Raw genomic sequence first — 57,671 nt, 5'->3', positions numbered from 1 at the left:
TGCGCGCCGAGCGTGAAGAGCATGTAGATGAAGGCGGCGAAGAGGTGGCCGGCCACGACATAGACGAACAGCCGGATCGCGAGACCCCTGGGGATCTTGTCCTCGACGAAGCGGCGTGCCGACGTCTTCTTCTCCTGGGTCTCCGAGTCGCTCATGACAGTTCTCCTGGCGTTCGTATGGATGCGCCGTTTCCGAGGCACAGCTCGGCAGCGGCGCTCTGCAGCAGTGTGTGTACGAAGAGCAGCTCGGCCCCACCGCGGGCGGCGGCCGCGATCCGGTGCGGGGTCAGCGAGTCGAAGTGCGCGCTGTCCCCCGGGGCAAGGACGTGCTCGGAATCACCGAGCCCGAGCCGCACGGAGCCCTGCAGAACGTAGAGCCACTCCTCGCCGGGGTGAACGCGGACCAGGTCGGTCCGCGTGGCGTACGGGACCCGCAGGCGCAGGGCCTGCATGCCGCGCCCCGGGGTGCCCGCCTGCCAGTACGTCCAGCCGTCGGCATCGACCGGTTCTGTCAGCGCGGCTCGGACGACCGGCTCCCTGCTGGGCAGGGTCTCGCCGAGCAGCTCCGAGACCGTCGACCCGTAGGTACGGGCGAGCGCGAGCAGCATCGGCAGGGACGGTTGCCGGCGTCCGGTTTCGAGCCGGGACAGATGAGCCGGTGACAGACCTGCGCGAGCGGCGGCCGCCTCGAGGGTGAGCGCCGCGCGCCGCCGCAGATCACGCAGCTGCGGTGCGACGGCGGACAGCTCCTGGGCCGCCTCGGTGGTGCCTGAGTCCATGCCGCCATTGAGCCACACGTCCTACCTCTGAGGCAAATCTATTGCCCGACAGGCAAGTGGCGGCCTCCCGCCGTCCGTCCGCCGGAGTGAACGACACCGCCGACGCCTCATCTGTTCCCGAGGGCCTGCTTGGCCAGCGTCCGGCCGAAGTCCCACATGAGGCCTCCACCGCTGTGGGCCTCGTCCATGACGTCCGTGAAGGCGGCGACGAACCTGTTCACGTCCGCCTCGTCGATGACCAGCGGCGGAATCAACTTGATCACTTCAAGACGGTCGCCGGACACCTGGGTGAGGATGCGGTGCCGCTGAAGCAGCGGGACGACGACCATCTGCGCGAAGAGTCCCTTGCGGGCCGCCTGAAGCATGGTCCACCGGCCGCGGAGGCCGAGCGACCTGGGCCGTCCGAACTCGATGCCGATCATCAGGCCCCGTCCGCGTACCTCGTGCAGCAGCTCGTAGCGGTCGACGAGGGCGCCGAGCCGGGTGCGCAGCAGGTCACCGGTCGTCCGGGCGTTCGCGACGATCTCCTCGTTCTCCATGACCGACAGCACGGCCAGCCCGGCCGCCATCGCCTGCGCGTTGGAGCCGTAGCTGGCGGAGTGCACGAGCACCCGGTCCATGGACGAGTACACCTTCTTGAAGATCCAGTCCTTCCCGAGGGTCGCTCCGACCGGTACATAGCCGCCCGACAGGGCCTTGGCCAGGCAGACCAGGTCGGGCTCGACGCCGTCCTCGTGCTGGTACGCGAGGAAGTCGCCGGTCCGGCCCAGGCCGGTCTGCACCTCGTCGACGACGAGGAGCGCCCCGTGCCGGTGCAGCAGCTCCTGTGCGGCGCGCAGGAACCCGGGCGGAGCCTCGTGCACGCCCTTGCCCTGGATCGGCTCGACGACGAAGGCCGCCACGTCACCGCGCTTCAACTCCCGCTCCAGCGCGTCCAGATCACCGAGGGCGACGGCTGTGTCGGGCAGCAGCGGCGCGAAGCCGTCCCGGAAGCCGTCCTCCCCGTTGACCGAGAGCGAGCCGGCGGTCAGTCCGTGGAAGGCGTGCGAGCAGTACAGGATCCTGGGCCTGCCCGTCGCGTACCGGGCGAACTTGAGCGCGGTCTCGACGGCCTCCGTACCGCTGTTGCCGAAGAACACCCGGTCCAGGTGCGGACTGCAGGAGAGCAGCTTCTCGGCCAGCAGCCCCGGAAGCGGCTGGCAGTCGAAGCGTGTCAGATCGGCGAGCGAGGCGTCCAGGACGTCGTGCAGGGCCTTGCGGACGACGGGATGGTGCCGGCCGAGCCCCATGACTCCGAAGCCGGCGAGCATGTCGAGGTAGTCATTGCCTTCGGAGTCCCAGAAGTGGGCGCCCTCCGCCCGCTCGTAGACCTTGTCGAAGCCGATGGTGTGCAGCATCCGCGGCAACTGGTGGTTCAGATACCGGCTGTGCAGCTCGTACCGTTCCGCCCCGCGCTCGGCGAGGAGTCTGCCGAGGTCGAAGTCCTTGCTCGCGCCCGGCTCGGCGGTCGTCATGTTCGCTTCTCCCTACGGGCCAATGCCGCACTGATCCGCCCCGCGATCTCCACCGGCGTGAGTCCGATGTCGGCGAGGACTTCCCCTCGCTTGGCGTGCGCCAGGAACTGGCCGGGAATCCCGAAGGTACGCAGCGGCTGGTCCACGCCCGCGTCCCGCAGGGCCTGGCCGACGGCAGAACCGACTCCGCCGTCGCGGCTGTTGTCCTCGACGACCGCGACCAGCCGGTGCCGCTCCGCGAGCGGCGCGAGCGCCTCGTCGACGGGCTTGACCCAGCGCGGGTCGACGACCGTGCAGCCGACCCCGCGCGCTTCGAGCAGTTCCGCGGCTTTCAGGCAGACGGGCGCGAGCACCCCGACCGACACCAGCAGCACATCGTCCGCCCCCTCGGCCCGCCGCAGTACGTCCATGCCACCCACCCGGCCGACGGCGGGCACCGGCTCGCCCACCGCCTCCTTGGGGAAGCGCAGGACGGTGGGCGCGTCGTCGACGTCCACGGCCTCCCGCAGCTGGGCGCGGAGCTGACCGGCGTCGCGCGGGGCGGCGATCCGCAGGCCCGGGACGACCTGCAGGATCGACATGTCCCACATGCCGTTGTGCGAGGGTCCGTCGACCCCGGTCACACCGGCGCGGTCGAGTACGAACGTCACCCCGCACCGGTGCAGGGCGACGTCCATCAGCAGCTGGTCGAAAGCGCGGTTGAGGAAGGTCGCGTACACGGCGACGACCGGATGAAGTCCCGCGGTCGCGAGGCCCGCCGCCGACACCACGGCGTGCTGCTCCGCGATTCCCACGTCCCAGACGCGATCCGGGAAGGCCTCCGCGAAACCGGTGAGACCCACGGGATGCAGCATGGCGGCGGTAACGGCCACCACGTCGGGCCGCTCGGCGCCGATCTTCGCGATCTCGTCGCCGAAGACAGAGGTCCAGGACGGCCCCTGGGCGGGCGCGAGTGGTTCACAGGTCAGCGGGTCCATGACGCCGACCGTGTGGAAGCGGTCCGCCTCGTCCTCCACCGCGGGTGTGAAGCCACGGCCCTTCTGAGTCAGGCAGTGCACCAGCACGGGCCCGTGGAATCGCTTGGCGCGCCGCAGAGCCGACTCGACGGCGGCGGTGTCGTGCCCGTCGATGGGACCGACGTACTTCAGTCCCAGGTCCTCGAACATGCCCTGGGGCGCGAAGGCGTCCTTGAAGCCCTTCTTGGCGCCGTGCAGGGACCCGTACAGCGGCCGGCCGACGACCGGTGTGTGCTCGAGGACGTCCTTGCCCCAGGCGAGGAAGCGCTCGTAGCCGTCGGTGGTACGCAGCGTGGCCAGGTGGTTCGCGAGTCCCCCGATGGTCGGCCCGTACGACCGCTCGTTGTCGTTGACGACGATGATCAGTGGGCGTTCCCTGGCGGCGGCGATGTTGTTCAGCGCCTCCCAGGCCATGCCGCCGGTGAGCGCGCCGTCCCCGATGACCGCGATCACATGGTCCTCACGGTCCAGCACCTGATTGGCCTTGGCGAGCCCGTCCGCCCAGCCCAGCACGGTGGAGGCGTGCGAGTTCTCGATGACGTCGTGCTCGGACTCCGCCCGCGAGGGATAGCCGGAGAGCCCTCCCTTGCCGCGCAGCTTGGAGAAGTCCTGCCGGCCGGTCAGCAGTTTGTGTACGTAGCTCTGGTGGCCGGTGTCCCACAGAATGCGGTCCCTGGGCGAGTCGAAGACCCGGTGCAGAGCTATCGAAAGCTCCACCACCCCCAGATTGGGACCCAGATGACCCCCGGTTCTGGCCACCGCCTGAATCAGGAAGTCCCTGATCTCCCCCGCCAATTGGTCCAGCAGCGCCTTGTCGAGCTCCTTCAGGTCGCGTGGCCCCCGGATATTCTCCAAGATCGACACGACGGCCCCCTCTCGGAATCTGGTCAGTTCGCCAAGACGGCGACGGCCACCGCAACGGCCCGCGACGGGCGTTCCGGTGGCCATCAGGTCACCCGCGGTTTCCGGACACGGTGTCGCGGGCCGCGCGCAGGGACTCCTTGAGCGAGCCCATGGTGGCGAGGACGGCGGTCGGCTCGTAGCCGCAGTGCGCCATGCAGTTGGCGCAGCGCGGATCCTTGCCACGGCCGTACTTGCTCCAGTCGGTCTCCTCGATGAGCTCCCTGTACGTGGGCACGTACCCGTCCGCCATCAGGTAGCAGGGCCGCTGCCAGCCGAAGAGCGAGTAGTTGGGAATGGCCCACGCGGTGCACGGGAAGTCCGCCTTGCCCTCCAGGAAGTCCAGGAACAACGGTGAGTGGTTGAGCCGCCAGCGCCGCCGGTTGCCGCCCGCGAAGGACTTCTTGAAGAGCTCACGGGTCTGCTCGACACCGAGGAAATGCTCCTGGTCGGGGGCCTTCTCGTAGGCGTACGCGGGCGAGATCATCATCTCGTCCACCTGGAGGTCGTCGTTGAGGTAGTTGAGAACCTCGATGACGGTCTGCGGAGTGTCGGTGTTGAAGAAGGTCGAGTTGGTGGTGACCCGGAAGCCGCGCTTCTTGGCTTCCTTGATGGCGGCCACCGCCTCGTCGAACACGCCCTCCTTGGCGACGGACTCGTCGTGCCGCTCTCGCAGCCCGTCGATGTGCACGGCGAACGCGAAGTAGCGCGAGGGCGTGAACTCCTCGATCTTCTTGCGCAGCAGCATCGCATTCGTGCAGAGGAAGACGTACTTCCTCCGTGCAACCAACTGACGGACGATCTCGTCGATCTGAGGATGCATCAACGGCTCGCCACCCGCGATGGACACCATCGGAGCGCCGGACTCCAGCACCGCGCCGACCGCCTGGGCCACCGGCATGCGCTGCTTGAGGACTCCGGCAGGATGCTGGATCTTCCCGCACCCCTCGCACTTGAGATTGCAGGCGAAGAGCGGTTCGAGCTCGACGATGAGCGGGAACTTCTCACGCTTGCGGAGCTTCTGTTCGAAGAGGTACGTCCCGACCCTGATGGTCTGACGGAGCGGCATGGCCATCTAGCTCACCTCCTGGGGAGCAGCAAAGAACGGTGCCATTCAAAGAAAGCCGGCAGGACGGAGCGAAGGACGCGGAAGGCCGATATTCCACCGCGCACCGTCCCAATGCGGACGAGCTCATGCTCTGGAGCGTCCACGACCACCCGGACGGCCGCAACCGGACGCGGCGCGCAGCGTGTGGCACACCAGAGCGTCGCCGCGGACTCCATGTCCACCGCGATTGCCCCGGTGGCCCGTAGCTCGGCCCGCTCGGGACCCCGTACGACGTGGTGGGAGCCGGTGAGCGCACCGGTGTGGACCGCGCGCCCGGGGACCGCCCGGGCCAGCGCCGCGGCCAGCAGGTCGGTGCCGGTGCAGGCCGTGACGCCGCGGGGATCCCGGGCCTCGCCGGCGACCACCAGGTCACCGGGGTGCATGCCGGGGGCGAGCCCGGCGCAGAATCCGGTGGCGACGACGGCCGCGTCGCGCAGTGCCTCCTCGTCGAGCGCACGGGTGACTGCCCGCTCGGCGGCCCCGGGCCCCATACCCGTACGGAGCAGCCGCACGGGCCCCGGCGCACCGCCGCGGTCCCCGCGGCTCAGGGCGAGGTGCTCGATGCCGAGCGCGCAGGCGATCAGCAGCGGTGTGCCGTCCGGGGAGTCCGGCGCTCGGGCCATCAGTCCCCCTTGCGGATGCCGGCGGGGGCCGGTGTGACGAAGGGTTCCCCGCGGACGTACCGTCCGAGCGCCGTGAGCGGGAAGACCTGCCGGTAGAGGTGGTAGTTGATCGAGAAGTCCCACGGGAAGCCGGTGCCTGTGAAGTGGGGCTCGTCCCAGGATCCGTCTTCGCGCTGGGTCTCGGCGAGCCACCCCACCCCGCGCTCCACTGCCTTGCCCTCACGCTCGCCGGCCGCGAGCAGGGCCAGCAGTGCCCACGCGGTCTGCGAGGCGGTCGACTCGCCCCGCCCGACCCATTCGGCATCCCGGTACGAGCGAAGGTCTTCGCCCCAGCCGCCGTCGTCGTTCTGTACGGACTCCAGCCAGTCGACCGCGCGCCGGATCGCGGGGTGCGAGGCGGGTAATCCGGCGGCGGTGAGCGCGGGCACGACAGACCCTGTGCCGTACAGGTAGTTGACGCCCCACCGTCCGAACCAGGCGCCGTTCTTCTCCTGTTCGGCAAGCAGCCAGGCGATGGCGCGCCGCGTGCGCGGATGGTGCGCCTTGCCCTCGACGGCCAGCATTTCCACCGCATGCGCGGTGACGTCGGCGGACGGCGGGTCGATGACCTCGCCGAAGTCGCAGAACGGCAGCCGGTTGGGGAAGGCACTGGTGTTGTCCACGTCGAAAGCGCCCCAGGCGCCGTTCCTCGACTGCATGCCGAAGCTCCAGCACACCCCGCGCTCGATGGCGGCTTCGATGCGCCCCGGGTCGGGGTGCATGATCCGGCGCAGTGCCAGAATGACCTGGGCGGTGTCGTCTATGTCGGGGTAGTTGTCGTTGTGGAACTGGAACGCCCAGCCGCCGGGCGTGAGTCCGGGCCTGCGTACGGACCAGTCGCCCGGCCGTACGACCTGCTCCGCCAGCAGCCAGTCGGCGGCCTTGACGAGCGACGGGTGGTCGGCGGGCACTCCGGCGTCGGTGAGTGCGATCGCGGCGAGGCAGGTGTCCCACACCGGCGACTGGCAGGCCTCGATCATCCGGGCACCGTCCTCGCGGTGGACGGCGAACCGGTCGAGACATTCCAGCCCGGCCCGCATCACCGGGTGTGCCAGGTCGTAGCCGAGGAGGTGCAGGGCGATCACGGAGTAGACGGCGGGCGGCTGGATGCCTCCCCAGCAGCCGTCGTTCTCCTGGCGCTCGATGATCCAGCGCGCCGCGACGTTCATCGCGGTCCCACGCAGACGGCGGGACGCGACCTTGCGGTAGACGTGCAACGCCTTGTCGAGCCGCTGGAAGACGCCGTCCCAGCTGGCCGGCGACGCAAGGCGCTTGGCGGGGCTCGGGTTACGGGCGTCCGTGTGCAGTTCCTCGAGCGCGAAGGGCGCCGGACGCACCGGCCGCTTGGCGGAGACGATGGTGAGCGGCACGATCGTCTGGCGGGCCCAGCAGCCGAAGTCGTAGATGTTGAGCGGGAACCACTCGGGAAGGAAGATCAGCTCGGGCGGCAGCTCGGGCAGGTCTTCCCACTTCCACCAGCCGAAGAGGGCGAGCCAGATCCGGGTGAAGACACGGCTCGCGGCGATGCCGCCGTGGGCCCGGACCCAGGCCGAGGCGAGGGCCATGTGCGGGTCGTCGGGCCGGTCCCCGGCGAGCCGCAGCGCGACGTACGCCTCGATGGTGGTGGACAGTTCACCCGGGCCGCCGTAGAACGTGGCCCAGGTGCCGTCCTCGCGCTGCTCGCCGCGGATGAACAGGGCGGCGGCCCGCGTGGTCGCTTCGTCCCGGATACCGAGGAACTGACGGAGCAGCAGGTCCTCGGCGTCCATGGTGACGTTGGTTTCCAGGTCGCCCTTCCACCACCCCTGGGCGTCCTGCCGGCCGAGCAGAGGCCCGACTCCTCGTGCGATGGCCCGCTCGGCGGCGACGAGGACGTCGGCTGCGGCGGGACTGTCGGTGGTTCGGCTGGCCGAGGCTGCGCGGGGCCGTGATGCCCCGGGGCTTCCGTCGGTCGTCGCTGTCATGGCTTCCCCTTCTGCAGTCTGTCCTCTGCTGTGCTGGGGTCCGCCGTCGGCCGGTGTCCGAAAGGGACACCGGCCGGCGACTGCCGGGGGTATGGCGGCTAACCCCCAGCGAGGCCGCGTATCAGAATCATGATCATTTCTTCCGCACCACGACGAAGTCCGCCAGCGCCGTGAGCTGCGCGCGAACCCGCGCCGGCATGTCGACACCGTCGAGCGCCTCGATGGCGACCGCGTGCTGACGGCGGGCTTCCTGGGCGGTCCACTCCCGGCCGCCCGCCTCCTCGATCAGAGCCGCCCGGGTGGCGAACTCCTCCTCGGAGAAGCTGTCGAATTCATTACTCTTCGCGTCGGCGGCGAGCAGTTCCCCCAGCCGTTCCGACGCGGGACCGCCGGCGGCGAGCGCCGCGACGACCGGCAGGGACTTCTTTCGCTGGCGCAGATCGCTCCAGGTCTGCTTGCCCGTGGCGTCCGGGTCGCCCCAGATCCCGAGCAGGTCGTCCACGGCCTGGAAAGCGAGGCCGAGGTGGTAGCCGTACGCCTCGAGGGTGTCGGCCGTCCGGTCATCGGCGCCGCCGAGCACCGCGCCGATGGAGACGGCGCAGGCGAGCAGGGCGCCTGTCTTGTTGCCCTCCATCTCCAGGCACTCCTCGACGGTGACCCGCTCCCGGTGCTCGTAGGAGATGTCCTGGGCCTGGCCGTCGATGAGCTTGCGGGTAGCGGTGGTGAGCCGGCGGGTGGCTCGGGCCGCCTCGGCGGTGCCGATTTCCAGCAGGATCTCGTTGGCGAGGGCGAAGAGCGCGTCACCGACCAGGATCGCCTGGGCGGGGCCGTGCACCTTCCACACCGTGTCGCGGTGGCGGCGCTGCTCGTCGCCGTCCATCAGGTCGTCGTGCAGCAGCGAGAAGTTGTGCACCAGCTCGACGGCGACCGCGCCGGGGATACCGACCTCGGGCGCGGCGCCGGCCGCCTCGGCGGACAGCAGGGCGAGAGCCGGGCGTACCGCCTTGCCGCCGTCGCCGTCGGCCGGCCGGCCGTCGGCGTCGATCCAGCCGAAGTGGTAGGCGGCGACGGTGTCCATGGGCGGCGCGAGCCGGTCCACGGCCGCGCGAAGCACCGGTGCGGACAGGGTGCGGCCGCGCTCCAGAAGCGCGACGGTGTCCGCACTGTCCGCGGTGTCGACAGCCGGATTCGCCGTGTTCACGGTCTCTCCTCTTGTTCCTGTGCTTGCAGTCATGCCGCCTCCTGCAGCGGATGTTCGTAGCGGCGGCCGAGTGCACAGAGGGCGGCGTCGGCGGCGCTGATGCCGCTGCGCACAGCGCTCTCCATGGTCGCGGGCCAGCCGGTGGCGGTCCACGAACCGGCCAGGTACAGGCCGCGTGCGTTCGTACGGGCCGCGGGACGCAGCCGTCCGACGCCGGGGGTGGGGGCGAACGTCGCTGTCCGTTCCCGGGTGACGAAGAAGTCCCGGACGTGGGCGCCTCGGGTGGCGGGCAGCAGCCGCTCCAATTCGGGGAGGTAGCGCTCACGCAGGACGGACACGCTGTCGTCGATCTCGTTCTGCGCGACGGACTGGGAGAGGGCGAGGTACTGTCCGCCGCCCTGGAGCCCCGAGGCGTCCGTACGGTCGAAGACCCACTGGACCGGGGTGCCGAGCGCGGCGAAGAACGGGCGGCGCAGAACCTTGCGGTCGTACACCACATGGACGTTGAGGATTGGAGCGGTGCCGATGTCCAGCAGTTTGTCGGGGTCGTCGAGGGCGCCGTGCGGCAGCAGGGCGTGCGTCTCGCGCTGCGGTACGGCGAGGACGACGGTGTCCGCGGTGATCCGCTCGCCGCCCGCGACGGCGACCTGCCAAGTGCCGTCCTCGGTACGGGAGACGGCCTCGGCCCGGGTGCGCAGTTCGGTGCGTACGCCGGCCGAGTCGAGCGCCTTGCGGGCAAGCGTGTCGTGGAGGTCGCCGAGCGGGACACGCGCCCAGCCGATGTCCGCCGCGCCCGGCTCGGAGAGCAGTCCGGTCTTGAAGACCATGGCGGCGAGCCCCAGCGAGGCGTCGCCGGCGGTGGCGTTGAGCGTAGCGATGCCGACCAGGTCCCACAGCGCCTCGACGGTGCGGTCGGACTGGCCGTGCCGGCCGAGCCAGGTGGCGAAGTCGACGCCGTCCAGGGCGGGATCCGTGGGGTCGAGGCCCTTGAGTGCCAGCGCTGCCCGTCCGACGCCCGCCCGCTCGGCGAGGGAGAGGTGCGGGTAAGCCGCGAGGCTTGCGGCCAGGTGCAGGGGCACGGGCAGGGCGCTGCGGCGCAGCCGTCCGAGCCTCGGCCCCTTCGGGTGGGCCACGTCAAGGACGGGTACGTCGAGCCGGTCCTGCAGGGGCGCGAGCGCGGCCCCGTCGATACGGTCGAGGAACCACTGGTACGCGGTGCAGCAGCGCAGGTAGACGTGCTGGCCGTTGTCGACGGTGAGTTCGCCCCGGCGGAAGGAGAAGGCGAGGCCGCCCAGACGGGGGCGGCCTTCGAGCAGAGTGACGGAGAGCCCGGCATCGGCGAGTGCGAGGGCCGCGGTCACTCCGGCCAGGCCGCCGCCGACCACCACCGCGTTGTTCCCTCTCATGTGCCCTCCCCCGGGATGGCCATCGACCTCAGGGACGCAGTGGCCCGACGCGAGGTTGCGCCCCGTAGGACCCTGTTCGTCCGGGAGGTGGCGTACCGGCGCATCAGACCCGCCTCCTGACCGTCTGACGGGAGATGTGCCGGGCGTCCAGCCCGGAGAGTCCGCGGACGGCGACGTAGGCCTTCTCCCGGCCGGGCAGCGAGACACGGCCTCGCAGCACCGCCTCGGGCTCGCGCTCGATGCGGTCCAGGAGCCGTCGGTAGATGCCCGCCATGGCGGCGACGCACGCGCCGCTGCGCCGGTCCAGCATGGGCAGCAGCCGGTAGCCCTCGGCGAACAGGGCACGGGCGCGCCGGACTTCGAAGTGCACCAGGCCCGCGAAGTCGGAGTCGGCGGGCGGGATGGAGCCACGGAAGCCCGCCGCGCAGCCGAACTTGGCGAGGTCGTCGGAGGGCAGGTAGGTACGGCCGTTGGCCGCGTCCTCGCGAATGTCCCGGAGAATGTTGGTGAGTTGGAGGGCGAGCCCGAGCGTATCGGCGTACTCGGGGGCGCGTTCCGCGTTCCGCGCGCCCGGTTGTGTGCCGAACACGCCGAGGGAGAGCCGTCCGATGGCGCCCGCGACACACCGGCAGTAGGCCTTGAGTTCGTCCCACGTCTCGTAGGTCTCGCCGCGTACGTCCATCAGTACGCCGTCGATGAGTTCATGGAGTCCGCCGAGCGGAATACCGAAGCACCCGGCGGCATGCGCGAGGGCGACCGCGACCGGGTCCGTGTCGTCCTCGTCGATGACGCCCTCACCGATGCGGCCGAGCAGTACGCGCGTGTCCTCCAGCCGGGCCTGCTTGGCCTCCGGCGTGAGCGGGCCGTCACCGATGTCGTCGACACGCCGCGAGAAGGCGTACAGGGCGGACATGGCCTGCCGCTTCTCGGTCGGCAGCAGCCTGATGCCGTAAGCGAAGTTGCGCGCCTGCTGTCCCGTCACGGTCTCGCAGTAGCTGTACGCAGCGAGTACCGGCGCGGACGCATACGAGTGTCCTTCCACCGTCCGGCTCACCCCTCTCTCGGCGCTCTTCGCAAGACTGCTCCCATTTCGCGCAGCAGACTGAGCTTGGTGGGCTTGGGCGGTCCGGGGAGTACGTCGTGTCCCGCGGCTGCGACCGCGTGGAGTGCGGCCCGCCCCCCGGCCACGAAGCCGGCGAGCAGCAGCCTGAGCCTGCCGTGGACGCTACCCACCAGCGGGGTGCCTTCATTCAGCAGAAGACGGGCGCGTTCGGCTTCGAACGCCACCAGCGCGCGCACCGATGCGCCCGCGGACGCGGCGGTGAGATCGGCCTCCTGGACATGGAACCGTTTCATGTCCTGGGCCGGCAGATAGATACGGTCGCGGCCGAGGTCCTCGCGGACGTCCTGGACATGCTCGACGATCTGCAGCGCCGTGCAGATGGCGTCGGAGCGCCGGACCCGCTCCGGGCTGCCGGCCCCGGTGACGGAGAGGACCAGGCGGCCGACGGGGTTGGCGGAGAGCTCGCAGTAGGCGCGCAGGTGCTCGTAGGTCTCGTACCGGCTGACCAGCTGGTCCTGGCGGTTGGCTTCGATCAGCGCGAGGAACGGCTCCGGGGTGAGGCCGTGGCGGCGTACGGCGGGCCGCAGGGACCGGAGAATGGGGTGGCGCGGTCCGGTGCCGGCGGAGTCGAAGACGCGCTTGAGGTCGGCCTCGAAGGCGTCGAGAACGGCGAGCCGGTCCTCGGCCTGTGCGGGGTCGAGGCCGAGGAGCGCCGCGTCCCGGCCGCCGGGCACGAGGTCGCCGTCGCCGATGTCGTCGACCAGGCGGGCGTATCCGTACACGGCCATGAGATCCCCGCGCCAGGCGCGAGGCAGAAAGAACGGCGCCACGGGGAAATTCTCGTCCGCGGCCTTGTCCAGGGTGGCGAGCGAGTGGGCGTCGGGGCGGGCGCCGTACGTTCCCATTGCCGTCACATCTCCCGTTCTACACTGCCGACCCAATACATCCTATTTCGGACACGCCGCCGGTCCGCCCCGGGCGGGGCCGCACTTCGGAGACATCCACAAGCGGGGAAACCGAGGTGTATCGCCCCACTTGCCGCGAATCAGCACCGGTACAGCTTACGTTGTACAACGACCGTCAGCCCGCTTGGGTGTTCGGCGGATTACGAGTCGACGTATTCGACAACGCGCGAAAGGCCTCCGCCGGGTGCCGGCGGAGGCCTTGGCGGACGACCGGACTACTTGCCGGATTCCTTCGAGTACGCCGCGAGAACCTCGTCGGTGGGGCCGTCCATCAGCAGCTCGCCCTTCTCCAGCCACAGCACTCGGTCGCAGGTGCCCCGGATCGAACCGAGGCTGTGGCTGACCAGGAAGACCGTGCCGGCGTCCTTGCGCAGCTCGCGGATGCGGGCCTCGGAGCGCTTCTGGAACTTGGCGTCACCGGTGGCCAGTGCCTCGTCGATCATCAGTACGTCGTGGCTCTTCGCCGCCGCGATGGAGAAGCGCAGCCGGGCGCCCATGCCCGAGGAGTACGTCCGCATCGGGAGCGAAATGAAGTCGCCCTTGTCGTTGATGCCGGAGAAATCGACGATCTGCCGGTAGTGCCCGCGGATCTCCTCGCGCGTCATGCCCATCGCCAGGCCGCCGAGTATGACGTTCCGTTCGCCCGTCAGATCGCTCATCAGGGCGGCGTTCACGCCGAGCAGCGACGGCTGCCCATGGGTGAAGACGCGGCCGCGCTCGGCCGGCAGCAGCCCGGCGATCGTCCGCAGCAGGGTCGACTTGCCCGAGCCGTTGGTACCGATGAGGCCGATGGCCTCGCCCTTGTACGCCGTGAAAGTGACGCCCTTGACGGCGTGCACCTCGCGTACGTTGGATCTGCCGCCCTTACGGCCGATGATCCGGCTCAGTGCCGCGGTGGCGCTGCCCTTGCCGCCGCCCGCGCCCTGCACCCGGTAGACCACGTGCACGTTGTCCGCGACGACGGTCGGGATGCGTGCCCCGGTGGCATTGGTGTGCTCAGCCACGGCCGTACCGCTCCTCAGCCTTCCAGAAGTACACGAAGCCGCCGATTCCTACGACCACGGCCCAGGCGACAGCCATGGCCCAGATGTGCGGAGGCAGCTGGTCCGCGGTGAACGAGTCGATCAGGGCGAAACGCACCAGGTCGATGTAGATCGCCGCGGGATTCGCCTCGAGCAGCCACCCGACGAACTGCGGGATTTCCTTGCCCCTGAGCATCTCTTCGATGCTGTACATCACACCGGACGCGTACATCCACGTCCTGAGGATGAACGGCATCAGCTGGGCCAGGTCCGGGGTCTTGCTGCCCAGCCGGGCCATGATCAGTGCGAGGCCGGCGTTGAAGACGAACTGCAGCGCGAGAGCCGGGACGACCAGGAGCCAGGAGAAGGCGATCGGCACGCCGAAGGCGAGCACGATCACGGCCAGCACGCCCATGGAGAGCACGAGCTGCTGGAGCTGCATCAGACAGAAGGCGATGGGCAGTGAGGCCCGCGGGAAGTGCAGTGCCCGCACCAGACCGAGGTTGCTGGAGATGGACCGGGTACCGGCCAGCACCGAGCTCTGCGTGAACGTGAAGATGAAGACACCGGTGACCAGGAACGGGACGAAGTCAGGCACGCCCTTCCTGGTGTCGAGCAGCAGGCCGAAGATGAGGAAGTACACCGTCGCGTTCAGCAACGGCGTCATGACCTGCCAGATCTGGCCGAGCTTGGCCTGGCTGTACTGGGCGGTCGTCTTCGCGCTGGCGAAGGCGGCGATGAAGTGGCGCCGCCCCCACAGCTGGCGGACGTACTCGCGCAGGCCCGGCCGGGCCCCACTGACCGTGAGGCCGTACTTCGTGGCCAGTTCCGCCGGCGACAGGCCGTCGTCCGGAGATGGCGGGGCGCTCATCGCGACCGCACCGTCATGCTTTGTCTCACTCACAAGTTGAAACTTTCGTCTTCAAGATGCGCAGCCAGTGGGGCAGGGGCACAGCTGCCGGTCCCGGGAACATTCCCGATGCTCTCAGAACCGAGCTTCTCAGATGACAGGAGGTCGGCCCAGTCGCGTCAGGCGCCACACCGTACGCCACTTCATCGGACGCCGGTCCCCACATGGAGAGGACCAGCCTTCCCTGAAACCGCCCAGCCAGGCCTTCAGCGCGGGCAGCGAAGGACGCCGGAGCAGGGTCAGCAGCAGCCACACCCCGAGATAGACCGGCACCAGGGGCGCGGGCAGGTTGCGGCGGGCCAGCCAGACGCGGTTCCGGGCGATCATGCGGTGGTAGACGGCGTGCCGGGACGGCGGCGTCGTGGGGTGGAACAGCACCATGTCGGCCCGGTAGTCGATCAGCCAGCCGGCGTCGAGCGCCCGCCAGGCCAGGTCGGTCTCCTCATGGGCGTAGAAGAAGTCGTCCGGAAGGCCGCCGACCTGGGCGAACACCTGCGTACGCACCGCGTTGGCGCCGCCGAGGAAGGTGGTCACCCGGGAGGACCGCATCGGGTCGGCCGCACGCAGGCGCGGCACGTGCCGGCGCTGGGTCTGCCCGGTGTCGGGGTCCGCGATCCGGAAACTGATGATCCCCAGCTTCGGATCGGCCTCGAACGCCCGACGGCACAACTCGGCGGTGTCGGAGTTGGCCAGCAGCCCGTCGTCGTCCAGGAACAGCAGAGCGTCCACCTGGGAGCCGCCGGGCCCGAATGCCTCGATGCCCGCGTTGCGGCCGCCCGGGATGCCCAGGTTCTCGGGCAGCTCGACGGTGCGTACGCCCGCGGGGACATCGGTCACCGGGGCGCCGTTGCCGACCACGACGACCTCGATCGGGTCGCCCTCCTGCCGCGCTACCGAGTCCAGCAGGGCCTTCAGCTCGTCAGGGCGGTTGCCCATGGTGATGATCACCACGCCGAGCTTCATGCCCCCGCCCGTCGCCGTACTCACTTCAGCCTGCTCGACGCCAGGATCGAGACCAGATGCAGCAGCGTCTGCACGATCGCAATGCCGGCGAGTACGGCGATACCGAGGCGGGTGAAGAACAGGTCGCCACTGATCATGTCCAGAATCGCCACGAAGAGGATCAGCAGCGACGCCTCGATGCCGCCCACCAGCCGGTGGAACTTCAGGGCGGCCGCGGCACGGCGGGCCAGCGCCAGACCGGAGGAGCGGGGCACCGAGGCCTCGTCCTTCACGGCCGGCAGCCCACTGCGGGCACGGGCCACGTCGACCAGATCCGTCTCGGCCTTGATCAGGATCGCGCCGAGCGCGGCAAGCGTGCCGAGGAAGGCCCACAGCCAGTTCGGGGAGTCCCCGAAGACGTCCGCGCCACGTACGCCGAAGCCCACCAGCAGGGCCGCCTCGCAGAGGTAGTGGCCGATGCGGTCCAGGTAGACACCGGTGATCGAGGTCTGCTTGCGCCAGCGCGCGACCTCGCCGTCGACACAGTCGAGCAGCAGGTACACCTGGAACAGGACCGCCGCGAGGATCGCGCCGGTCAGCCCGGGGATGAGCAGGGCGGCGCCGCCCAGCACACCCACGACCACCATGAGGTAGGTCAGCTGGTTGGGCGTGATCCGGGTGTTCACCAGATACGGGTCGATGTGCAGCGAGATCTCTCGCATGTACAGGCGCCCGGCCCAGTGCTCACCGCTGCGCCGGTCCTTCACTCCCTCGGGGTGAACGACCGGACGGAGTTCAGCTACTGATGGTCTTGGCATAGTCGGCGTAAGCGTCCCTGATCTCGGCTGCTGACAGGTTGAGGTGTTCCAGGATGGTGAAGCGGCCCGGACGGGTCTGCGGGGCGTACTCAACGGCCGCGACGAACTCGTCCACGCTGAAGCCGATCTCCTCGGGGCGCACCGGCAGGCCGTGCCTGCGCAGGACGTCGACGAACAGCCCGGACTTCTCGTGGGAGCCGCGCAGGTGCATCGCGAAGGCGGCGCCGAGGCCGACCTGCTCGCCGTGCAGCGCGGAGCGCTTGGGGTAGAGCAGGTCGAAGGCGTGGCTGATCTCGTGGCAGGCACCGGACGAGGGCCGGCTGTCCCCACTGATCGACATGGCGATACCGGACAGGACCAGGGCCTCGGCGAGGACCGTGAGGAACTCGTCGTCGCCGACTCCGCCCGGGTGCCGCAGCACCGACTCGCCGGCAGTCCGCGCCATGGCCGCGGCGAGGCCGTCCACGGCCTCGCCGCTGATCCGGTGCGAGAGCTCCCAGTCGGCGATGGCCGAGATGTTGGAGATCGCGTCGCCGACACCGGAGCGGATGAACCGGACCGGGGCCTCGCGGATCACGTCGAGGTCGATAACCATGGCGATGGGCGTGGGGACGCCGTACGAGCCCCGGCCGTTGTCGTTGTCCAGGATGGACACCGGCGAGCAGATGCCGTCGTGGGAGAGGTTCGTCGCGACGGCCACCATCGGCAGTCCGACGCGCGCCGCCGCGTACTTCGCCACATCGATGATCTTGCCGCCGCCGAGACCGACCACCGCGTCGTACCGCTTGCCCTTTATGTCGTCGGCAAGCTTGACGGCGGAGTCGATCGTCCCGTCCACGACGGGGAACCAGTCGGCGTCGGGCAGCACCGGTGCGAGCTTCTCGCGCAGGGCTTGGCCGGAACCGCCGCTGATGGCGATCGACAGCTTCCCGGAGGCGGAGATCCGCTGGTCGGCCAGGAGGCCGGCCAGGTCGTCCATGGCGCCGCGGCTGATGTCGACGACGACCGGGGACGGGATGAGGCGGGTCAGTACTGGCACGCGATCTCCCGGCCCTTGGCGAGGTCGTCGTGGTTGTCGATCTCGACCCACTTGACGTCGCCGATCGGGGCCACGTCGATGGTGACACCGCGGTTGACCAGCTCCTGGTAGCCGTCCTCGTAATAGAGGTCGGGGTCCCGCTCGAAGGTGGTCCTCAGGGCGTCGGCGAGCTCCTCGGCGGCCTCGGGCTCGATCAGGGTCACGCCGATGTACTCGCCGGTGGCGCCGGCCGGGTCCATCAGCTTGGTGATCTTCCGGACGCCCTGGCCGTCGGCCGTGATGACCTTCATCTCCTCGTCGGCGAGGTGCTTCACCGTGTCGAGGGCGAGGATGATTCGCTGCCCCTGGCCGCGGGCGGCCAGCAGCGTCTTCTCGACGGAGACAGGGTGCACGGTGTCGCCGTTGGCGAGGATGACGCCCTGCTTCAGGACCTCACGGGCGCACCACAGGGAGTAGGCGTTGTTCCACTCCTCGGCCTTGTCGTTGTCGATGAGGGTGAGGGTGACGCCGTACTTCGCCTCGAGAGCTTCCTTGCGCGCGTACACGGCCTCCTTGCGGTAGCCGACGACGATCGCGACCTCGGTGATACCGACCTCCGCGAAGTTGCCCAGGGTCAGGTCGAGGACGGTGAGGCTGTCCTCCTGGCCGTCGGGGCCGACCGGAACCAGGGCCTTGGGAAGCGTGTCGGTGTAGGGGCGCAGACGCCTTCCGGCGCCGGCCGCCAGTACGAGGCCGATCATGCTGGTTCTCCTTCGTCATGTACGGCGGGTGCTCCGGAGGACACCCAGAAGCGGATGCTCTCCACGAGCACCACCAGCGCCACGGCCACGGCGAGAATCGTGAGCGCGACGGTGAAGTCGGTGTTGCGGCCCAGCACGGCGGCGAGTACCGCCACCGCCAGCACCCGGCCCTCGTGCCCGCCGGCCGACCGGACCAGCCAGTGCGGGGGCGCGCCGGTGCCACCGCGGATGCGGTACACCGTGTCGTAGTGATGGTAGGCGACCGAGGCAACCAGGCCGAAAGCCGCGGGCAGGGCCCCGTTCACCTCGGAGCGGGCAGCCAGCAGGAGGACGGTGCCGTACTCGGCGGCCCGGAAGACCGGGGGGACGAGCCAGTCGAGGGAGCCCTTGAGGGGCAGCGCGACCGCGGCGCCGGAGCTCACTGCGTACAGGAGGGCAGCACCGATCATCCAGGGGCTGCCGAACGGCACGAGCCAGGCGGTCGCCACCAGGACGACCGCGCCCCCGGCTGCGACTGCGGCAAGCGAGCCGCGGGGCGGAAAGGCCTTGAGGCGGCCCAGCGCCCCGGCCACGAGCTCGGCGACCGGCCCGCTGTCGGCGAGGTCGGCCAGGGCCTGCGCCGCGCGGTCGGTGCGCTGCGCCTTGCGCGTCAGCGAGCGCAGGACCCGGCCGGCGGTGGTGTAGCAGGCGGCGAAGGCGCAGCCGATCAGCAGGGCGTAGAAGACGATCCGGGGGGTAGTCACGGCCGTCAGTACGGCGATCATCGCCCAGCGCTCGCCGATCGGCAGAACGATCATCCGGCGCAGCCAGACCGTCCAGCCGACACTGTCGAGCTTGTCGGAGAGCGCGGCGGTCGGGCTCGTGTTGGCGGTCGCGTCGTGATTCGCCTCGTTGAAGGAGAAGTCCACGACGTGGCGGCTGGTCTGCAGCACCATCGCACCGAGCGCCAGGGCCCATACGTCGTCCCCGTTCGCCGATGCGCCGATCGCGAGGCCGGCGTAGAAGGCGTACTCCTTGGCGCGGTCGAACGTGGCGTCCAGCCACGCGCCCATCGTCGAGTACTGGAGCGAGTAGCGGGCGAGCTGCCCGTCGGTGCAGTCCAGGACGAAGGAGAAGAGGAGCAGCAGGCCGGCGGCGATGTAACCGCCCCGTGTGCCGGTCGCCGCACAGCCGGCCGCGATCAGCGCGGTGAGCAACGAGGCGGTGGTGACCTGGTTGGGGGTGTAGCCCCGGCGGGCACACCAGCGGGCCAGGTGGCGGGAGTACGGGCTGACGAAGAAGGTGGTGAAGAACCCGTCCCGGGACTTCACGGCGGTGCGCAGGCGTACGGCCTCGTCGTCGACGGCGGCGACCGCGGCCCTGGCCTCGTGCCGGGACTGCGGGTCGGCAGGGACCGTGGCGACGAGCGAGCCGAGCTCGGGGCGCTGCACGCCGGTGCCGTCGGCCTCGAGCGCGTCGGCCAGCCGGTCGGGCAGGCACTCGCCGGGCTGCGTGGCGGCGTTCGCCGCGACGGCCCGGGACAGGCCCGTGCGGGCCTCGGGCTGAACGGTCAGCGCACCGCGTACGGCGGCGGCGGGGAAACGGGGATCCGTCAGCGCCAGGCGCAGAGCGTGTACGTGGCCGACGAATCCGGCGTCGACGACCGCGACCCGCTCGTCGGCCGGTATCGCGGCCAGCAGGGAGCCCGCGTCCTGGGTGCCCGAGGCGATCCGTACATCAAAGCCCAGCGACCGCAGATCGCCCTCGAGCGGCGATCCGGGTACCGGCTGACCGGTGAGGATGGCGGTCGACAGACGAACTCACTCCTTGGAACGGGCGCCGGCGGTACGCATGCCTGCCCGGCGGTGTGCATGGGCCGGCCAGCCCCTCAGCGGGGCGGGCAGCACGTCGGCAGAGGCTATCGGATGAACGGAGGCGGTCGTTCACCGCCCGTTTACGCCCCCGATGGGCCGGGGGCCGGACAGCCGCCCACCGTCGCGATCATCATGGTCGATCAAGGCCACGGCCCACAAACCGCAGGGCGGTGGCCGGCCGAGCGGGCCCGGCGAACCGTGGTCCACCCGGAGAGCGGGCGTTGCGGAGGACGTCCTGCCAGTCGTCGCGAGACAGCCGGGACCGCGTTGCTCCTCGTCTAGGGTGGCTGCATGACGTGGCTGATCACAGGTGGCGCGGGTTACATCGGAGCGCATGTGGCGCGGGCGATGGCGGACGCGGGCGAGCGGGTCGTCGTCCTCGACGACATCTCGAGCGGCGTCGCGGGACGGCTGCCGCAGGAGATTCCCCTGGTACAGGGCTCCTACCTGGACCGGTCCCTGCTCGACCGGACCCTCGCCGAGCACGAGGTCACCGGTGTGGTGCATCTCGCGGCGAAGAAGCAGGTCGGGGAGTCCGTCGAGCAGCCGCTCCACTACTACCGCCACAACGTGTACGGCCTGACGGTGCTGCTCGAAGCGGTGGCCGCGGCCGGGGTCGGACGTTTCCTCTTCTCCTCCTCCGCCGCGGTGTACGGCGTCCCCGCTGTGGAACTGATCACCGAGGACACCCCCTGCGCACCGATCAACCCCTACGGGGAGACGAAGCTCACCGGTGAGTGGCTGGTCCGGGCCTCCGGACTGGCGCACGGTATCGACACGATGTGCCTGCGTTACTTCAACGTGGCGGGCGCCGGGCTTCCCGAACTCGCGGACACCGGGGTGTTCAACGTCATTCCGATGGTCTTCGACCGGCTCACGCGCGGCGAGGCCCCCCGGATCTTCGGTGACGACTATCCGACCCCCGACGGCACCTGTATCCGGGACTACATCCACGTCGGCGACCTGGCTGAGGCCCATCTCGCCGCTGCCCGCCGGCTGTCCTCGCGGGACGGCTCGGGCGACAGCCCGGGCGACCTGACCCTCAACATCGGACGCGGCGAGGGCGTCTCCGTCCGGGAGCTGGTCGACCTCGCGGTGGAGGTGTCCGGCATCACGCGTCCCCCGATCGTCGAAGCCCGCCGCCCCGGCGACGCCGCGCAGGCTGTCGCCTCGGCCGAGCTGATCGCCAAGGAACTGGGCTGGACGGCCCGCCGCGGAGTACGCGAGATGGTCGAGTCGGCCTGGGAGGGCTGGCGCCTGCGCCACCCGGAGGCGCGCCGCCGCTGACCTTCGCGGCGCCAGGGCCTGCGATCGTTTCCGCAGGTCACAGCACATGACAACGGTGTTCAGCACCGTGTTGCCCCGTACCCATGGCCCGTAGTTCACTGTGATTTCGGACAGCGCACACACCGATCCGGGAGGCAGGCGTCATGGGGGCTGGGCACGACCACGGGCATACGCACGGGGGGCCGCCGGCCACCGGGACGGCGACCGCCGCGTACAAGGGGCGGCTGCGCATCGCGCTCTGCATCACGCTGACCGTGATGGTCGTGGAGATCGTGGGCGGCCTGGCCGCCGATTCGCTGGCCCTCATCGCGGACGCCGCCCACATGGCCACCGACGCGCTGGGGCTCGGGATGGCCCTCCTGGCCATCCACTTCGCGAGCCGCCCGGCCAGCGAGAGCCGTACGTACGGCTTCGCGAGGGCCGAGATCCTCGCGGCGCTCGCCAACTGCCTGCTGCTTTTCGTTGTCGGCGGCTACATCCTGTACGAGGCCGTGCAGCGGTTCATCACACCGGCCGAGACCCACGGCGGGCTGACCATCGTCTTCGGCCTCGTCGGTCTGCTGGCGAACATGGTCTCGCTCGGCCTGCTGATGCGTGGGCAGCAGGAGAGCCTCAACGTGCGCGGCGCCTTCCTGGAGGTGATGGCGGACGCTCTGGGCTCGGCGGCGGTGCTGGTCTCGGCGCTGATCATTCTGACCACCGGGTGGCAGGCCGCGGACCCGGTCGCGTCGTTGGTGATCGGCCTCATGATCGTCCCACGCACCTGGAAGCTGCTGCGGGAGACGTTGAACGTACTGCTGGAAGCGGCACCCTCGAACGTCGACATGGCGGATGTGCGGGCGCACATGCTGGCCCTGCCCGGCGTCGAGGACGTGCACGATCTGCATGCCTGGACGATCACCTCGGGTATGCCGGTGCTTTCCGCGCATGTGGTGGTCGACCAGGAGGCGCTGGACTCGGTCGGGCACGAGAAGATACTGCACGACCTCCAGGGCTGCCTCGGCACCCATTTCGACGTCGGTCACTGCACGTTCCAGCTGGAGCCGGTGGGCCACGCGGAGCACGAGGCGAAACTGTGCCACTGATCGAAACCGTGCCCTGATAGGGTGAGGACGAAGAGACGTCCGGTCCTTCGGGCTCCCCCGAAGTCTTCCCCGGGTCTCCCCAAGACGTGAGAGCAGGAGGTGGGTTGATGACCGTCGCAGCGGTTGCTGCAGTGCGCAGCGACGACAGGTTCATCCCCGCCTTCCGGGTACTCGGCTGACGCCACAGGCATGCAGGCCGGGGGCCCTCACACCCAAGGGTTTCTCACGTTGACCGACAACGACTTTTTCGACGCATTCTTCGCGCTGCACCGCGGGCTTCCCCGTCAGGGACCCGGTTCGGACGCGACCACCCGCCGCCTCCTCTCCCTCGCCGGACCGCTGCCCGCCCGTCCGCGGGTGATCGACCTGGGCTGCGGCCCCGGCCGGTCCGCGCTGCTGCTGGCCGCGGAGGCCGGCGCCGAGGTGACCGCCGTCGATCTGAACCAGGACATGCTCGACGAACTCCGGCAGGGCGCCGAGGCCCGCGGGCTCAGTGAGCGAGTGCGCATCCTGAAGGCCGACATGGCCGAACTCCCCTTCCCCGACGGGTCCTTCGACCTGGTCTGGGCGGAGAGCTCCGTCTACTCCATCGGCTTCGACACCGCACTGCGCGACTGGAAGCGGCTGCTCGCGCCGGGCGGCACCCTCGTCCTCACCGAGTGCGAGTGGACCGCCGCGACGCCGTCGACCGAGGCACGCTCCTTCTGGGAGCAGCACTACAGCCTGCGGACCACCGCCGGGAACCGTGCGGCCGCGGAGGCGGCCGGCTACACGGTTCTCGGTGTCGTCCCGCAGCCGGAGTCCGACTGGGACGAGTACTACGTCCCGCTCGCCACACGCGCCGACGCGGCCGATCCCGGCGCGCCCGGTATGGACCGGGCGCTCGCCGCCACCCGCGAGGAGATCGCGATGCGGCGCGAGCACGGCTCGGAGTACGGCTACACGGGATATGTGCTGCGCCCGGCGGCGCCGGCGCCGTGGCGGACCCGGCCGGAGACGGAGCGGGACATCGCGGCCGTCCGGGCCGTCAACTCCGCCGCCTTCCCCACTCCCGAGGAAGCGGGGCTCGTGGACGCCCTCCGCGCCGACGAGAAGTGCTGGCTGCCGGGGCTGTCTTATGTCGCCGAGGCACCGGACGGCGAGATCGCCGCGTACGCGCTGCTCACCCGCTGCCACATCGGGCAGTCGGCGGTGCAGGCCCTGGCACTGGCTCCGGTCGCCGTACTGCCCCGGTACCAGAAGCAGGGCGCCGGAACAGCCGTCGTACAGGCGGTGCTGGCGGCGGCCCGTGACCGCGGGGAGCACCTCGTACTGGTGCTCGGGCATCCGGAGTACTACCCGAGGTTCGGCTTCACCCCTGCCTCACGGGCCGGCATCCGGCCCGGCTTCGAGGTCCCGGACGAGGCCATGATGGCGCTGGTGCTCGACGGTTCCCGGCCGGTTCCGACGGGCACGATCCACTACCCGGAGGCCTTCGGCGTCTGACGCTTCATCCTGCGCCCTGCTCTGCCCCCGCCGCGCGTGCCGTGGCGGGGGCAGACATGCGCGGGCTGCCGAAGTGCGGACAAGCCGCTTTTGTACGGCAGACTGAAGGCCGAAGACCAAAGCGAAGGATGGTTATGCCGACCACACCAGCCACCGCGACGAACAGCTCGTCGAACGGCGCCGCACAAGCGATCATGCTCGAACTGGTCGACGAGGACGGCAACACCATCGGCACAGCGGAGAAGCTCTCCGTCCACCAGGCGCCCGGCCAGCTGCACCGGGCCTTCTCCGTGTTCCTCTTCGACGAGGCCGGCCGGCTGCTGATCCAGCGCCGGGCGCTCGGCAAGTACCACTCCCCCGGCGTCTGGTCGAACACCTGCTGCGGTCATCCGTACCCCGGGGAGGCACCGTTCGCCGCGGCTGCCCGCCGTACGCATGAGGAGCTCGGCCTCTCGCCGTCGCTGCTCGCGGAGGCCGGCACGGTCCGCTACAACCACCCGGACCCGGCTTCGGGACTGGTCGAGCAGGAGTACAACCACCTTTTCGTGGGAATGGCGCAGGCTCCAGTCCGGCCGGACCCGGCGGAGGTCGGCGAGACCGCGTTCGTCACTCCCGCCGAGCTGGCCTCCCGCCATGAGAAGGCAGTCTTCTCTGCGTGGTTCATGACCGTGCTGGACGCGGCACGGCCGGCGATCAGGGAGCTGACCGGAGCGTCGGCGGGCTGGTGAGCGGCAGGGCCGCCCAGATGACCTTGCCGCCGCCGGCGGTGTGCTCGACGTCGCAGACCCCGCCCGCCTCGTAGGTGATCTCACGGACGAGTAGCAGACCACGGCCGCCCGTCTGTGCGAAGTCGGCCTCCAGGGCCTTCGGGCGGTACGGGTGGTTGTCCTCGACAGCCACCCGTACCCACTCCCTCCCGATGGCCACTTCGACCGCGACCTCGGGCGAGAGCAGGGCGGCGTGCCGTACCGAGTTGGTGACCAGCTCGGAGACGATGAGCAGCAGGCCCTGGACGGTGTCGTCCTGGACGGGCACGCCTTGCCGGTTGAGCAGGTCCCGCACCGCGTGCCGGGCCTGCGGAACGGATTCTTCGATTGCGGGAGCGGTGAACCGCCAGACGCCTTCGTATGCCAGTGAGCCGGTGACCAGTGCTCGGTCCCGGTCCCGGTCCTGGTATTCATCCGGCGGGACACTCCCGCGGATTTCCATGTCCCGCCCCCCGCCGCCGTGCTCGATCGTCTCCACGGTGCAAGTGTTGGGAACGGGCGGGACCGGACCGCTCCGCTGACCAGAAGTCAGCGCTTATCGATGACTTCTGTCTGGTCGCGTACGACAGCGTCGAATAAGCGACCGATCCTGACCTTGTCCGCTCCGGATAGCATCCGGCCCATGGAGCCGCAGCTGCAGCACACCGTCGCCGACGGTGTCGCCACCCTCGTCATCGATCATCCCGCCAAGCGCAACGCCATGACGTCGGCGATGTGGCGTCGGCTGCCGGAGCTGCTCGGGGAGCTGGCCGCCGAAGCGTCCGTCCACGTGCTGGTGCTGACCGGCGCCGGCGCCACCTTCTGCGCCGGCGCGGACATCTCGTCGCTGCGCGCGCCGGACGCGGGTCCCGGCGCCGATCCGCAGAGCCTTGCCGTACGGGCCGAAGAGGCACTGGCCGCCTTCCCCAAACCCACACTCGCGGCGATCCGCGGCCACTGTGTGGGCGGCGGCTGCCAGCTGGCCGCGGCCTGCGACCTGCGCTTCGCGGAGGAGGGTGCGTCCTTCGGTGTCACTCCGGCGAAGCTCGGCATCGTCTACCCAGCGGGCTCGACCCGTCGGCTGGCCTCCCTGGTCGGGCCGGCCGCGGCGAAGTACCTGCTGTTCTCCGCGGAATTGATCGGGACCGAGCGGGCCTTGCGCACCGGGCTGGTGGACGAGGTGCTGCCCGTAGGTGAACTGGACAAGCGGGTGGCCGAGTTCACGCGCGTACTGACGAGCCGCTCTCGGCTGACCCAGGCGGCGGCGAAGGAGTTCGCGTCGGGACGCACCGGGCGGGACGCGTACTGGGCAGGGCAGGCGCGGGAGAGCGGCGACACCACTGAGGGTGTCGCCGCGTTCCTGGAGCGCAGGCTGCCGCGTTTCACCTGGAGCGGCTGACACACGGCTCAGTTCTCGCCGTGGAGAACCCGGTCCGCACCGGCCGGCCGTCGAGCGAGGCGGTGCGGATGCGGTAGGCACCTCCGGGATCTCCGGCGTACAGCGCGGCTCCGGTGAAGACCTCCACCGGGCCGCTGACGACGAGGCTCTGTACGTCGTCGAAGAGGAGGACGAGCACGGTCCGCTCGGTTCGCGGTGTGCGAAGGTCCGCAATGACGAGTACCCCACCTTTCGTCCCATCCTCCTCCCTCGGTTTTCGTGCGTACTGACCAGTCGGTAACGTGAGGTCATGACCTCGCTTCCCGCACGCGCCGGCCGCCGCTGCCACAACGTCCTCAACCCGCTCCACTCGGCGGTGTACTTCTCTCCCGACTACACCGACGAGTTCGCCGGGATCGGAGTGGACGACCGCAACGCCGCGTACTTCGCCGGGCGGGCCGCGGCCATGGGACCGGTCACCGCGGGCACGCTCGCCGCGACGTTCTACAACTTCAACCACGCCCTCGTCGCCCGCCATGTGCCGGATGTCTTATCGCAGATGTGCTGCGCACCATCGGCTCCACGGTCGCCGCGGTGGTGACTCTGCCGTTCCGGGCGCTCGCCCGGCTGTTCGGCGGCGCCTCGCACGCGTCGGGCCGCGGCGGCAGGACGCGCCGGGCCTGATCCCCGGATGTCGGTTCCACCTGCCACAATGCTGCCTTCAAGCTCAGCGAGAAGGCGGTACGGCATCGTGACGACGTCCATCGAAGGCAGGATCGCCGAGGAGCTCGGCGTACGTGAGCGGCAGGTGAGGTCCGCCGTCGAGCTGCTCGACGGCGGCTCCACCGTGCCGTTCATCGCGCGCTACCGCAAGGAAGCGACCGAGATGCTCGACGACGTGCAGCTGCGCACGCTCGAGGAGCGGCTGCGTTATCTGCGGGAGCTGGAGGAGCGGCGGACCGCGATCCTCGACTCCGTACGCGAGCAGGGCAAGCTGGACGGCGAGCTGGAGGCGCGGATCCGCGCCGCCGACACCAAGGCGCGGCTGGAGGACATCTACCTCCCCTTCAAGCCCAAGCGCCGGACGAAGGCGCAGATCGCGCGCGAGGCCGGGCTGGAACCGCTCGCGGAGGGCCTGCTCGCGGATCCGGGCGTGGACCCCGCGGCCGCCGCGGCCGCGTTCGTCGACCCGGGCAAGGGAGTGGCTGACGCCACCGCGGCGCTCGACGGCGCCCGGTCGATCCTGACCGAGCGGTTCGGCGAGGACGCCGACCTCATCGGTGAACTGCGTGAGCGGATGTGGACGCGCGGGCGGCTCGTGGCCAAGGTCCGGGACGGCAGGGAGGAGGCGGGCGCCAAGTTCGCCGACTACTTCGACTTCGCCGAGGCGTTCACCGCGCTGCCTTCGCACCGGGTGCTGGCGATGCTGCGCGGCGAGAAGGAAGAGGTGCTCGACCTCGTCCTGGAGCCCGAGGAGCCCTCGGACGTGCCCGGCCCTTCGACGTACGAGGGGATGGTCGCCAGGCGTTTCGGCATCGCCGACAGGGGCCGTCCGGCCGACAAGTGGCTGGCCGACACGGTCCGCTGGGCGTGGCGGACCCGGATCCTGGTCCACCTCGGCATCGACCTGCGGCTGCGCCTGCGGCAGGCGGCGGAGGACGAGGCGGTGCGCGTCTTCGCGGCGAACCTGCGGGACCTGCTGCTGGCCGCGCCCGCCGGGACACGGGCGACGCTGGGGCTCGACCCCGGCTTCCGTACGGGCGTGAAGGTTGCCGTCGTGGACGCGACCGGGAAGGTCGTCGCCACGGACACGATCTACCCGCATGTGCCGGCCAACAAGTGGGACGAGTCGCTGGCGAAGCTCGCCCGGCTGGCCGAGGAGCACTCTGTCGAGCTCATTGCCATCGGCAACGGCACGGCGTCGCGCGAGACCGACAAGCTCGCCGGTGAACTGTGCGACAGGCACCCCGAGCTGAAGCTGACGAAGGTCATGGTTTCGGAGGCGGGCGCCTCGGTGTACTCCGCCTCGGCCTTCGCCTCGCAGGAGCTGCCCGGCCTCGATGTGTCGATCCGCGGCGCCGTGTCGATCGCGCGGCGGCTGCAGGACCCGCTGGCCGAGCTGGTGAAGATCGACCCCAAGTCGATCGGTGTCGGCCAGTACCAGCACGACCTGTCCGAGGTGAAGCTGTCCCGCTCGCTCGACGCGGTGGTCGAGGACTGTGTGAACGGTGTCGGTGTCGATGTGAACACCGCCTCCGCGCCGCTGCTTTCGCGGGTGTCGGGCATCGGCTCGGGTCTCGCGGAGAACATCGTCGCGCACCGTGACGCGAACGGGCCCTTCCGGTCCCGTAAGGCGCTCAAGGACGTGGCGCGGCTGGGCCCCAAGGCCTACGAGCAGTGCGCGGGCTTCCTGCGGATCCGGGGCGGCGACGACCCGCTCGACGCGTCGAGCGTGCACCCGGAGGCGTACCCGGTGGTGCGGGCGATGGGGAAGTCTGTGGGCAGCGAGGTCGCGGCGCTGGTCGGCAACACGGCATTGCTGAGGTCGCTGAAGCCGGCCGAATTCGTGAACGACTCGTTCGGTCTGCCGACCGTGACGGACATCCTGCGTGAGCTGGAGAAGCCTGGGCGCGACCCGCGGCCGGCTTTCAGGACGGCGACCTTCAAGGACGGCGTCGAGAAGATCGGGGATCTGGCGCCGGGGATGCTGCTGGAGGGCGTGGTGACGAATGTCGCCGCTTTCGGTGCGTTCGTGGATGTCGGTGTTCACCAGGACGGTCTCGTCCACGTGTCGGCGATGTCGAAGACGTTCGTCAAGGATCCGCGGGACGTGGTGAAGCCGGGCGACATCGTGCGGGTGAAGGTGCTGGACGTCGACATCCCCCGTAAGCGGATCTCGCTGACCCTGCGCCTGGAGGACGAGGCAGGCACCCCGGCGCCCGCGTCGCGCGACCGCGGCGGCCGGCCGCCGAGGCAGCGCCGCGAACAGCCGGCCGGGCGAGGCGGCGGCCGGCCCTCACCTCCGCCGGCCAACAGCGCGATGGCGGACGCCCTGCGCCGGGCGGGCCTGACGGACCCGAAGCGACGCGGCTGACGCCGAGGGGCAGGAACACCTCCACAACGAGGGGCGGGGCGCCGCCCACTCACGCGCCCTTCGTTGTGGAGGTACGAGTACCTCTGCGTTCCCGCGCCTTTCACGCGGTCGCTCGCGCTCCACGGGCAACCGCGGCAGCGGGGCCGCGTGGCAGGCCGGAACCCCGGCAAGGCGTCAGAGTTCCGTGACCTTGCCCGCCGCCACCTCGATGCGGCGCGTCGTGCGGACCGCGGTCAGCATGCGGCGGTCGTGGGTGACCAGGAGCAGCGTTCCCTCGTACGAGTCGAGCGCCGACTCCAGCTGCTCGATCGCCGGCAGGTCCAGGTGGTTCGTCGGCTCGTCCAGGACGAGCAGGTTCACGCCCCGGCCCTGGAGCAGGGCGAGCGCCGCGCGGGTGCGCTCACCCGGAGAGAGAGTCGCGGCCGGACGCAGGACGTGCGCCGCTCGCAGGCCGAACTTCGCCAGCAGGGTGCGCACCTCGGCCGGCTCCGTCTCGGGCACCGCCGCGCAGAACGCCTCCAGCAGCGGCTCGTCGCCCAGGAACAGCCCGCGGGCCTGGTCGACCTCGCCCACCACGACGCCCGATCCGAGCGCGGCGTGCCCGGCGTCCAGCGGCAGCCTGCCGAGCAGCGTGGCCAGCAGGGTGGACTTGCCGGAGCCGTTGGCTCCGGTGATCGCGACGCGGTCGGCCCAGTCGATCTGCAGGGTCGCGGGACCGAAGGTGAAGTCACCGCGGCGGACCTCCGCCTCGCGCAGGGTGGCGACCACGGAGCCGGAGCGCGGGGCGGCCGCGATCTCCATCCGGAGCTCCCACTCCTTGCGCGGCTCCTCGACCTGATCGAGCCGCTCGATCATCCGCTGTGTCTGGCGCGCCTTGGCCGCCTGCTTCTCGCTCGCCTCGCTGCGGAACTTGCGTCCGAGCTTGTCGTTGTCGCCGGCCTTCCGGCGGGCGTTCTTGACGCCCTTGTCCATCCAGGAGCGCTGCATCTGGGCGCGGCCCTCGAGGGCGTCCTTCTTGTCCGCGTACTCCTCGTACGACTCCCGGGCGTGACGGCGGGCCGTCTCCCGCTCCTCCAGGTACGCCGCGTAGCCGCCCCCGTACAGGTTGATCTGCTGCTGCGCGAGGTCGAGCTCGAGGACCTTGGTCACGGTCCGGGTCAGGAACTCGCGGTCATGGCTGACCACGACCGTGCCCGCCCGCAGACCCTTGACGAAGGATTCGAGCCGGTCGAGCCCGTCGAGGTCGAGGTCGTTCGTGGGCTCGTCCAGCAGGAAGACGTCGTAGCGGGAGAGAAGGAGCGAGGCGAGGCCGGCGCGAGCCGCCTGGCCGCCGGAAAGCGCCGTCATCGGCAGGTCGAGGCCGACGGTGAGGCCCAGCGAGTCCGCGACCTCCTCGGCCCGCTCGTCGAGGTCCGCGCCGCCGAGGTGCAGCCAGCGGTCAAGGCCCGTGGCGTAGGCGTCGTCGGCTCCGGGCGCGCCGTCGACCAGGGCCTGAGTGGCCTCGTCGAGCGCGAGCTGCGCGGCGGCCACACCGGTGCGGCGCGCCAGGAATTCCCGTACCGACTCCGCCTCCCGCCGCTCCGGCTCCTGCGGAAGGTGACCGACGGTGGCCGAGGGCGGGGAGAGACGCAGCTCGCCGTCCTCCGGGGTGTCGAGGCCCGCGAGGAGACGCAGGAGGGTGGATTTGCCGGCGCCGTTGACGCCGACGAGGCCGATGACATCGCCGGGCGCGACGACGAGGTCGAGGCCGGAGAAGAGCGAGCGTTCGCCGTGGCCGGCGGCGAGGTCCTTGGCGACGAGAGTGGCAGTCATGAGGACACCGATCCTAGACGGGGTTCACCCCGGCCCTGCCGGGGTGTGGCGTCCGGCCATGCGGGGGCGGCCTGCGCAGGGTGCCCGCCAGGCCGGTGCCGGGCACCCCGGCATCCCGGACGCCGGTGCCGGCGTCGGTGTCGGCGCCGGCGGTCGGGGTCGGCGGTCGGGGTCGGCGTCGCCCCGGCCGCAGCCCACCACCGCCGCACCCAGCCGCAGCCCCGCGTCATCGCACCATCGGCGCGACCAGCACGCTCCCCGTGGTGCGCGCGACGATGAAGGACTCCCCCCTGGTGGCCCGGCCGTCCAGCGGAATCCTGTGGGCGCCCGGTTCCAGGCTGCCGTCGAACAGCTCCTGGACGTGCGTCCGGTACAGCCGGTCGAGGCGGTAGGCGGTCAGCTGCACTCGGCAGCCGGAGGTCACTTCCACGCCGGCCTCGCCGTCCGTCACGACGAGTCCGGTGAGGCGGCGGCGCTCCAACGGGACCCGGTCCAGCGCGTGTTCTATCTGTGCGACGAGGAGCGGAATGATCGGGGCGAGTCCGTCGACGTACGCGACGTCGACCCCCGCCGCGCTGAAAGCCGCCCGCACGGCGGCGCGTTCCCGCTCGCTCACGGCACGCCCGAACGCCACCGCGCCGTACGTGCGCAGCTCGTCGGCGGGGACGGCAGCCGCGTCGTGGGTGATCTCGGCCCCGATGCCGATGGTCCGCAGAGCCGCGGCGAGCTTGGCGAGCACGGCGACGCGGGCGCCGATGAGCAGCACGCGGCGGGCCGGGGCCACGCGTTCGGCGTCGGCCAGGAGCTTTTCCAGTTCTTCCCGGTACTGTCCGCCGCGGAAGCTGAACGGCCCTATGCCGTAACCGTTCCGCTCCAGGTCGGCCGTCCCGTCCGTCTGCCACGCGAAGTCCCGCCAGACGAAGTCCTGTCCGTCCGCTCCGCCCCGTTCGATGGCGGCGGTCACCGCCCCGCATTCGAGGCCTTCGCACTCGGGACACCCGTAGATGATGTAGCGCCCGCCGTCGAGCGGCGGTTCCGCTTCGAGCAGCAGCGCCCGGACATGCGCGGTGAAGATCGCTGGCGGTACGTCCGAGGCGAGCGGCGAGACCGCGTCGAGGTCGGAGAGCTGGAACAGCAGTGGCCTGCCGTTCACAACGAAGTCGAGGAATTCCCGGTGTGCTTGGTACGAACCGTTGGCGAGAACACCGCCGGCGCGCACCGCGGGAGCCAGTGCGAAAGTCGCGTACTCGGCTGACATGTCCTGAGTATCCCCAGCCGACGCGCGTTGTGAGCCCGGCATGCCACATTCCGCTCGGCCGGGACCGCCGGGGCGCGGTACTGTCCCGAGATGATCGACGACGTAGTGGTCATGGGCGCCGGCGTCATAGGACTGACCACGGCCGTCACGCTTGCCGAGGACGGCCGGCGGGTCCGGGTGTGGGCCCGTGAGTCCGGCACGGACACGGTCTCGGCGGTGGCCGGAGCGCTGTGGTGGCCCTATCGCATCCAGCCCGAGGAGACGGCGGGCGCGTGGTCGCTCGCTTCGCTGCGGATCTTCACGAGGCTCGCCGAGCGGCCCGAGGAGACCGGCGTACGGCTGGTTCCGGGATTCATGGCCGACACGGCCATGGCGGGGCTGGGGCCGTGGGCCGCCGAGGTGCCGGGACTGCGTGACGCGAGGGCAGACGAAGTGCCGGCCGGGTACATGCACGGGCTGCGCGCCCGTGTCCCGCTGATCGACATGCCTGCCCATCTCCGGTATCTGCGCGGGCGGCTGGAGGCGGCGGGCGGGGTGGTGGAGCGGCGCGAGGCAGGGAGTACGGCGGAGACGGGGCCAGTGGTCGTCAACTGCTCCGGGCTCGGCGCCCGCGAGCTGGTGCCGGACCCGCTGGTCCGACCGGTGCGCGGCCAGTTGGTGATCGTCGAGAACCCGGGGATCGACGAGTGGTTCGTGGCCGCGGATCACGCTTCCGCCGAAACGGCGTACGTCTTCCCGCAGCCGTACGGAGTCGTGCTGGGCGGGACGGCCGAGGAGGACTCCTGGAACCGGGAGCCCGACCCGGTGACCGCCCGCGCGATCATCGAGCGCTGTGCGCGCATCCGCCCCGAGCTGGCCGACGCGAAGGTCCTGGAGCACCGGGTGGGGCTGCGGCCGGCCCGGGACGGCGGGGTGCGGCTCGAGGCGGAACGGCTGCCGACCGGGACGCTGTGCGTGCACAACTACGGCCACGGGGGCGCCGGCGTCACCGTCGCTTGGGGCTGCGCGGCAGCGGTGGCACGGCTCGTCCGGACTTAGGCCCTGCGGGGCGGTCTTCGGTCTCCGCCCTGGTCAGGTACGGGGCAACTTCGCCTCGCATGCGACCGGGTCTTGATCGTCATACGATGATGCTCTGGGGGAATCGGGCAAGCGACGGCCGGTCCTGAGCCGGCGGGAAGCGGGCTCCCATGGCTGAACGGCTTAAAAGGTCAGGGCTGGTCGGCGAGCTTTCAGCCGAATTCGCCGGCACCATGATCCTCATCCTCTTCGGTTGCGGTGTGGTGGCCCAAGTGGTCGCCGGCGGAGCCCTCACGGATCCCGCGGGCGGTCTTGGAGACCACGACAGCATCGCCTGGGCGTGGGGCATCGGAGTCACCCTCGGCGTCTATGTGGCGGCGCGGTTGAGCGGTGCTCACCTCAATCCGGCGGTGACCCTGGCGCTGGCCGCGTTCAAGGGTTTTCCATGGAGCAAGGTGGCGCCCTACGCGCTGGCCCAGACGGCCGGCGCCTTCGTGGCAGCCCTGCTGGTGCGCTGGAACTACACCGAGGCGCTCGCGAAGGCGGACCCCACCCACACCATCAAGACACAGGGCGTCTTCTCCACACTGCCCGCCAACGGCAACCCGAACCTGCCGGTCGGCGAATGGGGCGCGTTCCGCGACCAGGTCATCGGCACCGCGATCCTGCTGCTGATGATCTTGGCGATCACAGACCTGCTGAACACGCCCCCCGGCGCCAACATGGCGCCGTTCATCATCGGCCTGGTCGTCGTGGGGATCGGCATGGCCTGGGGCACCAACGCGGGCTACGCGATCAACCCCGCACGTGACTTCGGTCCCCGGCTGGCGAGCTTCCTCACCGGGTACGGCGGAGCGTGGCGAGATCAGTACGGGAACTTCTACTTCTGGGTGCCGATCCTCGGTCCGCTGATCGGCGGCCTGCTCGGAGCGTTCCTGTACAAGCTCTTCGTCGGCCGGTTCCTGCCAACCGCAGAGCCGGAGCCCCCCGGACGCGTTCCGGCCCCCGAGGCCTGACCGGCCCCGCGTGAGGCCGCAACCCAGTCCATCCCACAGGAGAGGCGACATGCCATGGCGGACTTCGTCGGCGCGGTGGACCAGGGAACCACCAGCAGCCGTTTCATGATCTTCGACCACGCCGGCAACGAAGTGGCGAAGCACCAGCTGGAGCACTCCCAGATACTCCCCCGCTCGGGATGGGTCGAGCACGACCCGGTGGAGATCTGGGAACGCACCAACTCGGTGATACAGAACGCCCTCCGGCACGGGGACCTGTCCCCGTCCGACCTGGCGGCGATCGGCATCACCAACCAGCGGGAGACCACAGTCGTCTGGGACCCCCGCAACGGCCGTCCGTACTACAACGCCATCGTGTGGCAGGACACCCGCACGGACTCGATCGCGGCCGCTCTGGAACGTTCGGGCCAGGGCGACGTCATCCGCCGCAAGGCGGGCCTGCCGCCGGCCACCTACTTCTCCGCCGGCAAGATCCAGTGGATTCTGGAGAACGTCGACGGCGTGCGCGTGGCGGCGGAGCAGGGCCATGCCCTCTTCGGCAACACGGACTGCTGGGTGCTGTGGAACCTCACCGGCGGCCCCGAAGGAGGAATCCACGCCACCGACGTCACCAACGCCAGCCGCACCATGCTGATGAACCTGGAAACCCTCGACTGGGACGAGGAGTTGCTGGGTTTCTTCGGCGTCCCCCGGGCGATGCTGCCCACCATCAACCCGTCCTCCCACCGGGAGGCGTTCGGCGAGACCCGGACCTCCCGGCCGCTGCGCGCCGCCATCCCCATCACCGGGGTACTCGGCGACCAGCAGGCGGCCACCGTCGGGCAGGTCTGCTACGCGCCCGGCGAAGCCAAGAACACCTACGGCACCGGTAACTTCCTGGTGCTGAACACGGGCACCGAACTGGTCCGCTCGCAGCACGGCCTTCTCACCACCGTGGCCTACCAGTTCGGCGACAGCCCGGCGATCTACGCCCTGGAGGGCTCGATCGCGGTCACCGGGTCCGCGGTGCAGTGGCTGCGCGACCAGATGAAGATCATCAATGACGCCGCCGAGAGCGAGCGCCTGGCCCTGACCGTCGAGGACAACGGCGGTATGTACTTCGTCCCGGCCTTCTCGGGCCTGTTCGCGCCGTACTGGCGCTCCGACGCCCGCGGCGCGATCGTCGGCCTCGCCCGGTACAACAACAACGGCCACCTGGCGCGGGCGACTCTGGAAGCCATCTGCTACCAGAGCCGCGACGTGGTGGAGGCGATGGAGCAGGACTCCGGCGTCCATCTGGACGTGCTCAAGGTCGACGGCGGCGTGACGGCCAACGATCTGTGCATGCAGATCCAGGCCGATGTCCTCGGCGTACCGGTCAGCCGCCCGGTCGTTGCCGAGACCACGGCGCTCGGTGCCGCCTACGCGGCCGGTCTGGCCACCGGCTTCTGGCAGGACACCGACGAACTGCGCAGCCACTGGCAGGAGTCCAAGCGCTGGGAGCCCCAGTGGTCCGAGGAGCAGCGCGAGGAAGGGTACGCGGGCTGGAAGAAGGCGGTGGAACGCACCTTCGACTGGGCCAAGGTCGAATGAGCCCGGGCCGGAGGCGCCCGTAAGACGCCTCCGGCCACGTGCGCGGCGCATGACGGCAGCAGGAGTAGGAGACCCGATGGTGAATCCAATGGCTCTCTCGCCCGAGGCACGCGCGGAGGCCCTCGTCAGGTTGGGAGAGAGTGAGCTGGACGTCCTCGTCGTCGGCGGCGGCGTCGTGGGTGCCGGGGCGGCCCTGGATGCCGCCACTCGCGGCCTGCGGGTCGGCATCGTCGAGGCCCGGGACTGGGCCTCGGGCACTTCCAGCCGCTCCAGCAAGCTTATTCACGGCGGCCTGCGCTACCTCGAGATGCTGGATTTCCGGCTGGTCGCCGAAGCGCTCAAGGAGCGCGGACTGCTGCTCCAGCTGCTGGCCCCGCATCTGGTGCGGCCGGTGTCCTTCCTCTACCCGCTCCAGCACCGGGTCTGGGAGCGCCCCTACGTCGGTGCCGGCGTGCTGCTCTACGACACCATGGCCGCGGCCTCGGGCACCTCCAGCGGCCTGCCCCACCACCGCCACCTGCTCAGGCGCCAGGCCCTGAGCGAGGCGCCCGCGCTGCGCTCCGACGCCCTGGTGGGCGCGATCATGTACTGGGACGCCCAGGTGGACGATGCCCGGCACACGATGTTCCTGGCCCGTACGGCAACCGCGTACGGGGCGTTGGCCGCCAATCGCACCCGCGTCAGCCGCTTCCTGCGCCAGGGCGAGCGGGTGGTGGGCGCCGTGGTCACCGACCTGGAGACCGGCAACGAGACCGAGGTGCTCGCCAAGCAGGTCATCAACGCGACCGGCGTGTGGACGGACGACACCCAGGCCATGGTCGGTACTCGCGGCCAGTTCCACGTCCGTGCCTCCAAGGGCGTGCATCTGCTCGTGCCGCGTGACCGGATCATCTCCCGCACCGGGCTGATCCTGCGCACGGAGAAGAGCGTGCTGTTCGTCATTCCCTGGGGGCGGCACTGGATCATCGGGACGACCGACACCGACTGGACACTGGACAAGGCCCACCCCGCGTTGAGTTCCAAGGACGTCAACTACCTGCTGGAACACGTCAACCGCGTGCTGGTCACGCCGCTGGCCCCGGAGGACGTCGAAGGCGTCTACGCCGGTCTGCGCCCCCTGCTGTCCGGCGAGGCCGCGGAGACCAGCAAGCTCTCCCGGGAGCACCTGGTCGCACATCCGGTCCCCGGGCTCGTCGTGGTGGCCGGCGGCAAGTACACGACGTACCGGGTAATGGCCAAGGACGCGGTCGACGAGGCTGCCCGCGGGCTGGACGAGAAGGTGGCCGACTGCGTCACGCAGCGCGTTCCGCTGCTCGGCGCCGACGGCTATCCGGCCCTGTGGAACTCCCGGCACAGCCTGGCCAAGCGCTCCGGTCTGCACGTCGTACGCATCGAACACCTGCTGAACCGCTACGGCTCGCTGGTGGACGAACTACTCGACATGGTCGCGGCCGACCCCTCGCTGGGCGAGCCGTTGCCGAGCTCCGACGACTACCTGCGCGTCGAGGCCGTGTACGCGGTGACCCACGAGGGAGCACGCCATCTGGACGACGTGCTCGCCCGGCGTACCCGGATCTCCATCGAGTCCTGGGACCGGGGTGTGGACGCGGCGCGCACCGTCGCCCAACTGATGGCACCTCACCTCGGGTGGGACGGTGCGCAGCAGGACCGCGAGGTCGACCACTACCTCAAGCGGGTGGCGGCCGAACGCGAGGCCCAGCGGCAGCCGGACGACCGGACCGCCGACGCGGTACGGCTCGGGGCCCCCGACATCATCCCGGTGCGCTGACCGGACACGAAAGGCCACCCCGCCCTCCCCCCCGGGGGGCCACCCGACAAAGCCTATTGGTGCTTGCCCAGCGATGTGCCCCGCGTCCGGCCGTTTCAGCAGTTGGTGTCGGGCCGCCCGCTGGTGAGGCGGTACGCCGCACGCTCGTCGAGGAGCAGCGGGACGAGTGCACGCAGCGACTGCCTCAGGGGTACGTACGCTCCGGCGCCCTCGCGCCGCACCACGACGCCGTGCAGCGCGAGTTCGTCGCCGGTCTGCGCGTACTGAGTGGCGGTGAGCCGGTAGCCGCAGGGCGGGTCCTGGATGATCTCGGCCGGTTCCGCCGGGTCGTTGTCGGCGCCGCCGAAGGCGACCGGGCCGTGGTCGGCGTACCCGGCACGTCGCGCGGCGTCTGTGGCCGCTTCGATCCGCCCCCGGCGTTCGGTGGTGAAGGCGACGGCCCCCTTCAGCGCGGCGAGTTGGGAACGCACCCGGCGCTTGTTGTTGAGCGCCGCGTCCGCCTTCTCCACGTCCGTGAGGGGGTCGGCCCTGGTCTCGACGAGCAGGCCCACGGCGGACTTCACTCCCGCGGTGTTGCGCAGGATGCGCTCCTGGCCATCACCCGCGACCTGCCGGATCGGATCACCGGTGGCGGGGTCGGTCCAGATGCCGTAGATGCCGGTGCTGTAGCCGGCGGCTCCGGCGGCCGGGCGGACGTACGTCTCCGACAGCGTCTTCGCCTCCTGGTGCACGGCGTCGGCGGTGTTGAGGTTGCGCGGCCAAAGGGCCAGCAGGTCCTTGTCGTAGTACGGCGAGGTGGATCCGTACTCGTGCAGGTCGTAGACGGTGTCGGGCCGGCGGTCGCGGATGACCGCGGCGAGAGCCCGGCCCTCGGCGGTGGCCAGCGCGATGTGGTCGCGGTTGATGTCGACGGAGTCGGCGTTTCCGCGGGTGTCCGCGGCCCGGCCGTCGGGGTTGGCGGTGGGCACGACGAGCACCGTCGTGCGCCGGAGGAAGCGCAGCGTGCGCTCGTCCCTGGCGTACGCGAGGTCGCGGACGGTGGTCAGGCATGCCTCCCGGCCGGAGGGTTCGTCGCCGTGCTGGGCACAGATCAGCAGCAGCGTGCCGGCCGCGTGAGAGGCGCCGATCCGTACCAGCCGCAGCGGCCGGCCCTGTCCGGTGGTCCCGATGCGGTCCACGGTCACGCGTCCGCTCGCCCGGTCGACCGCGGCCAGGAAGTGCTGCTCCTCGGACTCCGTGGTCCAGCGGGCTCCGTCGGACTTCTCGAAGCCGGTCCTGGGCGGGACGACGGCCAGGGCCCGGCCCGGGTCGACGGCCCGCGCCGGAGCAGCCACCAGCAGCGGGACTGCCAGTACTGCGGCGAGCAGGGAGATGCGGACTCTGCGGGTCATGGACGGATCCTCCTGGGCCTTCGGGGGTAGGGAGGGCAGACGCGCCGGGCCGAGCCGGACACGCCGGCGACGCGCGGGGCCGCGTCCGCGACGCGGCCCCGCGGGTGTGTTCAGGCGCCCGGCACCCGCTGGGTGCGCACCGGCCCGGCCACGCCGTCGAGGCGTGCCTCGAACGGCGCGGCTGTGGGCGTGGGGCCCGGGACGGCATGCGGGTGCCCCGCGCACGTATCGCCACGGCCGGGGACGGTACTCCGGTCAACTCCTGGGCGACAGAGCGCCTTTGGGTACGAATGCGACTACCGGGGCACCCGGGGCCCGGGTCGGCGCACTGCCCGGTGGCTCTGTGCGGCCTCTATCACCGCGCCGTGCCTCGCAGCGGGCGGTCGGGACTCAGCGGGCAGTCGCGCGTCGGCGGGGTGCCGTGCGTCGACGCGTCTCGCGCCGTTCGAGTGCCCGCGCCTGACGGGCCATCGGCAGATAGCGCAGCCGCTCGGGCAGCACCGGCACCACGGTCCGGACGACGGCGCTGAACCGGCGGAGCCTGCGTTCCTGTGCGTCGCTCCAGGCGAGCCCGATGGCCTCGCGCGCGTCCGGAGGCATGTAGCCGATCGTGACGAACGAACGGAAGCGGGCGAGCGGCGGCAGCAGTACCGGCCACAACGCCCGCGTCAGCAGCCGCACCGGCAGCGGGCCGCGGTCCGGCGGCGGCACCGGGGCGTCGGTGGCGACGAGTTCCCGTACGACCACGGTGGCCTCCAGCTCGTCCGCCAGGACCTTGCGGTAGTACGGCCAGAACTCCTCGACGGTCTGCGGCATGTCCCGGTCGCGGATTCCGAGGATGCGGCCGACCTGGAGCCACTCCGCGTACAGCTGCCGCTCCGCCACTTCGGACAGCGGGCGGACGAGGTAGCCCATCGCGTTCCGGTAGACCGGAAAGCCGGTGGCATGGACCCAGGAGTAGGAGGCCGGGTCCAGCGCGTGGTAGGGACGCCCGTGCGCGTCCGTGCCCTGAATGTTCCGGTGCAGCTTTCGGAGCCGCCGGCCCTCCTCGGCGGCCGCCTGGCCGCCGTACACCCACAGCTGGACCGACCGCACCGACCGTTCGCCGCGCCCCCACGGGTCGGTCCGGAACACCGAGTGCTCGTCGACACCCGCACCCACCGCCGGGTGGGCCACCTGCATGGTGAGCGCGGCGGGCAGCATCAGCAGCGCACGGATGTCACCGGCGACACTCCACAGGACGCCCCCGGGCGGAGGCATTGCCGGATCCTTGTGCGGGTTCTCAGGCATACGGCGGCTCCCCGGTCTCCTCCCTCCAGTATGCGATCACCGGCCGGTAGCGGATCGGCGGCGCTTCGGTGATCGGCGGGAGGCACCGGGTGCACGGATCAGGCGCCCGCCGAACAGGTCCGCGGGGCCGGGTCGAGGGGGCCGATGCCCGGCGGGAGCAGTTCCGCGGTCGTCGATACCCGCGTCCCCGGCCTGAACTACCGTGCGGGAGCTGGAAAGTTGTCGCGCCCGTGCGCACCCGTCCAGATTCCTGGCGCACAGGTGTTACCTGGAAGTAACCCTGGCTGATTTGATGTGCGGCGCCGCCTTTTCCCCACAGGAATCAGGAGATCCAGTGCCGCTCTCCACGCTTCGCCGCACCCATGGCGCGGCCCTCGCCACCGTCCTCGCCGCCGCCACCCTGGCAGCGACCGCGACGGCGCCCACCGCCTCGGCCGCAGAGACCCCGCGGCTCGATGTGCTGACGTACAACGCCTTCCTGTTCAGCAAGAACCTGTACCCCAACTGGGGCCAGGACCACCGGGCGAAGGCGATCCCCGCGGCCTCGTTCTTCCAGGGCCACGACGTCGTCGTGATCCAGGAGGCCTTCGACAACTCCGCCTCCGACGCGCTGAAGAGCAACGCCGCCGCGCAGTACCCGCACCAGACACCGGTGATGGGCCGCAGCAGAAGCGGCTGGGACGCCACCGGCGGCTCCTACTCGGCCACCACGCCCGAGGACGGCGGGGTCGCCGTCCTGAGCAAGTGGCCGATCGTGCGCAAGGAGCAGTACGTCTACAAGGACGCCTGCGGCGCCGACTGGTGGTCGAACAAGGGCTTCGTCTATGCCGTGCTGAGCGTCAACGGCACCAAGGTGCATGTCGTCGGCACCCACGCCCAGTCCACCGACCCCGGCTGCGAGGCGGGCGAGGCGGCCCAGATGCGCAGCCGGCAGTTCCGGGCCGTCGATGCCTTCCTGGACGCGAAGAACATACCCGCGGGTGAACAGGTGCTGGTCGCGGGCGACTTCAATGTCGACTCACACACGCCGGAGTACGCCACGATGCTCGCCGACGGCGGACTGGTGGGCGCCGACTCGCGGACCGGGCACCCGTACTCGTTCGACACCCGGGACAACTCGATCGCCTCCGAGCGCTACCCGGACGACCCGCGCGAGGACCTCGATTACGTGCTGCACCGCCAGGGCCACGCCAGGCCCGCGGGCTGGACCAACGACGTGGTCAAGGAGCAGAGCGAGCCCTGGACGGTCACCAGCTGGGGAACCAGCTACACGTACACCAACCTCTCCGACCACTACCCGGTCGTCGCTCGCTAGGCCCTGCGGGCCCCAGGTGCTGTAAGGGAGCAGTTGCGGCCGGGACGCAGCTGGCGCCGCCCCGTTTTTCGGCAGTGGCTGCAAGGGAGTTCCTGTGCGACCGTGGCGCCATGGCTGGTCATGGACACCACCACACGCACCGGACTCCGCCGTCCTCACGGTCGCGACTGCGGCACCGCCTCTCGCATGCCCTCACCCCTCACAGCCATGAGCCGGGCGGCAAACTCGACGCCGCGCTGGAGGGGTCGGCGGCGGGCCTGCGGACGCTGTGGTTCTCGTTCGCGGTGCTCGCCGCCACCGCCGCGGTCCAGGCGGTGATCGCGGCGCTGTCCGGCTCGGTCGCGCTGCTGGGCGACACCGTCCACAACGCCACCGACGCGCTCACCGCGCTGCCGCTCGCCGTCGCCTTTGTGCTGGGCCGGCGTGCGGCGACCCGCCGCTACACCTACGGCTTCGGCCGGGCCGAGGACCTGGCGGGGGTGTTCGTCGTCCTCGTCATCGCGGGCTCCGCGGTGTTCGCCGGGTACGTGGCCGTGCGACGGCTGGTCGAACCGCAGGACGTCGGCCACCTCCCGGCGGTCGCGGCGGCCGGGCTGGTGGGTTTCGCCGGCAACGAATGGGTGGCCCGCGCCCGGATCCGTACCGGCCGCCGCATCGGGTCGGCGGCCCTGGTCGCCGACGGCCTGCACGCCCGCACGGACGGCTTCACCTCTCTCGCGGTGCTGCTGGGTGCGGGCGGCGCGGCACTCGGCTGGCGCCTGGCCGACCCGCTGGTGGGACTGGCCATTACCGGCGCGATCGTGCTGGTGCTGCGGGGCGCGGCCCGCGAGATGTGGCACCGGCTGATGGACGCGGTGGACCCGGCGCTGGTGGACGAAGCAGAACACGCGCTGGGTCACGTGGCGGGCGTACGCGCGGTGGGCGCGGTGCGCCTGCGCTGGCTGGGGCACAGCCTCCGCGCCGAGGCGGCCATCGTCGTGGACCCGCAGCTCACCGTCGTCCAGGCCCACGCGCTGGCGGTGGCCGCCGAACACGCCCTGCTGCACGCGGTCCCCCGGCTGGCCGCCGCCACCGTCCACGTCGACCACGGCCCGCCCGGCGGAGCCCACCAGGACCCGCACGCGGCCCTGGCGCACCACTTCGGGTGACCGCCGCCCCCGACCGACGGCCGGCGAGCCGTCACCCGTCGTGGTCGTAGACCGTGACCGGCACCCCGCGTGCCACCAGCCGCTCCGTGATGAGCGGCTCGATGCGCGACCGCCGCCCAGGTCGTTGCACACGTGCGCGATCAGCTTCCCGCCCTTGCCGTGCGGTGCGGTGGCGTCTCCCCGGATGTAGTCGATCTCCCGCGTGATTCCCGAACGTTTCACATCAGTGGTGAGACAGCAATACTGTTGAACCGCTCAGGGATGCGGACGAGAGAGCGAGGCACAGCCGATGACGACTCGAGCCGAGGGCAGTCGGGCCAGTCGGGCAACTTGGACTCAGGCCTCTCCGGCGCAGGCCACTCCGGTGGAGGAGCCCACGCTCACGGTCGACGAGCTGGCCGCCCGGGCCGGGGTCACCGTCCGTACGGTGCGGTTCTACAGCACGCGCGGGCTGCTGCCGCCGCCGGTCATCGGCCCCCGCCGGGTCGGCCACTACGGTCCCGCGCATCTGTCCCGGCTGGCACTCATCGAGGAGCTTCAGCACCAGGGCATGACGCTGTCCGCGATCGAACGGTACCTGGAGCAGCTGCCGGCCGACCTGAGCGCCCATGATCTCGCCATCCACCGAGCGCTGGTGGCCTCCTGGTCTCCCGATTCGGCCGAGGACGCCTCCCGTGCGGAGCTTGAGCGGCGGGCCGGGCGGGCCCTGGCCGAGGAGGACGTCGACCGGCTCGCCGCGATGAACGTTTTGGAGCGCGGTGCCGCGCCCGACACCTACAGGGTGGATCCCGGCCTGCTGCGGCTCGGCGTACAGCTGCTGGACGTGCCCATCGCGCACGAGACCATCCTGGCGGCCCGCACGGTCCTGATGGAGCACACCCGGTCGGTGGCGCACGAGCTGACGAGGCTCTTCCGCGACGAGGTGTGGGGGCCCTATCGCGAGCGCGAGTCGGACCCCGAACATGTCGCGGCGATGAAGTCGCTGTCCGCCCATATGCAGCCCCTCGTGGTGCAGGCCTTGGTGACGGCCTTCCAGCGGTCGCTGAAGGAGGAGCTGCGGGCGGCGTTCACCGCTGAATGAACAGCCGTGAACACCGCCCGCCCTGCGAGAGAAAACGAGGTCAGTCGCTGAACGTCTCGCCCCGCTCGGCCTTCTCCACCAGCAGCGCCGAGGGCGCGAAGCGGTCGCCGTACGCCGCCTGGAGTTCGCGGGCGCGGGCCACGAAGCCGGGCAGGCCGCCCTCGTAACCGTTGATGTACTGGATCACTCCGCCGGTCCAGCCCGGGAACCCGATGCCGAGGATCGAGCCGATGTTGGCGTCGGCCACCGACGTGAGCACCCCCTCCTCGAGGCAGCGCACGGTGTCCAGCGCCTCGGAGAAGAGCATCCGCTCCTGCATGTCGACGAACGGGATCTCCGAGTCCGGCTTGGAGAAGTGCTCGCGCAGACCCGGCCAGAGCCCGGCACGCTTGCCGTCCACGTACGCGTAGAAGCCGGCTCCGCCGCTGCGGCCCGTACGCCCGAACTCGTCGACCATCCGGTCGATGACCTCGTCCGCCGGGTGCCCGGTCCACGTGCCGCCGGCCTCCTCGACGGCCCGCCGGGTCTCGTTGCGGATCTTGCGCGGGAGGGTGAGGGTCAGCTCGTCCATCAGCGAGAGCACCTTGGCGGGGTAGCCGGCCTGTGCCGCCGCCTGCTCGACCGACGCGGGTTCGATGCCCTCGCCGACCATCGCGACGCCTTCGTTGATGAACTGGCCGATGACGCGCGAGGTGAAGAAGCCGCGGGAGTCGTTGACCACGATCGGGGTCTTCTTGATCTGCCGCACCAGGTCGAACGCGCGGGCCAGCGCTTCGTCACCGGTCCGCTCCCCCTTGATGATCTCGACGAGCGGCATCTTGTCGACGGGTGAGAAGAAGTGCAGCCCGATGAAGTCCGCGGGGCGTGACACGCCCTCGGCGAGCACGGTGATGGGGAGGGTGGAGGTGTTGGAGCAGAGCAGCGCGTCGGGCTCGATGACGTCCTGGATCTCCTGGAACACCTTGTGCTTGAGCGCGGTGTCCTCGAAGACCGCCTCGATCACGGCGTCGCAGCCGGCCAGGTCCTGCGGGTCGGCGGCCGGAGTGATCCGGGCGAGCAGCGCGTCGCGCTCGGCCTCGGTGGTGCGGCCCCTGGAGAGCGCCTTGTCGAGCAGCTTCGCGGAGTAGGCCTTGCCCTGCTCCGCGGCTGCCCGCGTGACGTCCTTGAGGACGACCTCGATTCCGGCCCGGGCGCACGAGTACGCGATGCCGGCGCCCATCATCCCGGCGCCTAGGACGGCCACCTTGCGGACCGGGCGCGGGTCGATGCCCTTGGGCCGGTTGGCGCCGGAGTTGACGGCCTGGAGGTCGAAGAAGAACGCCTGGATCATGTTCTTCGCGGTCTGCCCGGTGACCAGCTCGGTGAAGTACCGGGCCTCGATGGTCTGTGCGGTCTCGAAGTCGACCTGCGAGCCCTCGACGGCCGCGGCGAGGATGTTGCGCGGCGCGGGGTAGGGGGCGCCGTTCAGCTGCTTCTTCAGGTTGGCCGGGAAGGCCGGCAGGTTGGCGGCGAAGCGCGGGTTCGACGGGGTGCCGCCGGGGATCTTGTAGCCCTTGACGTCCCAGGGCTGCTGGGACTCCGGGTTCGCGTCGATGAAGGCGCGGGCCCGGGCGAGCATCTCCTCGGGGGTGGCCGCGACTTCATGGATCAGCCCGTTCTCCAGGGCACGCCGCGGCGTGTACTGGGTGCCCTGCAGCAGCACCTTCAGCAGGGCGTCGGCGATGCCCATCAGCCGTACGGTGCGGGTGACACCGCCACCGGCGGGGAGGAGGCCCAGCGTGACCTCGGGCAGGCCGATCTTGGAGCCGGGGACGTCGAGGGCGACGCGGTGGTGGCAGGCCAGGGCGATCTCGTAACCGCCGCCGAGCGCCGCGCCGTTGATGGCGGCGACGACGGGCTTGCCCAGGGTTTCGATGCGGCGCAGGGCGCGCTTGATGTCCGTACCGGCGTCGAAGGCCTGCTGAGCCTCGGCCGGGCCGATCTTGATCATGTCCTTGAGGTCGCCGCCCGCGAAGAAGGTCTTCTTGGCGGAGGTGAAGATGATGCCGCGGATCGAGTCCTTTTCGGCTTCCGCGCGGTCGGCGACGGCCGCGATGGACTCCTTGAAGGCCCGGTTCATGGTGTTGGCGGACTGGTTGGGGTCGTCGAGGACGAGGGTGACGACGCCGTCGTCGCTCCGCTCCCAGCGGATGGTGCTGCTCTCGGTCATTGCGAAGTCTCCAAGGGTGGTTGCCCGGCGTGGCCGGCCGGGGCGCGGTGCGGCGCTGCCGCCCGCGGCTGCTGCGGCCTGCCGGAACGATCGGGTGCCGCGCCTACGGGGCTGCTGTGCCTGTGTGCCGCACGCTTACAGGCGCTCGATGACGGTGGCGATGCCCATGCCGCCGCCCACGCAGAGCGTGGCCAGGCCGTACCGCTTGTCCTGGCGCTCCAGCTCGTCGATGAGGGTGCCGAGGATCATCGCGCCGGTCGCGCCGAGCGGGTGGCCCAGGGCGATCGCGCCGCCGTTGACATTGATCTTGTCGAGCGAGAGCCCCATGTCCCTGGCGAACCGCAGCACGACACCCGCGAAGGCCTCGTTGATCTCGACCAGGTCGATGTCGTCGATGGTCAGCCCGGCCTTGGCCAGAGCCTTGCGGGTGGCGGGCGCCGGGCCGGTCAGCATGATGGTCGGCTCGGAGCCGGAGACCGCCGCCGAGATGATCCGGGCGCGGGGAGTGAGGCCGTAGCGCTCGCCGACCTCCTTGGAGCCGATGGCGACCAGGGCGGCGCCGTCCACGATGCCGGAGGAGTTGCCCGCGTGGTGGACGTGGTCGATCTTCTCGACCCAGTGGTACTTCTGCAGGGCCACGGCGTCGAAGCCGCCCATGTCGCCGATGGTGGCGAACGAGGGCTTGAGCGCGGCCAGCGACTCCGCGGTGGTGCCGGGACGCATGTGCTCGTCGTGGTCGAGGACGACCAGGCCGTTGCGGTCCAGGACGGGGACGACGGACCGCTCGAAGCGGCCGTCCTTCCAGGCGGAGGCTGCCCGCTCCTGGGAGAGCGCGGCGTACTCGTCGACGTCCCGGCGCGAGAAGCCCTCGATGGTGGCGATCAGGTCGGCGCCGATCCCCTGCGGGACGAAGCCGGTGTCGTAGTTGGTCATCGGGTCCGCGAACCAGGCGCCGCCGTCGGAGGCCATCGGCACCCGTGACATCGACTCGACCCCGCCCGCGAGTACGAGGTCCTCCCAGCCGGAACGGACCTTGGCGGCCGCCATGTTGACGGCTTCCAGGCCGGAGGCACAGAAGCGGTTCTCCTGTACGCCGGCGACGGTGTCGGGCAGGCCGGCGGCGATGGCGGCGATCCGGGCGATGTCGGAGCCCTGGTCGCCGACCGGCCCGACGACACCGAGGACGATGTCGTCGACCGCGGCCGGGTCGAGGTCGGGGAACCGGCGGCGGATCTCGTGGATGAGCCCGACCACCAGGTCGATCGGCTTGGTGCCGTGCAGGGCGCCATTGGCCTTTCCGCGCCCGCGAGGGGTGCGGATCGCGTCGTACACAAACGCTTCGGTACTCAAGACAACAGCCTTTCGGATGCGTAATGCGCAGGAGGGGTTCAGGCAAGCAGGGAGCGGCCGATGATCTCCTTCATGATCTCGGTCGTACCGCCGTAGATCGTCTGGACGCGGCCGTCGGTGAAGGCCTTGGCGACCCGGTACTCGGTCATGTACCCGTAGCCGCCGTGCAACTGCAGGCACCGGTCGGCGACCCGCTTCTGCAGTTCCGTGGCCCACCACTTGGCCATCGAGGCATGGACCGCGTCGAGTTCGCCGTTCGAGTGATCGACGATGCAGCGGTCGAGGAACGTCCGGGTGACCGCGCACTCGGTGGCCATCTCGGCTATCTCGAACCGGATGTGCTGGAGCTTGGACAGCGGCCGCCCGAAGGCCTCGCGCTCCTTGACGTACTGCGTGGTGATCTCCAGCAGATGCTCGGCGGCGGCGATCCCGGCCATCGCGATACTCATCCGCTCCTGGGCGAGGTTGGTCATCAGGTGGATGAAGGCCCCGTTCAGCTCACCGAGCAGGTTCTCCTTGGGGACGCGTACGTCGTGGAAGAACAGTTCGGCGGTGTCCTGGGACTTCTGACCGATCTTGTCGAGGTTGCGGCCACGCTCGAAGCCGGCCGTGCCGCGCTCGACGACGAGGAGGGAGAGCCCCTTCGCGCCGCCCTCGGGAGTCGTCTTCGCCACCACGATCACCAGGTCGGCGAGGATGCCGTTGGAGATGAAGGTCTTGGAGCCGTTCAGCACCCAGTGGTCGCCGCGGTCCTCGGCGGTCGTCCGGATGCCCTGGAGGTCCGAGCCCGCCCCGGGCTCGGACATCGCGATGGCGGTGATGATCTCACCGGTGCAGAAGCCGGGCAGCCAGCGCCGCTTCTGCTCCTCGGTGGCGAGGCCCGTCAGATAGGGGCCGATGATGTCGTTGTGCAGGCCGAGTGCGAGTCCGGGGGCGCCGGCCCGGGTGAACTCCTCGGCGAGTACGGCGCTGTAGCGGAAGTCGGCGTTCCCGCCGCCCCCGTACTCCTCCGGTACCGCCATGCCGAGCAGCCCCTGCCTGCCCGCCGCGAGCCAGGCGTCCCGGCTGACGATGCCGTCCTGCTCCCACTGCTCGTAGTGGGGCAGCACCTCCTTGCTGAGGAAGGTGCGGACGCTCTCCCGGAACGCCTCGTGCTCGGGGGTGAAGATCTGACGCTTCATCCGTCGGTACCGCCCTTCGTCAGGCTCGGAACATCCCAGTCATGTGCCACCGCTTCGATGTCCGCCCCCGGCCGGGCGGGCGGCCGGGTGACCGAACCCTGAGTGAGGGAGAACCGCGGCGCGGGGGCCGGCTGGGTGATCCCGCCGTGGTCGGTGAAGGTGCCCCGGACCGCGAGATGCGGATGGGCAGGAGCCTCGCGAAGCGAGAGGACCGGCGCCACGCAGGCGTCCGAGTCCTCGAAGACCGCGGTCCACTGCGCCCGCGTCTTCGTCCTGAAGCGGGCGGCCACCGCCTGGCGCAGCTCGTCCCAGCGGTCGAAGTCCTTACGAGCCGGGGCCTCGTCCGCGATGCCGAGCCGCTCGATGAACTCGTTGTAGAACTGCTGCTCAAGCGCGCCGACGGCCATGTACTCGCCGTCGGCGGTCTCGTAGGTGCCGTAGAAGGGGCATCCGCCGTCGAGCAGGTTCGCACCGCGGCGGTCCTGCCAGCCGCCGGCCGCCATCATCCCGTGGATCATCGTGGCCAGATGCGCGGCGCCGTCCACGATCGCGGCGTCGACGACCTGGCCCGTACCGCCGTCCGAGCGTGCGTGCTGGAGCGCGGCGAGGATGCCGATGACGAGATAGAGCGAGCCGCCGGCGTAGTCGCCGACCAGATTCGCGGGCACGGCGGGCGGCCCGCCGGCGTTGCCGATCATGCCGAGAGTGCCGGTGACGGCGATGTACGCGATGTCGTGTCCGGCCCGCTGGGAGAGCGGCCCCTCCTGGCCCCAGCCGGTCATCCGGCCGTAGACGAGCCGCGGATTGCGGGCGTGGCACTCGGCAGGGCCGACACCGAGGCGCTCGGTGACGCCCGGCCGGTACCCCTCGATGAGGACGTCGGCGCGTTCGACCAGGTCGAGGACCTGGGCGGGGCCGTCCTCGGCCTTGAGGTCGACGAGTACCGAGCGCTTGTTGCGGTTGGTGAGGTCGTAGTCCGGATCGATGCCCAGCCCCGAGCCGCCGGGCCGGTCGACCCGTACGACGTCGGCACCCAGGTCCGCCAGGAGCATGGCGGCGAACGGGCCGGGGCCGATGCCCGCCAGTTCGACCACGCGCACCCCGGCCAGTGGGCCGTTCCCTGTCGCTGCCATCAAGCCCCCAGACTGTGACACAACTGATGTAACATCGATGATGCTAAGAACGTGTTCCACTCTGCACAAGCCCTCCGGGTGAGCAAGTGCTTAGTTCTTTTCGCCGTCTGCCGGTCAACGCCCGTCGAGCTCCGCGACCAGCTTCTTCGGGGCCACGGTCCGGTAGCTCTCCTCGACCCATTCACAGAGCACCTCGGCGGACGGCGCCCCTTTCTCCGCCAGCGGAACCTGCACCCAGCCGGCCTTGCCCAGCCCGTAGCCGGCGGGCACCGCACCCGGTGCGGCCATGGCATGTTCGTGCAGCGCCTCGACCTTGAGCTTGACGGTGACGCTCGGCGGATGGTCGCCCTCGGTGTCACCCAGGAAGACGAAGATCTTCTTGTTCACCTTCGCCACGCAGTCCTCGGGACCCCACGGGAACTCCTCCACCGCACCCGGCAGACCGAGGGTGAATTCCCGGACCTTCTCCCATTTCCTCACTACGGCTTTGGGCACCGAAGCCATTGAGCCCTCCCTGGTAGTACCGGCCGGTTCCGACCACGCTAGCCTCGGCCCCCGGCAGCGGCGCGGGGCGAAACGGCGGAGGGGTCAAGGATGAACCGGCAGGACGGGGCGGAGCGCCCGTACGACATCGTGCTCTTCGGAGCGACGGGCTTCGTGGGGGTGCTTACGGCGGAGTACCTCGCCGCGCACGCGCCCGAGGAGTGCCGCTGGGCCATCGCCGGCCGCAGCCACGCGAAGCTGGAGCGGCTGCGCGAACGGCTCACCGCGATCAGCCCCCGCTGTGCGGAGCTGCCCCTCGTCGAGGCCGATGTGTCGGACCCCGCGGCCCTGCGTGAACTGGCCGAATCCACCCATGTGGTGGCCACCACCGTCGGTCCGTACCTCTGGTACGGCGAGGAGCTCGTCGCCGCCTGTGCCGAGGCGGGGACCGACTACGCGGACCTGTCCGGCGAGCCGGAGTTCGCGGACCGGATGTTCCTGCAGTACGACGCCCGGGCCCGCGAGACCGGCGCGCGGATCGTGCACGCCTGCGGGTTCGACTCGGTCCCGCACGACCTGGGTGTCTACTACACGGTCCAGCAGCTCCCCGAGGGGGTGCCGCTGCGCATCGACGGATTCGTACGCACCAACGCCGTCTTCTCCGGCGGCACCTTCGCCTCCGCCCTCAACATGATGGGCCGCGGCCCGCAGACTCTGCGGGCCGCCAAGGAGCGGCGCCTGCACGAACCCCGGCTGGTGGGCCGACGCGCCCGTGCCCCGCTCGGCGCGCCACGGCTGAGCAGGGAAACGGGCACGTGGGCACTGCCGCTGCCGACCCTGGATCCACAGGTGGTGGCGCGCTCGGCGGCCGCCCTGGAGCGGTACGGGCCGGACTTCCGCTACCGGCACTACGCGTCCGTGAAGTGGCTGCCGGTCGCCCTCGGCGGAGTGGCGGCGATCGGTGCGGCCTTGGCACTCGCGCAACTGCGGTTCACCCGCGAGTGGTTGAGCAGCCGGTACGCGCCCGGCGAGGGGCCCGGCGAGGAGCGCCGGGAGAAGAGCTGGTTCACGGTGCGGTTCGTCGGCGAGGGCGGTGGCCGGCGGGTTTTCACCGAGGTGTCGGGCGGGGATCCCGGCTATGGCGAGACGGCGAAGATGCTCGCGGAGTCCGCGCTCTGCCTCGCCCTGGACGAGCTGCCGAAGACGGCCGGCCAGGTAACGACCGCCGTAGCGATGGGCGATGCGCTGCTGACTCGGCTGCGGGCGGCGGGGATCAGGTTCCGGGTGGCGGACTCGCGCTAGCTAGGCCGGGGAGGAAGTCAGCCGGTGCGGTAGAGGTCCGTGAGGAGCCCGACCGCTGCTTGGGTGGCGGGATGCGGATCGTCGCGCCACCAGGCGAGCCGTACGGCGATCGGTTCTGCATCGCGGACCGGTCGGTAGACGATGCCCGGCCGTGGGTACTGGTTGGCCTCTCCGAGCCCGCCGCCCTCGGCGGGCAACCGCGGCGATCGTTGGAATGGTCATCGACGAGGCTTGCCCGTCGTCGCCCGCGTGCTGAAGGGCGGGGGCGTCCCCCACACGACCAGTCCCGGCGCCGGCCGCGCTACCGAGGTCGCCCCAGGCCGCCGCACCGGACAACATCCGGCACCCGCCCCCGCAACGAGCCCACCGTTTTCCGGCAGCACGCGCCGGGCGGCCGGCGCTCCTTGCCGGTCATTAGACCGGCCCTGCGCGGCAGTCACCCTTGCAGAACGTCGGCGACGGGCCGGCGAGGCGTCGTGGGAACGGTGCCTCGCGGGTAGCCGGCCCGGATGAGGAGCTGGGGACGGCCGCGCAGGTCCGCGACGGCGTCGTGCAGCCGGGCGCGTAGCGGGTTGCCCAGCTGGCAGGGCTGGTTGGCGTAGCCGGCGAGGATGCCGTCCGAGGCAAGGACGAGAAGCACGCGCTGCAGCGCCTGCCCGGTGGCCAGCCAGTCGGCGCGCTCGTCCTTGCCGGAGGCGAGGACGGCGGCGAGCGGAGCGGTGCGTACAAGGGCGGCGTCGCGTGTTCCCACGCGGTTGCCGAGGTCCAGGGACCGGACCACCGTACGAAGGGCCGGTGCGGCCAGGGCAGGGACCGTCAGGCCGTCGCCCCGCCGACGCGGGCGCATCCAGAAGGCGAGCTCGCGCCGCCAGGCACGGTCGGCGAACTGAACGCGGTCGCTCTCCTCGACGACAGCGGCGACCTCCTCTCGCCGCTCGGGGGCGATGACACTCAGCCAGGCGCCTTCCCGCTCCGCCGCCCGCCGCATCCGCCGCAGTACGTCCTCGGGGACGGCCCGGTCGGCGAACGGCTTGCGACAGGTACGCCGACGGGCGATGGCGGCGTACAGGCGGGCGTCCTCACCGTCGCTGTCGCTGTCGTCGCTGTCGTCGCTGTCGTCGCTGTTGCTGGTGTTGCTGGTGTTGCTGGTGTTGCTTGTGTTGCTGTTGCGGTCGGGATGCTCGGACAGGATCACGCGGGCGCACAGGTTCTCCTCGGCCGGGTCCGGCAGCAGCTCGGTACGGACGCCGAGACCGTGGTGACGCGCCGCGATCCGCAGATTCAGCAGCGCGGCGCCGCAGCTGATGAACAGTTCGCGACCGTCGGGGTCATTGACCGGAAGGGCACGCGAGTGGTCCGCGCGCAGCTCGATGGCTTCTCCCACGCGTCGGAAGAGCCAGGGCTGGGTGTTGTGCGAGGACGGCGCGCGTACCGCCTGTTCGACGAGTGCCCGGACGAGATTGGTGGGCGGTGGTGCCATGTCGTTCCTTCTGGATGCCCCACGGGCGCAGCGGTTGCGCGTGCGCGGGTGGGGGAAGCCGGCGGCTGGGCATGATCGGGTGGGCGGGGTTCCAGCACAGCACGTCCCGGGGCCCGGCGAGCGGACGTGGGCGGCTCGGGGCACACGTGCCGAGGACCCGCCGGGCCTTTCCACCGGAACCCGCCGGGCCTTCCACCGGTCCCCGCGCCGGGACCCGCCGCGGGGACCGGAGGGCCGGAGGAGAGGCCCGACGGGGTGCCCGGCCCGACGAAGAGGTGCACAGGCCGCCTGTGCGCCCGGCCGCTGGAGCAGCGCGGCCGGCCCCGTGCCGACGCGGCCGCCACGTGCTCAGGCTCCGTCCCCGACGAGATCCGCCGCCCGAAATCCGACAGGACCTGGCGCGCAGGGGGTGTTCGTGCGTGCCCGGGGGCCCGGTACTGCCTCCGCGGTCTCCCGTCAAGTGACGAATAGCCGGGACTGGGGCCGTCCTGCTGCGCCGGGGACCGTGGTTACCGGCCGCCCTGCACGAGGCAGGAGCGGACACGACCCCGGTTTGGAGGCTCGGATGTACCGCTGGATGGGAGAGGCTGCGACCCGTCGCCCCCGACTCGCGCTCCTTTGCGCGCTCGCCTTCCTCATCCTGTCCGTGGTACTCGGTGCGGGAGCCACGGACCGGCTCAAGACGCAGGGGTACGACGATCCCCAGTCCGACTCCAGCTTCTCGGCCCGCATGACGGCCGAGCATCTGGGAGCGTCCCCGAACCTGGTCGTGGTCGTGCAGGTCCAAGGCGGCGGGTCCGTCGACGACCGTGCTGCCCGCGACGCCGGCCAGGACCTCACCCGGCGTCTTCAGGCTCAGCCGCACGTCAGCGACGTGAGTTCGTACTGGACGGGCAACGCCAAGGAGCTGCGCAGCCGCGACGGCCGCTCGGCGATGCTGCTTGCGCATGTGGACGGCAAGGGGGAGGAGATCGGCCCGCGGGCCGAGCAGCTGCGTGAGGAACTGACCCGCCCCGCACCGTCCCCCGGCTCCTCGGCCGCGCCCGCGTCGTCCGCGCCGAAGACGGCGGAGGGCACGACGGTCCTGAAGGTCCACGTGGGCGGGTCGGCGCTGGTCGACGCCGAGATCCAGGACCTCTCGGAATCCGACCTGAAGCGGGCCGAGGCCGTCGTCCTGCCGGGCACACTGATCCTTCTGGTCCTGGTGTTCGGCAGCGGGGTGGCCGCGCTGCTGCCCCTGCTGATCGGGATCCTGGCCATCGGCGGGACCCTGCTGGTCCTGAGCCTTCTCGGCAGCGTCACCGATGTGTCGGTGTTCGCACTGAACCTCACCACGGCACTCGGCCTGGGGCTGGGCATCGACTACGGGCTGCTGATCGTCTCCCGGTTCCGCGAGGAACTCAGCCAGGGGCACCCGGCACGCGAGGCGGCCCGGCGCACCGTGAACAGCGCGGGCCACACCATCTTCTTCAGCGCCGCGACAGTCTGCGCGGCACTTGCGACGCTGCTGGTCTTCCCGCCGTACTTCCTGCGCTCCTTCGCCTATGCGGGCATCGCCGTGGTGGCCATCGCCGCGGTGGCCGCCACAACGGTCCTGCCGGCGCTGCTGGCACTGCTGGGCCACCGGGTGAACGCCTTGGCGGTGCCGTGGCGCGGCAGAGTCCAGGCCGGTTCCGCCTCCCGCTTCTGGGAGCGGCTGGCGCAGGTCGTGGTGCGCCGCCCGGTGCTCGCGGCACTGCCGGTGATCGGCCTGCTGGTGGTTCTCGCCGGGCCGTTCACACACGCCACCTTCTCCACCCCCGACGACCGGACGCTGCCCAAGAGCGCCGCCAGCCGGCAGGCCGGGGACCTGGTGCGCGAGGAGTTCGACGCGCGGGGCGCCAGCGCCCTGACAGTCTTCACCACCAGTGCCACGCCGCAGGTCGCCAAGGACTACGCAGAGCTGCTGTCCGCGCTGCCCGACGTCGCCCAGGTCTCGGGGCCCTCCGGGATCTGGCAGAACGGCCGGCAGATCGCCCCGCCCAGCGCCGCGACCGGCGCTGTGCCCGGCGGCGGGGGCCCGGCGATCCTGTCGGTGGTGCCGAGGGTGGACCCCCAGTCCGGCGACGCCCAGCAGCTCGTGCGCACCATCCGCGCGACGCCCACGCCGGCCGGCACCGACATTCACGTCGGCGGGCCGAGCGCGGCCCTTGTCGACGCCAAGGACACCATCGGCAACCGGCTTCCGCTGGCCCTGTCCGTGATCACTGTCACCACGTTCGTGCTGCTGTTCTTCTTCTCCCGCAGCCTGATCCTGCCGTTGAAGGCGATCGCGCTGAACGCGCTGAGCCTCGCCTCGGTCCTCGGCGCCATGGTGTGGATCTTCCAGAGCGGTCATCTGCAGGACCTGCTCGGCTTCACGCCCGGACCGCTCAGCACCACCATGCCGGTGCTGCTGTTCTGCATCGTCTTCGGACTCTCGGTGGACTACGAGGTGTTCGTCCTCGCGCGCATCAAGGAAGCGCACGACGCCGGGTACGACACCAACGAGTCGATCGTGAGGGGCATCGCCCGCACCGGCGGCATCGTCACGACCGCCGGCGCCCTGCTCGCGTTCACCCTCCTGAGCTTCGGCACCTCCGAGGTCGCCCTCCTGCAGTTCTTCGGCATCGGTGCCGGCTTCGGCGTGCTCCTGGACGCCACCCTCGTACGCGGCGTCCTCGTGCCCGCGCTGATGCGCATGGCGGGCGGCCTGAACTGGTGGGCACCGCGTGTGTTCCAGGGCAGCCCACCGGTGCGGCAACCACCTCCTTCCGCGCCTCCTCCCCCGCCCCCGCCCCCGCCCCCGCCCCCGCCTCCTCGGGACGGCACACCACCCCCCTGGGACGGCACACCGCCCCCTTGGGACGGCGCCCCGTCGCCACCTGCCCGGGACGGTGCGCCGCCTGCACCTCCGCCCGTTCGTGCCTGTCTGCCACAGGTACGAGTGGGCCTCCTCCCCCACATCAGCCGCCCGCCACGGGCATCCGGACAAAGAAGGCCCCCCATGCATGACATCGCCATCGTCGGACTCGGCTGCCGCTTCCCCGGCGCCACAGACCTCCAGGCGTACTGGAAGCTCCTCCTGAGCGGGAAGCGACAGTTCTCCGCAGTGCCGGAAAGCCGCTGGAACCACAGCACCTTCCACGAGCCGAACAACCGGCGCGTCACCCACGCCGCCTACACCGATCAGGTCGCCTTCCTCACCGGTGTGGACCGCTTCGCCGCCCTGCACTACGGCGTGCCGCCCCGCCGCGCCCTGGCCATGGACCCGCAGCACCGGCTGATGCTCGACGTCACCCGCGAGGCCCTCGACGACGCGGGATGGGGCCGCGGCGGCTTCGACCGGCAGGGCACCGGGGTCTTCTTCGGCATGTCGGTGTCCGACTACAAGGAGCTCATGGCGGCCCGTATCCGGGCCATCAGCCTTGCCGACGGGTCCCTCGGCGGCACCGCCGACCCCGAGATGCTGCGCGCCGTGAAGGAACAAGCCGAACAGCTCAGCGGGGTGCAGACCTTCACCCTGCCCGGGAGCCTGCTCAACATGGCGCCCGCCACCGTCAGCCAGCAGTTCGACCTCGGCGGCCCCAGCTTCGCCGTCGACGCCGCCTGCTCCGGCTCGCTGATCGCCCTCGACCAGGCCGTCGCCCACCTGCGCCAGGGCAGCTGCACGGCCGCCATCGTCGGCGGCGTGTATCTGAGCCTCACCCCCGACAGCCTGGTCGGCTTCTCCAAACTCGGCGCCCTGTCCGCCGGCGGGGTGTGCCGCCCGTTCGACGAGAAGGCCGACGGCTTCGTCCTCGGCGAGGGCGCCGGCGCGGTCGTCCTGCGGCCGCTGCAGGACGCGCTCGCCGACGGCGACCGTGTCTACGCCGTCATCAAGGGCATCGGCTCGGCCAACGACGGTGCCGCCCCCGGACCGCTGGCCCCCACCCCCGAAGGCCAGCTGCGCGCCATGCGCCGCGCCTACGGCGACGCCGGCGTGCCTCCCTCCTCCGTGGGCTTCATCGAGGCCCACGGCACCGCCACCGCCGTCGGCGACCGCACCGAGATCGAGGCGCTGCGCCGACTGCGCACCGAACACCCCGACGAAGACCCGAGCCTGTGCTACCTCGCCTCGGGCAAGGCCCTCATCGGGCACTCGCTGTCCGCGGCAGGCATCGCAGGACTGATCAAGACGGCCCTGGTCGTCCACCACCGCACGATCGTGCCGCAGCCCGCAACCACCCCCCACCCGGAACTCGGCATCGACGCCGCCGGGCTGCGCTTCGCCGACACCGCACGACCCTGGCCGAGCGACACCACCACGCCGTGTGCCGCGGTCAGCTCCTTCGGCTTCGGCGGAACGAACGTCCACGTGGTCCTGCAGCAGTCACCCGCCCCGGAACCCGGAACCCACCCGGCCGGCACCACACCCACCGCCGAACCCCACACCGCGCTCCCCGAATCCGGCACCGGACCTGCTGCCGCATCAGCCGCCGGCCGGGATACCGGGCCCGGGGCCGGGCCCCATCTCGTGGTGATCTCGGCCGGCAGCCCCACGCTGCTGGACGAGCACATCGGCGACCTGCTCGACACCCTGGACCCGGCGCCCCGCCCGCCGCTCGCGGCCGTGGCCCACACCCTGGGCAGCCGGGGGCCGCTCACCGCCCGGCTCGCGATCGTCGCCGCCGACACGGACGCCTTCACCGCCCGGCTGCGCCGGGCCCGCCAGCAGCTCGCCGACGGCGCCCGGGGCGACCTCGGCGACGGTGCCTTCGCCGCCGACGCCCCCCTCGCGCCCGAACAGCGCCGCATCGCCTTCGTCTTCCCCGGCCAGGGCAGCCAGCGCCCGGGCATGATGCACGACC

General features: G+C 70.9%; 45 protein-coding genes and 4 pseudogenes (2 of these 49 only partly in view). 17 read left to right on the top strand and 32 right to left on the bottom strand.

Features of this window, described 5'->3' with window-relative positions; translation table 11 throughout:
• The 18 genes from AB0M62_RS16820 to AB0M62_RS16735 form a co-directional block, all read right to left on the bottom strand.
• Positions 1 to 155, bottom strand: partial view of a DUF6126 family protein gene (locus tag AB0M62_RS16820; protein ID WP_366074948.1) — the 5' portion only. It extends 7 nt beyond the left edge of the window; only the first 155 of its 162 coding nucleotides appear in the window; it begins with the start codon at positions 153 to 155; the stop codon falls past the left edge of the window.
• A complete protein-coding gene (locus AB0M62_RS16815; RefSeq protein WP_366074947.1) occupies positions 152 to 778 on the bottom strand; it encodes an XRE family transcriptional regulator in 627 nt (208 codons plus the stop codon). Before AB0M62_RS16815 ends, AB0M62_RS16820 begins: the two co-directional genes overlap by 4 nt.
• A gap of 107 nt (positions 779 to 885) precedes the next feature.
• A complete protein-coding gene (locus tag AB0M62_RS16810; RefSeq protein ID WP_366074946.1) occupies positions 886 to 2,292 on the bottom strand; it encodes an aspartate aminotransferase family protein in 1,407 nt (468 codons plus the stop codon).
• Positions 2,289 to 4,172: a 1-deoxy-D-xylulose-5-phosphate synthase gene (dxs, locus tag AB0M62_RS16805; protein ID WP_366074945.1), complete on the bottom strand. Its 1,884-nt coding sequence runs from the start codon at positions 4,170 to 4,172 to the stop codon at positions 2,289 to 2,291. The genes AB0M62_RS16810 and dxs overlap by 4 nt, the downstream gene beginning before the upstream one ends.
• Positions 4,173 to 4,260: 88 nt before the next feature.
• Complete coding sequence (gene hpnH, locus AB0M62_RS16800; RefSeq protein WP_366074944.1) at positions 4,261 to 5,283, bottom strand: adenosyl-hopene transferase HpnH; 1,023 nt, start codon at positions 5,281 to 5,283, stop codon at positions 4,261 to 4,263.
• Between the two features lie 5 nt (positions 5,284 to 5,288).
• Positions 5,289 to 5,939, bottom strand: a complete 651-nt coding sequence (locus tag AB0M62_RS16795) for a 1-hydroxy-2-methyl-2-butenyl 4-diphosphate reductase (protein ID WP_366074943.1) — start codon at positions 5,937 to 5,939, stop codon at positions 5,289 to 5,291.
• Positions 5,939 to 7,942, bottom strand: a complete 2,004-nt coding sequence (gene shc, locus AB0M62_RS16790) for a squalene--hopene cyclase (RefSeq protein WP_366074942.1) — start codon at positions 7,940 to 7,942, stop codon at positions 5,939 to 5,941. The genes AB0M62_RS16795 and shc overlap by 1 nt, the downstream gene beginning before the upstream one ends.
• A gap of 133 nt (positions 7,943 to 8,075) precedes the next feature.
• Entirely contained in the window at positions 8,076 to 9,176 is a 1,101-nt protein-coding gene (locus tag AB0M62_RS16785) for a polyprenyl synthetase family protein (RefSeq protein WP_366074941.1), read from the bottom strand.
• Positions 9,173 to 10,549 carry a hydroxysqualene dehydroxylase HpnE gene (gene hpnE / locus AB0M62_RS16780; RefSeq protein ID WP_366074940.1) on the bottom strand — a complete coding sequence of 459 codons (1,377 nt, stop codon included), beginning with the start codon at positions 10,547 to 10,549 and terminating at the stop codon, positions 9,173 to 9,175. Before hpnE ends, AB0M62_RS16785 begins: the two co-directional genes overlap by 4 nt.
• A gap of 103 nt (positions 10,550 to 10,652) precedes the next feature.
• A complete protein-coding gene (gene hpnD, locus AB0M62_RS16775; RefSeq protein WP_366074939.1) occupies positions 10,653 to 11,603 on the bottom strand; it encodes a presqualene diphosphate synthase HpnD in 951 nt (316 codons plus the stop codon).
• Positions 11,600 to 12,517 carry a squalene synthase HpnC gene (gene hpnC, locus AB0M62_RS16770; RefSeq protein WP_366074965.1) on the bottom strand — a complete coding sequence of 306 codons (918 nt, stop codon included), beginning with the start codon at positions 12,515 to 12,517 and terminating at the stop codon, positions 11,600 to 11,602. The genes hpnD and hpnC overlap by 4 nt, the downstream gene beginning before the upstream one ends.
• Positions 12,518 to 12,792: 275 nt before the next feature.
• Positions 12,793 to 13,581 (bottom strand): ABC transporter ATP-binding protein, encoded by a 789-nt coding sequence (locus AB0M62_RS16765; protein ID WP_366074938.1) that lies wholly within the window; start codon positions 13,579 to 13,581, stop codon positions 12,793 to 12,795.
• Positions 13,574 to 14,503 (bottom strand): ABC transporter permease, encoded by a 930-nt coding sequence (locus AB0M62_RS16760; protein ID WP_366074937.1) that lies wholly within the window; start codon positions 14,501 to 14,503, stop codon positions 13,574 to 13,576. The genes AB0M62_RS16765 and AB0M62_RS16760 overlap by 8 nt, the downstream gene beginning before the upstream one ends.
• Before the next feature lie 96 nt (positions 14,504 to 14,599).
• Positions 14,600 to 15,472, bottom strand: a complete 873-nt coding sequence (locus tag AB0M62_RS16755; protein WP_366074964.1) for a glycosyltransferase — start codon at positions 15,470 to 15,472, stop codon at positions 14,600 to 14,602.
• Positions 15,473 to 15,492: 20 nt separating this feature from the next.
• Positions 15,493 to 16,269: a CDP-alcohol phosphatidyltransferase family protein gene (locus AB0M62_RS16750; RefSeq protein ID WP_366074936.1), complete on the bottom strand. Its 777-nt coding sequence runs from the start codon at positions 16,267 to 16,269 to the stop codon at positions 15,493 to 15,495.
• Entirely contained in the window at positions 16,247 to 17,308 is a 1,062-nt protein-coding gene (locus AB0M62_RS16745) for an iron-containing alcohol dehydrogenase family protein (RefSeq protein WP_366074935.1), read from the bottom strand. The genes AB0M62_RS16750 and AB0M62_RS16745 overlap by 23 nt, the downstream gene beginning before the upstream one ends.
• Entirely contained in the window at positions 17,296 to 18,048 is a 753-nt protein-coding gene (locus AB0M62_RS16740) for a phosphocholine cytidylyltransferase family protein (protein ID WP_366074934.1), read from the bottom strand. Before AB0M62_RS16740 ends, AB0M62_RS16745 begins: the two co-directional genes overlap by 13 nt.
• Complete coding sequence (locus AB0M62_RS16735) at positions 18,045 to 19,841, bottom strand: DUF5941 domain-containing protein (protein WP_366074963.1); 1,797 nt, start codon at positions 19,839 to 19,841, stop codon at positions 18,045 to 18,047. The genes AB0M62_RS16740 and AB0M62_RS16735 overlap by 4 nt, the downstream gene beginning before the upstream one ends.
• 351 nt (positions 19,842 to 20,192) lie before the next feature.
• On the opposite strand from AB0M62_RS16735, the gene galE reads away from it, so the two are divergent.
• The 4 genes from galE (at position 20,193) to idi (ending at position 24,486) form a co-directional block, all read left to right on the top strand.
• On the top strand, positions 20,193 to 21,188 hold the full coding sequence (galE, locus tag AB0M62_RS16730) for a UDP-glucose 4-epimerase GalE (RefSeq protein ID WP_366074933.1): 996 nt from the start codon (positions 20,193 to 20,195) through the stop codon (positions 21,186 to 21,188).
• A gap of 143 nt (positions 21,189 to 21,331) precedes the next feature.
• Positions 21,332 to 22,273, top strand: a complete 942-nt coding sequence (locus AB0M62_RS16725) for a cation diffusion facilitator family transporter (protein WP_366074931.1) — start codon at positions 21,332 to 21,334, stop codon at positions 22,271 to 22,273.
• A 228-nt stretch (positions 22,274 to 22,501) separates the two neighbouring features.
• Entirely contained in the window at positions 22,502 to 23,758 is a 1,257-nt protein-coding gene (locus AB0M62_RS16720) for a bifunctional class I SAM-dependent methyltransferase/N-acetyltransferase (protein ID WP_366074930.1), read from the top strand.
• Positions 23,759 to 23,892: 134 nt separating this feature from the next.
• A complete protein-coding gene (idi, locus tag AB0M62_RS16715) occupies positions 23,893 to 24,486 on the top strand; it encodes an isopentenyl-diphosphate Delta-isomerase (protein ID WP_366074929.1) in 594 nt (197 codons plus the stop codon).
• Here idi and AB0M62_RS16710 read toward each other — a convergent pair.
• Entirely contained in the window at positions 24,452 to 25,003 is a 552-nt protein-coding gene (locus AB0M62_RS16710; RefSeq protein ID WP_366074928.1) for an ATP-binding protein, read from the bottom strand. The two genes, idi and AB0M62_RS16710, sit on opposite strands and share 35 nt — an antisense overlap.
• 144 nt (positions 25,004 to 25,147) lie before the next feature.
• Here AB0M62_RS16710 and AB0M62_RS16705 point away from each other — a divergent pair, with 144 nt between their 5' ends.
• Positions 25,148 to 25,903 carry an enoyl-CoA hydratase/isomerase family protein gene (locus tag AB0M62_RS16705; protein WP_366074927.1) on the top strand — a complete coding sequence of 252 codons (756 nt, stop codon included), beginning with the start codon at positions 25,148 to 25,150 and terminating at the stop codon, positions 25,901 to 25,903.
• A gap of 31 nt (positions 25,904 to 25,934) precedes the next feature.
• Here AB0M62_RS16705 and AB0M62_RS16700 read toward each other — a convergent pair.
• Positions 25,935 to 26,117 (bottom strand): annotated as a pseudogene (locus AB0M62_RS16700) (hypothetical protein); the annotation flags it as partial.
• 75 nt (positions 26,118 to 26,192) lie between these two features.
• Here AB0M62_RS16700 and AB0M62_RS16695 point away from each other — a divergent pair.
• The 3 genes and pseudogenes from AB0M62_RS16695 to AB0M62_RS16685 form a co-directional block, all read left to right on the top strand.
• A pseudogene (locus AB0M62_RS16695) lies at positions 26,193 to 26,432 on the top strand (hypothetical protein); the annotation flags it as partial.
• Between the two features lie 2 nt (positions 26,433 to 26,434).
• The gene (locus tag AB0M62_RS16690; RefSeq protein WP_366074961.1) at positions 26,435 to 26,566 is read left to right on the top strand and encodes an LPFR motif small protein; all 132 of its coding nucleotides are present in this window, start codon (positions 26,435 to 26,437) and stop codon (positions 26,564 to 26,566) included.
• A gap of 67 nt (positions 26,567 to 26,633) precedes the next feature.
• On the top strand, positions 26,634 to 28,976 hold the full coding sequence (locus tag AB0M62_RS16685; protein WP_366074926.1) for a Tex family protein: 2,343 nt from the start codon (positions 26,634 to 26,636) through the stop codon (positions 28,974 to 28,976).
• 174 nt (positions 28,977 to 29,150) lie between these two features.
• Here the strand turns inward: AB0M62_RS16685 and AB0M62_RS16680 are convergent, their stop codons facing one another.
• Positions 29,151 to 30,788: an ABC-F family ATP-binding cassette domain-containing protein gene (locus AB0M62_RS16680; protein ID WP_366074925.1), complete on the bottom strand. Its 1,638-nt coding sequence runs from the start codon at positions 30,786 to 30,788 to the stop codon at positions 29,151 to 29,153.
• Between the two features lie 226 nt (positions 30,789 to 31,014).
• On the bottom strand, positions 31,015 to 32,046 hold the full coding sequence (locus tag AB0M62_RS16675; protein ID WP_366074924.1) for an oxidoreductase: 1,032 nt from the start codon (positions 32,044 to 32,046) through the stop codon (positions 31,015 to 31,017).
• Positions 32,047 to 32,136: 90 nt separating this feature from the next.
• Between AB0M62_RS16675 and AB0M62_RS16670 the strand changes: the two genes are divergently transcribed.
• From AB0M62_RS16670 to AB0M62_RS16655, 4 genes are all read left to right on the top strand, one after another.
• Positions 32,137 to 33,084: an FAD-dependent oxidoreductase gene (locus tag AB0M62_RS16670; RefSeq protein WP_366074923.1), complete on the top strand. Its 948-nt coding sequence runs from the start codon at positions 32,137 to 32,139 to the stop codon at positions 33,082 to 33,084.
• Positions 33,085 to 33,233: 149 nt separating this feature from the next.
• On the top strand, positions 33,234 to 34,079 hold the full coding sequence (locus AB0M62_RS16665; protein ID WP_366074922.1) for an MIP/aquaporin family protein: 846 nt from the start codon (positions 33,234 to 33,236) through the stop codon (positions 34,077 to 34,079).
• A 54-nt stretch (positions 34,080 to 34,133) separates the two neighbouring features.
• Complete coding sequence (gene glpK, locus AB0M62_RS16660) at positions 34,134 to 35,651, top strand: glycerol kinase GlpK (protein WP_366074920.1); 1,518 nt, start codon at positions 34,134 to 34,136, stop codon at positions 35,649 to 35,651.
• 76 nt (positions 35,652 to 35,727) lie between these two features.
• Positions 35,728 to 37,440, top strand: coding sequence for a glycerol-3-phosphate dehydrogenase/oxidase (locus AB0M62_RS16655; RefSeq protein ID WP_366074919.1), 1,713 nt, complete (start codon positions 35,728 to 35,730; stop codon positions 37,438 to 37,440).
• Between the two features lie 95 nt (positions 37,441 to 37,535).
• Here the strand turns inward: AB0M62_RS16655 and AB0M62_RS16650 are convergent, their stop codons facing one another.
• Positions 37,536 to 38,831, bottom strand: a complete 1,296-nt coding sequence (locus AB0M62_RS16650) for a M14 family metallocarboxypeptidase (protein ID WP_366074918.1) — start codon at positions 38,829 to 38,831, stop codon at positions 37,536 to 37,538.
• A gap of 390 nt (positions 38,832 to 39,221) precedes the next feature.
• Positions 39,222 to 40,091, bottom strand: coding sequence for an oxygenase MpaB family protein (locus tag AB0M62_RS16645; protein ID WP_366074917.1), 870 nt, complete (start codon positions 40,089 to 40,091; stop codon positions 39,222 to 39,224).
• Between the two features lie 322 nt (positions 40,092 to 40,413).
• On the opposite strand from AB0M62_RS16645, the gene sph reads away from it, so the two are divergent.
• Positions 40,414 to 41,436, top strand: a complete 1,023-nt coding sequence (sph, locus tag AB0M62_RS16640; protein WP_366074916.1) for a sphingomyelin phosphodiesterase — start codon at positions 40,414 to 40,416, stop codon at positions 41,434 to 41,436.
• Positions 41,437 to 41,546: 110 nt separating this feature from the next.
• Positions 41,547 to 42,584 (top strand): cation diffusion facilitator family transporter, encoded by a 1,038-nt coding sequence (locus AB0M62_RS16635; protein WP_366074915.1) that lies wholly within the window; start codon positions 41,547 to 41,549, stop codon positions 42,582 to 42,584.
• A 111-nt stretch (positions 42,585 to 42,695) separates the two neighbouring features.
• On the opposite strand, the pseudogene AB0M62_RS16630 reads toward AB0M62_RS16635, so the two are convergent.
• Positions 42,696 to 42,791: pseudogene (locus AB0M62_RS16630) on the bottom strand (Appr-1-p processing protein); the annotation flags it as partial.
• 157 nt (positions 42,792 to 42,948) lie between these two features.
• Between AB0M62_RS16630 and AB0M62_RS16625 the strand changes: the two are divergent.
• Positions 42,949 to 43,665 (top strand): MerR family transcriptional regulator, encoded by a 717-nt coding sequence (locus AB0M62_RS16625; protein ID WP_366074914.1) that lies wholly within the window; start codon positions 42,949 to 42,951, stop codon positions 43,663 to 43,665.
• Positions 43,666 to 43,705: 40 nt separating this feature from the next.
• Here the strand turns inward: AB0M62_RS16625 and AB0M62_RS16620 are convergent, their stop codons facing one another.
• The 5 genes from AB0M62_RS16620 to AB0M62_RS16600 form a co-directional block, all read right to left on the bottom strand.
• A complete protein-coding gene (locus AB0M62_RS16620; protein WP_366074913.1) occupies positions 43,706 to 45,874 on the bottom strand; it encodes a 3-hydroxyacyl-CoA dehydrogenase NAD-binding domain-containing protein in 2,169 nt (722 codons plus the stop codon).
• A gap of 135 nt (positions 45,875 to 46,009) precedes the next feature.
• On the bottom strand, positions 46,010 to 47,224 hold the full coding sequence (locus AB0M62_RS16615; RefSeq protein ID WP_366074912.1) for an acetyl-CoA C-acetyltransferase: 1,215 nt from the start codon (positions 47,222 to 47,224) through the stop codon (positions 46,010 to 46,012).
• A gap of 38 nt (positions 47,225 to 47,262) precedes the next feature.
• Complete coding sequence (locus AB0M62_RS16610) at positions 47,263 to 48,405, bottom strand: acyl-CoA dehydrogenase family protein (protein ID WP_366074911.1); 1,143 nt, start codon at positions 48,403 to 48,405, stop codon at positions 47,263 to 47,265.
• Positions 48,402 to 49,538: a CaiB/BaiF CoA-transferase family protein gene (locus tag AB0M62_RS16605; protein ID WP_366074910.1), complete on the bottom strand. Its 1,137-nt coding sequence runs from the start codon at positions 49,536 to 49,538 to the stop codon at positions 48,402 to 48,404. The genes AB0M62_RS16610 and AB0M62_RS16605 overlap by 4 nt, the downstream gene beginning before the upstream one ends.
• 114 nt (positions 49,539 to 49,652) lie before the next feature.
• Positions 49,653 to 50,042: an MmcQ/YjbR family DNA-binding protein gene (locus AB0M62_RS16600; protein ID WP_366074909.1), complete on the bottom strand. Its 390-nt coding sequence runs from the start codon at positions 50,040 to 50,042 to the stop codon at positions 49,653 to 49,655.
• A gap of 90 nt (positions 50,043 to 50,132) precedes the next feature.
• On the opposite strand from AB0M62_RS16600, the gene AB0M62_RS16595 reads away from it, so the two are divergent.
• Entirely contained in the window at positions 50,133 to 51,323 is a 1,191-nt protein-coding gene (locus tag AB0M62_RS16595; protein WP_366074908.1) for a saccharopine dehydrogenase NADP-binding domain-containing protein, read from the top strand.
• 17 nt (positions 51,324 to 51,340) lie between these two features.
• Here the strand turns inward: AB0M62_RS16595 and AB0M62_RS16590 are convergent.
• Both AB0M62_RS16590 and AB0M62_RS16585 read right to left on the bottom strand, forming a co-directional pair.
• Positions 51,341 to 51,490, bottom strand: a pseudogene (locus tag AB0M62_RS16590) (LysR family transcriptional regulator); the annotation flags it as partial.
• 269 nt (positions 51,491 to 51,759) lie between these two features.
• Positions 51,760 to 52,803, bottom strand: coding sequence for a nitroreductase (locus AB0M62_RS16585; RefSeq protein ID WP_366074907.1), 1,044 nt, complete (start codon positions 52,801 to 52,803; stop codon positions 51,760 to 51,762).
• Positions 52,804 to 53,368: 565 nt separating this feature from the next.
• On the opposite strand from AB0M62_RS16585, the gene AB0M62_RS16580 reads away from it, so the two are divergent.
• Positions 53,369 to 57,671: the 5' portion of an aminotransferase class I/II-fold pyridoxal phosphate-dependent enzyme gene (locus AB0M62_RS16580; RefSeq protein ID WP_366074906.1), read on the top strand. The gene runs 3,134 nt beyond the window's last position; 4,303 of the gene's 7,437 nt are visible here — the first part of the coding sequence; the start codon lies at positions 53,369 to 53,371; its stop codon lies off the right edge, out of view.

Origin of the sequence: Streptomyces sp. NPDC051219 (assembly GCF_040682335.1) — a bacterium.
In the GTDB taxonomy this organism is placed as follows: domain Bacteria; phylum Actinomycetota; class Actinomycetes; order Streptomycetales; family Streptomycetaceae; genus Streptomyces.
The sequence above is the reverse complement of the archived record's forward strand: the minus strand, read 5'-3'. Positions and strand labels throughout refer to the sequence as shown.

Bases quoted from the DNA above. Each gene is read 5' to 3' on its own strand.
- AB0M62_RS16815 (WP_366074947.1), bottom strand. From the start codon at position 778: ATGGACTCAGGCACCACCGAGGCGGCCCAGGAGCTGTCCGCCGTCGCA.
- AB0M62_RS16810 (WP_366074946.1), bottom strand. From the start codon at position 2,292: ATGACGACCGCCGAGCCGGGCGCGAGCAAGGACTTCGACCTCGGCAGA.
- hpnH (WP_366074944.1), bottom strand. From the start codon at position 5,283: ATGGCCATGCCGCTCCGTCAGACCATCAGGGTCGGGACGTACCTCTTC.
- AB0M62_RS16795 (WP_366074943.1), bottom strand. From the start codon at position 5,939: ATGGCCCGAGCGCCGGACTCCCCGGACGGCACACCGCTGCTGATCGCC.
- shc (WP_366074942.1), bottom strand. From the start codon at position 7,942: ATGACAGCGACGACCGACGGAAGCCCCGGGGCATCACGGCCCCGCGCA.
- AB0M62_RS16785 (WP_366074941.1), bottom strand. From the start codon at position 9,176: ATGACTGCAAGCACAGGAACAAGAGGAGAGACCGTGAACACGGCGAAT.
- hpnE (WP_366074940.1), bottom strand. From the start codon at position 10,549: ATGAGAGGGAACAACGCGGTGGTGGTCGGCGGCGGCCTGGCCGGAGTG.
- hpnC (WP_366074965.1), bottom strand. From the start codon at position 12,517: ATGGGAACGTACGGCGCCCGCCCCGACGCCCACTCGCTCGCCACCCTG.
- AB0M62_RS16755 (WP_366074964.1), bottom strand. From the start codon at position 15,472: ATGAAGCTCGGCGTGGTGATCATCACCATGGGCAACCGCCCTGACGAG.
- AB0M62_RS16750 (WP_366074936.1), bottom strand. From the start codon at position 16,269: ATGCCAAGACCATCAGTAGCTGAACTCCGTCCGGTCGTTCACCCCGAG.
- AB0M62_RS16740 (WP_366074934.1), bottom strand. From the start codon at position 18,048: ATGATCGGCCTCGTACTGGCGGCCGGCGCCGGAAGGCGTCTGCGCCCC.
- galE (WP_366074933.1), top strand. From the start codon at position 20,193: ATGACGTGGCTGATCACAGGTGGCGCGGGTTACATCGGAGCGCATGTG.
- AB0M62_RS16725 (WP_366074931.1), top strand. From the start codon at position 21,332: ATGGGGGCTGGGCACGACCACGGGCATACGCACGGGGGGCCGCCGGCC.
- idi (WP_366074929.1), top strand. From the start codon at position 23,893: ATGCCGACCACACCAGCCACCGCGACGAACAGCTCGTCGAACGGCGCC.
- AB0M62_RS16705 (WP_366074927.1), top strand. From the start codon at position 25,148: ATGGAGCCGCAGCTGCAGCACACCGTCGCCGACGGTGTCGCCACCCTC.
- AB0M62_RS16680 (WP_366074925.1), bottom strand. From the start codon at position 30,788: ATGACTGCCACTCTCGTCGCCAAGGACCTCGCCGCCGGCCACGGCGAA.
- AB0M62_RS16675 (WP_366074924.1), bottom strand. From the start codon at position 32,046: ATGTCAGCCGAGTACGCGACTTTCGCACTGGCTCCCGCGGTGCGCGCC.
- AB0M62_RS16670 (WP_366074923.1), top strand. From the start codon at position 32,137: ATGATCGACGACGTAGTGGTCATGGGCGCCGGCGTCATAGGACTGACC.
- AB0M62_RS16665 (WP_366074922.1), top strand. From the start codon at position 33,234: ATGGCTGAACGGCTTAAAAGGTCAGGGCTGGTCGGCGAGCTTTCAGCC.
- glpK (WP_366074920.1), top strand. From the start codon at position 34,134: ATGGCGGACTTCGTCGGCGCGGTGGACCAGGGAACCACCAGCAGCCGT.
- AB0M62_RS16655 (WP_366074919.1), top strand. From the start codon at position 35,728: ATGGTGAATCCAATGGCTCTCTCGCCCGAGGCACGCGCGGAGGCCCTC.
- AB0M62_RS16650 (WP_366074918.1), bottom strand. From the start codon at position 38,831: ATGACCCGCAGAGTCCGCATCTCCCTGCTCGCCGCAGTACTGGCAGTC.
- AB0M62_RS16645 (WP_366074917.1), bottom strand. From the start codon at position 40,091: ATGCCTCCGCCCGGGGGCGTCCTGTGGAGTGTCGCCGGTGACATCCGT.
- sph (WP_366074916.1), top strand. From the start codon at position 40,414: ATGTGCGGCGCCGCCTTTTCCCCACAGGAATCAGGAGATCCAGTGCCG.
- AB0M62_RS16635 (WP_366074915.1), top strand. From the start codon at position 41,547: ATGGCTGGTCATGGACACCACCACACGCACCGGACTCCGCCGTCCTCA.
- AB0M62_RS16620 (WP_366074913.1), bottom strand. From the start codon at position 45,874: ATGACCGAGAGCAGCACCATCCGCTGGGAGCGGAGCGACGACGGCGTC.
- AB0M62_RS16610 (WP_366074911.1), bottom strand. From the start codon at position 48,405: ATGAAGCGTCAGATCTTCACCCCCGAGCACGAGGCGTTCCGGGAGAGC.
- AB0M62_RS16605 (WP_366074910.1), bottom strand. From the start codon at position 49,538: ATGGCAGCGACAGGGAACGGCCCACTGGCCGGGGTGCGCGTGGTCGAA.
- AB0M62_RS16600 (WP_366074909.1), bottom strand. From the start codon at position 50,042: ATGGCTTCGGTGCCCAAAGCCGTAGTGAGGAAATGGGAGAAGGTCCGG.
- AB0M62_RS16595 (WP_366074908.1), top strand. From the start codon at position 50,133: ATGAACCGGCAGGACGGGGCGGAGCGCCCGTACGACATCGTGCTCTTC.
- AB0M62_RS16585 (WP_366074907.1), bottom strand. From the start codon at position 52,803: ATGGCACCACCGCCCACCAATCTCGTCCGGGCACTCGTCGAACAGGCG.